Source organism: Micromonospora sp. DT43, assembly GCF_049841645.1.
Classification (GTDB): domain Bacteria; phylum Actinomycetota; class Actinomycetes; order Mycobacteriales; family Micromonosporaceae; genus Micromonospora.
In genome coordinates, this window is the sequence record NZ_JBNCKR010000001.1 from 766,331 (window position 1) to 822,380 (window position 56,050).

Below are 56,050 nucleotides of genomic sequence, written 5' to 3' on the forward strand. Positions count from 1 at the left end.
CCGGCGGCCTCCCCGCCGGGGCGGCGCGCCCCCGCGCCCCCCCCGGGCCCACCCCCCCCCCCCCGGCGGGGGCCCGGCCGGGCCGCAGCCCCCAACCGCAACCAAAGAGGCGACATGACCCCGCGCACAGTCCTCACCATCGCCGGCTCCGACTCCGGCGGCGGCGCTGGCATCCAGGCCGACCTGAAGGTCTTCGCGGCGCTCGGGGCGTACGGCACCAGCGTCCTCACGGCGGTCACCGCCCAGAACACCCGGGGCGTCGACGCCGTCCTGCCGCTGCCGCCGCGCACGGTCACCGAGCAGTTGGACAGCGTCCTCGCCGACTTCACTGTGGGCGCCGTCAAGACGGGAATGCTCGGCACGCCCGCCGTCGCCGACGCGGTGGCCCAGGCCGCCCGGGACGGCCGGCTGCCCCAACTCGTCGTCGATCCGGTACTTGTCGCCACGAGCGGCCACCGGCTCGGCGTGGTGGGCGCGGTGGAGCGGCTGCTTCCGTACGCCCGGGTGGCGACGCCGAACTGCGCGGAGGCCGCGGCCATCACCGGACGCGGAGTGGACGACGTGGCCGGGATGGTCGTCGCCGCGGAGGCCCTCGCCGCCGGCGGCCCGGAGCACGTGGTGGTCACCGGCGGTGACCTCGGTGGGGACGAAGCGGTCGACGTGCTGCACGGGGGCGGCGTCACGACCCTGCTGCGCGGGCCACGGGTGGACACCCGGCACACCCACGGCACCGGGTGCTCGTTCTCGGCGGCGATCGCCGTGCGGCTCGCGCTGGGTGATCCGGTGCCGGCGGCGGTCGCGGCCGCCAAGGAGTACGTGCTCGGCGCGCTGTCCGGCGCGCGGGGTTGGGAGCTGGGCGCGGGGCGCGGGCCGCTGGATCACTTCGGCTGGTCCGCCTGATCACCAGGGAGGTTGTCATGCAGGCACGAGGCAAGGTGTACGTCGAGGGGTCACGGCCGGATGTGCGGGTGCCGTTCGCCGAGGTGGCGCTGACCGGCGACCATCCGCCGGTGCGGCTCTACGACACGTCCGGCCCGGGATCGGATCCCTCGGTGGGGTTACCCGCGCTTCGCGGTCCGTGGATCGCCGAACGGGGTGACGTGGCGCCGGTGCGGGGCGCGGGTACGCCGCTCGCCGGTGTGGACGGACGTCGTCCGACGCAGCTCGCGTACGCGCGGGCCGGCGTGGTGACGCCGGAGATGGAGTTCGTGGCGATCCGGGAGAACGTCGACCCGGAACTGGTCCGGGCCGAGATCGCCGCCGGTCGGGCGGTGCTGCCGCTCAACGTCAACCACCCGGAGTGCGAGCCGGCGATCATCGGCAAGGCGTTCCTGGTCAAGGTGAACGCCAACATCGGCACGTCGGCGGTCAGCTCGTCGGTCGCCGAGGAGGTGGAGAAGCTCACCTGGGCCACCCGCTGGGGCGCGGACACCGTGATGGACCTGTCCACCGGCAAGCGGATCCACGAGACCCGCGAGGCGATCGTGCGGAACTCGCCGGTCCCGATCGGGACGGTGCCCATCTACCAGGCCCTGGAGAAGGTCGGCGGCGACCCGGTGAAGCTGAGCTGGGAGGTCTTCCGGGAGACCGTGATCGAGCAGGCCGAGCAGGGCGTCGACTACATGACTGTGCACGCAGGGGTGCTGCTGCCGTACGTGCCGCTGGCCGTGGACCGGGTCACCGGCATCGTCTCCCGGGGTGGCTCGATCATGGCGGCGTGGTGCCTGGCGCACCACGAGGAGAACTTCCTCTACACCAACTTCGCCGAGCTGTGTGCGCTGCTCGCGCGCTACGACGTGACGTTCTCGCTCGGCGACGGGCTGCGCCCCGGCTCGATCGCCGACGCCAACGACGAGGCGCAGTTCGCCGAGCTGCGCACCCTCGGCGAGCTGACCACTGTCGCCTGGGAGCACGACGTGCAGGTGATGATCGAGGGCCCCGGCCACGTGCCCATGCACAAGATCAAGGAGAACGTGGACCTCCAGCAGGAGTGGTGCCACGAGGCGCCGTTCTACACGCTCGGTCCGCTGACCACCGACATCGCGCCCGCGTACGACCACATCACCTCGGCGATCGGCGCCGCGATGATCGGCATGTTCGGCACCGCGATGCTCTGCTACGTCACCCCGAAGGAGCACCTCGGCCTGCCGGACCGCGACGACGTGAAGGCGGGCGTGATCGCGTACAAGATCGCGGCGCACGCGGCGGACCTGGCCAAGGGCCACCCCGGCGCGCAGGAGTGGGACGACGCGCTGTCGAAGGCGCGGTTCGAGTTCCGCTGGGAGGACCAGTTCAACCTCTCGCTGGACCCGGAGACCGCGCGCTCGTACCACGACGCGACGCTGCCCGCCGAGCCGGCGAAGACGGCGCACTTCTGCTCGATGTGCGGCCCGAAGTTCTGCTCCATGAAGATCACCCAAGAGCTCAAGGAGTACGCGGCCCGCGGCATGAAGGACAAGTCGGAGGAGTTCGTCTCCGGCGGCGGGAAGGTCTATCTGCCGCTCGCCTGACCTGGTGCAGCGTGATCGACTCGGGTTCACGGAAGTCGGGGTGTCCGGGAGCGGTGGACAGCCCGGATTCCAGGAACCCGAGTCGATCAGGCCGGTCGGGTGATCAGTCGCGGTGGTGACGGCCTGTGGAGCGCAGCGAGCGACGGCCGTTCTCCTGCTCCGGCTCGTTGTCCGCGATCGGCTTGCCGAGCCCGGCGACCCAGTCGACGAACTCCTCGTCCTGCGTGGGCAGCGGCTCCGCCTCATCCGCTGCGGGCCGCTTCTCCTCGTCTGCCCGAGCCCGGTTACGCCGGAACAGGCCACCGAGCCGTCCCCGCCGGGAGGACTGCTCCGCGTCGTCCGTGGACGCCGGCGCGGCCCGCCCAGCGGCACTGTCCGGCCCGTCACTGTCGGCGGCGTCGGACGCGCCCCTGTCGGCGGTGCCGGGTGCGCCCCTGTCGGTGGTGTCGGATGCGCCCCTGTCGGTGGTGCCGGACGCGCCCCTGTCGGTGGTGCCGGACGCACCCCTGTCGGCGGTGCCGGATGCGCCGCCCTGCTCAGGTATGCCCGGACCAGCCGACGCCGGCAGGACAGATCCCACCACGGCGGACGCGCCGGTAGCCTCGCCGACCCGACCGCCCCGGTCGACGCCCCGATCCGTCGTGCCGCTGCCCTGGTCGGTCGTGCCGTTGTCTCGGTCGGTCGTGCTTGAGGCGCGGTCTCTCGACCGGCCCCGGCCGAGCTTGGCGCCGGTCGGGCTGCTCTGATCCGGCATGCTGCCAACCTGGTCGGTCGGCCCGCCCCGGTCCGCGCCGCTGACGGTCGGACCTGTCGGCCCGCTCTGGTCCGTCGTGCTGGTGCTCTGGTCTGGCGTGCTGGTGGTCCGATCCGGTGCGGCACGCCGACTGGTGTTGAAGGCGTCCCAGGTGCTGGCGCGGCTCAGGTCCGGCAGCGGCGCCCGGTGCCGGAAGCGGGGCGTCCAGTCCGACTCCTCCGCGACGACGGGAGCATCCGAAGCGGACGGTTCGGGTTCGGTAGTTCCCGTCGCCGGTGCGGTGGTCCACGTCGAGGTGACCGGCCAGGCCGGTGCCGCTGGAGTCCACCTGTCGGTCGCCGGGCCGTCGGCAGTCGCCTCGCGGAACAGCTCGCCCCCGGTTGCGGCCGGCTCGGCGCGGCCCGTCCCGGACGCGTCGAGGGGTGCGGGATCAGCAGCCGGGACGGTGGTGCCCTCCGGCTCTGCCTCCGGCTCGCTGCTGGCGGCCTCGCCGCGCGGGCTCGTCTCGCCGCTGCCGATGGCCTGCTCCTGCGGATCTTTCCCGCTGGTCTGCTTCTGGCCGGGCTCGGTGCCCTGGCCGGGCAGTGAAGCGCCCTGGTCGACGGGTCCTGCGAAGTCAGCGCCGGTGACGTCGGTGGCCGTGCCGGACCCGGCCGGCCGCCTGGTGCGCCCACCTGTCGATGCGGAGGCTGCTGCTGTGGGGTCGGCGGTCGGTCCGGCTGTTGGCGCACCGTCAGCGGTGGCCCCAGCCGGAGCGTGGGCACCGCCGTCGGCGAGGTTCGGTTCCGAGCCGACGGGAGTGGGAAGGCCCGCGCCGATCGCGGTCGCGTGCGGTCCCGGCGTATTCGGCTCGACCGGCGTGGACTTCGATTTGCGCGTACGGCGTGGCTTGGGTGCTGGTGCGTCGACCGTGCCGTCACCCGCGCCGCTCGTGCTCGACGTGGCCGCGCCGCTCGTGCTCGGTGTGCCTGCGCTGCCCGCGCTTGGCGCGCTCGACGTGCCCACGCTCGGCGTACCTGCGTTGCTCGCGCTCGGCGTGCCCGCCCCGAACGCGGCGGACGTGCCCTTGCTGCTCGCGACGGACGTGCCTGCGCTGCTCGCGCTCGGCGTGCCCGCGCTGCTCGCGCTCGACGTGTCCGGGACCGTCTCGGGGGTGACCTGGGCCGCCGGGTCGCTTGTCGTCGTGTCGTCGCTGCCCGGCTCGTCGCCACCGGCCGTGGTCGTCGTCGTGCTGCCGGTCGGGTCGTCGGCCTCCGCGACGGGTGTCGGGTCGGCGGCGCCGATGGTGTCCCCGTCCCGGCTCGACGGGGCCGACTGTCGCCCGGCGGTGAACTCGCCGGTCGGATCGGTCAGCCAGGAGGCGGGGGCCGGCGGGTTGGCCGCGCGGTCGTGCTGGCCGCTCGGGAGGAGCGCGTCCTGGGTCGGAGCGACAGTCGTCAGCAAGTCCGGAGTGGTGTCGGTGCGCTGGCGGCGGCCGGCCGGACGGGAAGCCTCGCGCGGGCGCGTCGCGTCGGCGGGGACCGGGCCGTGCTGGCCGCTCGCCGTGGTCGCCGGCCAGTCCCAGTGGGCGGGGACGGTGCGTACGGTGGCGGTGTCGTCGGCGGCGCGCAGGCCCGGACCGGTCTTCGCCAGTTGCCCGGCGGTGAGGGTCGCGTCGGTGGTGGACTCGGTGTCGCGGTGGTCGTCGCCCGTCGACGGTGCCGGTTCGGCACCCGGCAGCGGCGGACCGGCCGGCAGCGGGCGCAGGATGTCGCTCGGCTCGATCGCCTGGGAATCGGCGCCGCGCGCGCCGACGGGCCAGCGCAGCAGGGCGGCGGCAGCGGCGCCGAGGGCGCCGGCGAGGACTGCGATCAGCGCGCCGTAGTAGGGGGTGGTCTGGTAGCGGTCCACCGCGTCGCCGGGGCCGGCGGTCAGGTAGGCGAATGCCAGCAGCACCGGACCGGCCACCCCGGTCGCCCCGCTGACCAGCGGGACCTGGCCGCGCCAGCGGGCCAGCCCGGCGGTAGCCGCGCCCGCGAGCAGCGCCACCATGGGCAGCAGGAGCAGCGCCAGGCGCTGGGCGGCGGCGTCGTCCAGCCAGTTCGGTTCGAGTACGCCGAGTCGGACGGTGGGCAGCGGGCCGGCGGTGCCGAGCGACGGCAGGACGGAGATCAACGCCAGCAGCCAGACCGCCCCGGCCACGGCGGCCATGTTCCAGCCCAGTTCCGGTCGGAACAGCACGGCGATGGCCGCGCCCGCTCCGATGACCGCCCCGAGGATGGCGCAGATGCCGACCGCCCAGACCGGGTCCACCGAGATCAACTCGGCGGCGCGGGCGGGCTGCATGCAGAGTGGGGCCACGGCGGTGGCGCCGAGCGCTGCCGCGCCGCCGATGGCGAGTTGCCGGCCGGTGCTGGCCGGCGGGGTGTCCCGGCGGGCCAGGCGCCCGGTCAGGACGGCGCCGGCGACGGCGGCGTTCGCGGCGAACCAGCCCACCCAGACGAGCTGGGCCGGCCACTGGTTGACTGTCGTGCCGGTGAAGGCGCCGGTGAGTCGGACGATGCCGAAGCCGTACGCGACGCCGAGCTGGCCGGCTCCGGCCAGCACGCTCACCCCGAGCGCCGTGAGCAGTAGTCTGCCCCAGGTCCGAAAGGCCATGTCCGGCACGTTACGCACCTGGTACACCCGATCGCCACCGGCGCGCCGCGCGGCGCGGCGGCCGGCCCCCGGCGCGTCTACTTGAGTTCGACCAGCCGGGCCAGGTATGTCGTGTCCCCGACATTGGTGAGCATGTGTACGGCACCGGGATCCCGGTAGACGACTCCACCTGTTGGCTCGTCGGCGTCGATCCGGGTGCCGTCGATGGTCTGTACGACGTTCTTCGCGCCCTGGATCGCCACCACCAGGTAAGGGTGGTCGTGCCGGTGCAGGGGCTGCCGCTCGCCCGGTTCGAGCCGGATGTGCCAGACCCGGACCCGGTCGTTCTCGTACACGATCTCCTGGCCCACCGGCCCGAGCTCGGTGCCGTCGATCACGTCGGTCATCGTCCAGCCTCCAGTTGGGGGAGCACCTCTGCGGCGATCAGTTCGAGGTGGTCGAGGTCGTCGAGGTCGGTCATGCGCAGGTGCACCCGGGTGGCGCCGATCTCGGCGAACTCGCCGATCCGCTGCACGAGCTGCGCGGGCGAACCGACCACCGGGTCCTCCGGTGGCAGAGCGCTCTTCTCGTGCAGGGGCGCGGCCCGGAGCTGCGCCTCGGCGTCGGTACGGCCGATGGCCACCACGATCCCGGCGGAGAGGACAAGCGGCGCCCGCCCGGCCTCCGTCCGACCCACGCGGTCGCACGCCTCCCGCACCCGGTCGTACGCCGCGGCGGTCTCGGCCACGGACTTGAACGGCATGTTGAACTCGTCGGCGTAGCGCGCGGCCAGTTCGGGGGTCCGCTTGGGACCGCGCCCGCCCACGATGATCGGCGGTCCGGGCACCTGCGCCGGCTTGGGTAGCGCGGGCGCGTCCACCAGTCGGTAGTGGTCACCGGTGAAGCTGTACGTCTCGCCCACCGGGGTGGCCCACAGCCCGGTGATCACCTCAAGCTGCTCGGCCAGTCGGTCGAAGCGCTCGCCGACGGCCGGGAACGGGATGCCGTACGAGGTGTGCTCACGCTCGTACCAGCCGGCGCCGATGCCGAGGTCGACCCGGCCGCCGCTCATCTGGTCGACCTGCGCGACAAGCACGGCGAGCGGGCCGGGCAGTCGGAAGGTCGCCGACGTGACCAGGGTGCCGAGCCGGATCCGTTGGGTCTCGCGGGCCAGCGCGGCGAGCGTCAGCCAGGCGTCCGTGGGCCCGGGAAGGCCCGGGTCGGCGCCCATCGACTGGTAGTGGTCGGCGCGGAGGAAGCCCTCGTAGCCGCCGGCCTCGACCAGCCGGGCGAACCGGAGCTGGGTGTCGTAGTCGGCACCCCGGTGCGGCTCGGTGAAGACCGACACCCGCATGGTCATCGTCCCTCCATGCCGGCCGCGGCCGGCTGGTCGCGTTCCATCAACAGCTCGTGCAGGTCGGCGCTGACCCGGGCGACGTCGGCGAGGTGCGCGTTGCGGCCCAGGGTGCGGGGTCGGGGGATGGCCACCTCGACCACCTTGCGGATCCGCCCGGGGCGGGGGCTCAGCACGACCACCCGGTCGGCGAGCAGCACCGCCTCGTCGATCGAGTGGGTGACGAAGACGATCGTCGGCTTGTTCTCCATGTGCACGCGCTGCAGTTCGCCGGAGAGTTCCTCGCGGGTGAGCGCGTCGAGCGCGGAGAACGGCTCGTCCATCAGCATCACCCGGGGTTCGCCGATGAGCGACCGGCACAGCGACACCCGCTGCTGCATGCCACCGGAGAGTTCGTGCGGCAGCCGCTTCTCGAACCCGGCCAGCCCGGCCACGTCGAGCAGTTGCCGGGCTCGCTCGCGGTGCTTGGCGCGGCTCCAGCCGAAGATCTCCACCGGCAGCAGCACGTTGTCGAGCACGCTGCGCCACGGCAGCAGCGCAGGCTTCTGGAACAGCATGGCGATGTCGCGGCGGGGCCGGGTGATCGGCGTACCGGCCACGGTGATCTCGCCCGAGGTCAGCGGGAGCAGCCCGGCGATCAACCGGAGCAGGGTCGACTTGCCGCAACCGGAGCGCCCGAGCACGGCGACGAACTCGCCCTCGGCGACGTCGAGGTCGATGCCGCGAAGGGCCTCGACCTGGCCGGATCGGCCCTCGAAGGTACGCGACACCCCGGACAGTCGGATCATCTGCGGCGTACCTCCGCTGAGTGGACGGTCAGGAATCCGACAAAGGCTAGCTGCACCGTTGACAACTCGCACCGTCCGGGGTGGTCGTCAGGTTGTTTCCGTTCCGCAACCCGATACGCCTGGCGTCGCAACTGTGGGTTTCTCGTACGCTGTGCCCGCGAAGAGTCCCCTCACGATGGCGGTGCCCGGCTTCAACCCCTCCCGCCGGTCCCGTCGCGACAACCCCCTCCGGTGGCCTGCGGCCCCGGTCGGAAAGGACATGGTGCTACTGATGAGAAGGCTGACCCGTACGGTCGCTACGGCCGCGCTGGCCACTGCCCTCGCCCTCGTCTCCGCCTGCAGCAGCGGGTCGGACTCGGCCGACGATGCCAAGGGCGGCGACGGCAAGAAGATGGAGAAGGTGACCTACCTCACCTCCTTCGGTAACTTCGGCCGTGACTCCTACGCCTGGGTGGCGAAGGACAAGGGCTTCTTCAAGGAGGCCGGCTTCGACGTCGACATCAAGGCCGGTCAGGGCACCGGTGGTGTGATCCAGACCGTCGTCGGTGGGCAGGCGGACTTCGGCCCGATCGACCTCACCGGTGGTCTGCTCCAGCTCGGCAACGGCCAGGCCAAGGACTTCACGGCCGTGGCCGCGATCCAGCAGCGCACGATGGCCGGCATCGCCACGGTCGAGGGCAAGAACATCAACTCGCCCAAGGACCTGGAGGGCAAGAAGCTCGCCGACACCCCCGGCTCCGTGGTCCGCAACCTGTTCCCGACGTACGCCCGGCTCGCCGGCGTGGACGCCAGCAAGGTGACCTGGGTCAACGGTGAGGCGCAGGCGCTGATCGGCACCCTGGCCAGCGGGTCGGTGGACGGCATCGGCCAGTTCGTCGTCGGCCAGCCGACCATCGAGGCGGTGGCCAAGAAGAAGGCCGTCATGCTGCCGTACAGCAACGTGATGCAGGACCTCTACGGCAACGTGCTGATCACCTCCTCGAAGACCGCCAAGGAGAAGCCCGAGATGGTGAAGCGGTTCACCGCTGCGCTGCTCAAGGGCCTGGAGTACAGCCTGGCTAACTCCAAGGAGGCCGGCGAGATCCTGAAGAAGAACGTCGACGCCGCCAACCCGGTGGCCGCCGCCGCCGAGCTGGACCTGATGGCCGCGTACGTGCGTTCCGGCAACTCCGGCACCGCCATCGGCACGCTTGACAGCGGCCGGGTCGCGAAGAGCATCGCGATCCTGCAGGGCGCGGGCGCGCTCAAGCAGAACATCACCCCCGAGCAGATCATCGACTTCAGCCTCGCGCCGAAGGCCTGATCGTCCGGTCGTCACCAGGGGGTACGTCCCGCCGGATCCGGTGGGACGTACCCCCGTCGCTCGTCGGCCCCCGCGGCCGGCGAATCACGAGGAGGACAAGATGACCGACGTCCGCTCAGCCGAGCCGGCGGTGACGGCGCCCCCACCCCCGGGCGCCGGCCGGGAGGCGCGTCGGGCGGGTCGGGGCGCCGGCCTGCGCGCGGGGGCCGGGGCAGCGCTGCTGCCCGCGGCCGGCCTCGTGGTGGCCCTGGCCGCCTGGTGGCTGATCGCCCGGCTGGAGCTGGTCCACCCGGCCGCCCTGCCGCCGCCGGGTGACGTGCTCACCGCGTTCGTCGACAAGCCCGCCCAGATGCTGGAGCACACCTGGGCCACCCTGCTGGAGATCCTGGTCGGCTTCGTCCTGTCAGTCGCCGCCGGCGTCGTGATCGGACTGTCTCTGGCGAGCTCCCACACGGTCGAGCGGATGTTCACCCCGCTGCTGGTCGCGGTGAACGCCGTGCCGAAGATCACCCTGGGCCCGCTGCTGGTGGTGGCGCTGGGCTGGGGTCAGAAGCCGATCCTGACGATGGTGTTCCTGCTCTGCTTCTTCCCCATCGTGCTGTCCACCGCGACCGGGTTGACCACCACGCCGGCCGACCTGGCCGAGCTGGTCCGATCGTGGAACGCCTCCCGTTGGCAGGCGTTCCGCAAGGTGCGCTTCCCGGCGGCGTTGCCGCAGATCTTCGTCGGCCTCAAGGTGGCCATGCCGCTGGCGGCCATCGGCGCGGTGATCGGTGAGTTCCAGGCCGGGGAGAGCGGCCTGGGTTACGTGATCACCCAGTACGCGGGCGTCGGCGACACCGCCACGGCCTGGGCGGCGATCATGCTGGTGGCGCTTGTGAGCATCCTGCTCTACTCCGCGCTCGTGCTCGTCGAGCGGATCGCCCTGCCCTGGGTGCGCGAAACCACAAGCAGCCGCTGACCCCGTCCGGCAGAGCAAAGCGAACAAAGGCAACGCAGAAGGGCCGGCCCCCACGAAGGAGGCCGGCCCTTCCAGTGACGGTGACACGGAAGGGCTGTGGCCTACCGTGCCCGGCGGAGGGATCAAGCCTGACCGCCCGGAGCCGGGCACGGTAGGCCACAGCCCCAACCTGAAGCTCGACGAAAGCCGGCTACCCCGCCAACCGCCAACGACCGTTGCGGGCGACGAGCGTGGTGAGCGCCTGTGGCATGAGGCCGGAGTGGTTGTCGGGCGTCATGCGGATCGGGCCGGAGAGGCCGTCGATCTGGGACGTCTCCAGCACGTCGCGGATGCCGTCCCGGTCGACCTTCCCGGCCGGCCCGCCGGCGCGCAGTTCGGCGTCGGCGATGAGCTGGATGGCGTCGGCGGCGAAGGACGAGGATCCGTTGTAGCCGCCGAAGCGCGCGGTGTAGTCCTGGAACCACTGCCGCCGGGCCGCCTTCGCCGGCGTGGTGGCGATCACGTCATCGATCACCATGGTCTGGGTGAAGACCATCGTGGCCTTTTCGGTGGCCCGGGCGGCGGCGCCGAGGAAGAGGTCACCGGCCGCTCCCGCGTCGAAGAAGAGCGATCCCCGGAACGCGGCCTGCTGGGCGCTTGTAGCGGCCAGCGCGGCCTGCTCCGGCGGGGTCCAGACGACAAGCGCGTCGAGCTTGAGCTTGGTGAGCTTGCCGACCTGTTGGGCGACCTCGGTGTCGGTGGTCTTCACCGACTCCTCTCCGGCGACCTTGATGTTGGCCTTGGTCAGCTCGCGGCGCAACGCGAGCACACCCTCGCGGCCGTAGTCGTCGTTGCTGGCGAGCAGGCCCACCTTGCGGACGCTCTTACGACGCAGTTCGGTGGTGAGCGCGGCGGCGCTGTCCGCCGCGTTCGGGCCCAGCTTGAACACGTAGCGCCGATCGGCGACCGGGCTCGCGATCGCGCCGGAAGCCGCGAGCGCAATGGTCGGAATCCGCTTGTCGTTGATGACACCGACGGCGCCGACCGCGCATTCGTTACAGCCGCCCATGACGATGGCGCTTACTTGGGAATCGCTGCTGAAGTCGGCGATGTTGCGCAGCGACTCGGCGGCGTCGGAACGGTTGTCCTTGACCCTCAGATCGATCTTCCGGCCGTTCAGTGCTCCGGAGGCGTTCAACTGATCGACCTTGAGTTTCAGGGCCCGCTGGTATGTCTGACCGACCTGGGCCGCGGCCCCGGAGAGTTCGAGATCGGCGGCGATCACGATCGGACTCGTGTCCTGCTCCGCTCCGCCGAACTGGCAGCCGGTGAGCGTGGTGGCCACTACGGCCGATGCGAGCGCCGCGATGGTCGCGGAGCGGATGGGGCTCAACTCAGTCCTCCAGGTGCGGGCGCGGGCGCTGCCCGGTCACCGCCGCTAATCCGTCCTCAGTGGAGGGCGGGATCTCGTCTGCCGTACGGTGTGTGCGCGAAGCCTGCAAAACCTTGCCAATGGCCGGCGCTGTGGTCAAGCGCGGACCCCGGTTGCATTTTCGGGACGGCCATCCCACATGCTGGGGTAACGCAATGTTTGCAAAACCTCACTTTGCACACACGCGTGACCACTCTGGAGTTACATGCCCTGTTCAGGGGCTTGCGGAAATGAAGGTATCAGTTGACCGGATCACGGGCTCCGCGCCGTCCGACCGTTTCCTACCTCACTGCGGCTTCCCAAACTCGATCTTCTCTGATGAAATCGCGGCCGTGCCGCGCGTGGTCCCCTCCGCTAACGGCACGGTTCGGCGGGCCAGGCGGGGAAGAAACGACGGAGGCGATGTCGTGAGCACCGGACCGACGACCCTGCCCGCGCTCGGCGAGAACGCTCGGCCCGCGCGCCGGCACCTGCCGAGACTGCGGGACGCCCGGATCCGGTCCAAGCTGGCGCTGATTCTGGTCGTTCCGGTGGCCGCGGTGATCGCGCTGGCCACCGTCCGACTCATCTCGGTGGGCGAGGGCGCCTACGACGCCACCCGGGCCCGGTCGCTCACCGAGCTGTCCATCGACGTCAGCGCGCTGACCCAGGATCTCCAGGCCGAGCGGATGGCCGCGGCGGCCTACCTGGCCGCTCCCCAGAAGCCCGCCGACGCGTACAACCTGCGGGTGCGCCAGACGCAGCAGCGCGTGGACGAGTACCGCGCCGAGCGGGGCCGGATCGGCGAGGCCCCGGCGGCCCTGCGGGACCGGCTGGAAGCGATCGACGACCACCTGGCCACGCTTGATGGCACCCGCCAGGAGGTGCTGGGCCGCCGGCAGATGGCGGTCGCCGAGTCGGTGCTGCGCTACGGCGTCATCCTCACCGACCTGGTCTCCTACGGCGACGGGCTGGCCCAGTTGCCCGGTGACGAGAGCCTGTCGGACAGCCGTCGCGCGGTCGCCGCGTTCGCCCGCGCCAAGGCGTCCGTCGCCGAGGAGGAGGCGGTCGCCTTCACGGCGCTGAGCGCCGGCCAGCTCGACCCGGAGCAGTTCTCCTCCTTCGTGGCCACGCTTACCAGTCAGCAGGAGGCACTGGTCGCCTTCTCGCTCGCCGCCGACCCCGTGCAGCGGGCCCTCGTCGACAGCACCGTCTCCGGTGACGCTGTCGGCCTCTCCGACCGGGTCGCCACCGACATCACCCGCTCCGTCGGGCAGCGCCCGCTGGTCACCGCGCAGGACGCCACCGCCGCCATCGGCGCGGTGAACGACCTGATGCGCTGGGCCGAGATCCAACTTCAGGACCGGCTGCTCGAACAGGCCGACCAGGCGCGCTCGGACGTCATCAGGCAGGCAGTGGTCGAGTCGATCCTGGTGCTGCTCACCCTGATCATCGCCGTGTCGCTGGCCGTGGTGCTGGCCCGATCGCTGAACCACTCGCTGCGCCGGCTGCGCGAGGGCGCGCTCTCGGTGGCCAACCATGACCTGCCCGACGCCGTGCAGCGACTGCAGAACATGGGCAGCGTGGGTGACGGTGGCGTGGACGAGATCGTCCGTCAGGTCCGGGACCCGATCCAACTGAACAGCCGTGACGAGGTCGGACAGGTGGCGTTGGCCTTCAACGTCGTCCACCGGGAGGCGGTGCGCGTCGCCGCCGAGCAGGCCGCACTGCGCACGAGCGTCTCGGCGATGTTCCTCAACCTGGCCCGCCGCAGTCAGACCCTGGTCGACCGGATGATCGGCGAGCTGGACGCGATCGAGCGCGGCGAGGAGGACCCGAAGCGGTTGGCCCAGCTCTTCGAGCTGGACCACCTGGCCACCCGAATGCGCCGCAACGACGAGAACCTGCTGGTCCTGGCCGGCGCAGACTCCGGTGCACCGCGTCGCGACGACGCGTTGGTCGTGGACGTGCTGCGTGCCGCGCAGTCCGAGGTGGAGCTCTACAACCGGATCGAGTTCGGCACCGTCGACACCGACATCTCGGTGGCCGCGCACGCTGTCAACGACGTGGTACGTCTCGTCGCCGAGCTGCTGGACAACGCCACCCGGTTCTCGCCGCCGAACACGACTGTGGTCGCCGACGGTCGCCGCATCCGCGACTACGTCCTGATCCAGATCGAGGACCGCGGGCTCGGCCTCACCGACGAGCAGCTCGACTCGCTCAACCGCCGGCTCGCCGCCCCGCCGAGCGTGGACGTCGCCGCTTTCCGACTGATGGGTCTGGCCGTGGTGAGCCGGCTCGCCTCCCGCTACGGCATCCGGGTGGAGTTGCGCCGCAACGTGGAGGGCGGCACCGTCGCCCAGGTGACGCTGCCCGCGGCCACCGTGATCCTGCCCAGCAACCGCGGCCGCGAGCAGGTGCTCACCCGTCCGCGCCAGCCGATGGCTGTCGAGCAGACGCCGCTCACCCCGATCGGCCACGCCGAGTCGTACGCGGGCGCCACCACCGCGGCGGCGACGCTGCCCGACCAGTGGCGGACCAACGCCCCGGCGCCCGCGCAGTGGCAGTCTCCGGTCGACGCGCGGGACACCGCCCCGGCCGTGCAGGCCGGCGGCTACACGGGGGCTCGCCCGTCGGCGCCGCCCGCCGCCGCGCCGGCCACTCCGGTCCCGCCCGCCCGTCCGGCGTACAGCAACGGCGCGGGCACCTCGGTGGGCAGCCCGACCGTGGCGTACCCGACGATCGACGCGCTGCCCCGGCGCGGCTCGACGGCCGACACCACCGACGGTCGGAGCGCGCCGGTGCTGCCCGTCGGGCCGGTCGCCGGCCCCGGCGCGGTCGCCCCGCCGGCCCCGTCCGTGACGCCGGCCCCGCCGGTGCAGCCCGCCGCGCCCGTGCGGCCCGCTCCGCCGGCCACGCCACCGACGCCCGCCGCGCCGGTCAGCACCCGGCCGGAGTTCCCCGCCGAGGCGCCGATCTTCCGGGAGATGGAAGCGGTCTGGTTCCGATCGCACGGCGACGACGCCACCGCGATCTTCACCCGGCCGCAGTTCGACACACCGCCCGCGCCCGCCGATGCCGGCCCGCGCGCGGCCAACGGCGGTCAATCGGCCACCGCGTCCGCGCCGGCGACCGCGCCGGCCCGACCGCCACTGCCCACCCGTACCCCGGGCAGTTCCGAGGGCACCGGAGCACAGAGCGTGGGAAGCATGGACGGATTCGGCGGTGCGAACACCGGCGGTCGTGGCGCGTCGACGCCGAAGGCCCCGCCGTCGTACACCCCGCCGCCGGCCGCCCGGCCGGCGCCGGTCGCGGCCCCCGCCCCCGCCCCCGCTGCCACCCCGACCACGCCCCCGCGGGCCACGGACCCGGACGCCTGGCGGACGGCGGCCGACGAAGGCTGGTCGCTGGCCAGCCGGGCCGCGGAGCCGGCCGCCGCCGGCACCACCCGCTCCGGTCTGCCCAAGCGGGTGCCGCAGGCGCAGCTCGTGCCGGGTGGCATCGAACCGAAGGGTGGCCGGGACCGCAGCCGGCGCACCCCCGATGAAGTACGCGGCCTGTTGTCGGCCTACCACCGCGGCGTGCAGCGCGGCCGGACGGCCGGGACGGACCAGAACAGCACCTCGACCAAGGAGAGCCGATGAACAGGCCAGCTGCCATGCAGGACATGGGTTGGCTGCTCACCAACTTCGCCGACAGCGTGGCGGGTATCGCCCACGTGGTGGCGGTGTCCGCCGACGGGCTGCTGCTCGCGTCCTCCCGGGACCTGCCGGGGGACCGGGCGGACCAGCTCGCCGCGATCACCTCCGGCGTGGTGAGCCTGACCGAGGGCGCGGCCCGGATGTTCAGCGCGGGCGGGGTGTTGCAGACCGTCATCGAGATGGACAGCGGTTACCTCTTCCTCATGTCGATCAGCGACGGCTCGTCGATGGCCGTGCTGGCCGCGCGGAGCTGCGACGTGGGCCAGGTGGGCTACGAGATGGCACTCCTGGTGGAGCGGGTCGGTGCCGCGCTGGTGCCGCTGCCGAGGGACGCGGTGCGCTCGTAGCGCCGGAATCCGACGCGCGGACCGCGCGCCGGAACAGGGATGGGAGACGGTGTGGGCCGGCTCCGCTGGGGACGAGGAGGTGATCGGGGATGGACCAACGACGCGCTGACCCGCGCGGGGCTCTGGTGCGCCCGTACGCGGTCACCCGCGGTCGTACCGAACCCCGGCAGGACATCGCCCTCGAGGCGGTCCTCACAGCCTCACCCACCCAGGTTGCCGAGTCCCGTTTCGCGGGGCACGACAAGCACCGCATCGCCACGGTCTGCGAGGGCCGTGCACAGTCGCTGGCGGAGATCGCCGCGTACACCCGGATGCCGCTTGGCGTCGCCCGGGTGCTGGTCGCCGACATGGTGGCCGAGAGCCTGCTGACGTTACACACTGCTGCTCCCGCCGAGGGGTTCGAGGAGCGGATGGAACTGCTTGGAAGGGTGCTAAGTGGACTTCGCAGGCTATGACCCCGCTGGGGGGCGGCCGAGCCGGGGAATCGTCTCCGCGAAGATCGTCGTCGCGGGCGGCTTCGGCGTCGGTAAGACGACCCTCGTCGGCTCGATCTCCGAGATCACGCCGCTGACGACCGAGGCGGTGATGACCGCCGCGGGTGTCGGCATCGACGATCCGTCCAAGGTGCCGGGCAAGGAGACCACCACGGTCGCCATGGACTTCGGCCGGATCACCATGGCCCAGGACCTGATCCTGTACCTGTTCGGTACACCGGGTCAGACCCGCTTCTGGTTCATGTGGGACGAGATCATCCGAGGTGCGGTGGGTGCGGCCGTCCTGGTGGACACCCGCCGGATCACCGACGCGTTCGCCCCGCTGGACTACTTCGAGAACCGCAACCTACCGTACGTGGTGGCGCTGAACCGGTTCGACGGCGCTCCCCAGTACGAGCTGGACGAGGTCCGTGAGGCGCTTGCCATCTCGCCGCAGGTGCCGCTGGTGATGACCGACGCCCGGCACCGGGACTCGGTGAAGCAGGTGCTGGTGACTGTGGTCGAGCACGCCATGCTCCGGCTGCAGGCCGAGCACGGCAGGGGCTTCCCCACGCCGGTCGGCTGAACCGCCGTGTCGCGGTCGGCACACCGCTGCCGGCCGCGACGCGTTCAGGGCGTGTGTCGAAGCCAGTGGCTGGCCTGCGACACGCGCCCTAGTCGACCCGGAGCCGGTAGCCGCGCTTGACCACGGTCTGCACCACGCGCGGCGCGCGCAGGCCGGCCCGCAGGCGCGCCACCGCCATCTCCACAGCGTGCTCGTCGGCGCCCCGGGGGAGGGTCCGCAGCAGCGCCGTGCGCGACAGCACCCGCCCGGGGGCCTGGGCCAGCGCCCGCAGCACCGCCATCGGGGCGGGAGCGAGCGGGCGTAGCTCGCCGTCGATCACCGCCGCGTGCCCGCGCAGGGTGAGCAGGTGCCCGGCGGCCTTGAACGTCACGGTCCGGCGGGGCAGCTCGTCGACGATGGTCCGCACCAACGCGCCCAGCCGGGCCCGGCCGGGCGCGCTCACCGGTACCCCGTGGCGCAGCAACGGCTCGGCGGTCACCGCGCCCACGCAGCTCGCCAGCACGTCGGTGCGCAGCGCGGACACCACCGCGTCGGTACGGTCCCCGGCGGCCCGCAGCAGCGCCTCGGCGGCCGGTGCCGAGGTGAACGTCACCGCGTCCACCAGGCGGCCGGCGATCAGGTCGATCAGCCGGTGCAGCGGCGCCGGGTCCGTCGGCGGTGCCCAGCGGTAGACCGGCACCTCGATCACCGTGGCACCGGCAGCCTCCAGCGCGAGCGTGCACTCGGGCTGCCGCTCACCGTGCAGCTGCATGGCGATCACCTGCCCGGCCACCCCACGCCGGCGCAGGTGATCGACCACCTCGTCGCAGCTCTCCGACGCCGGTGACCACTGGTCGTGCAGGCCGGCCGCACGGATCGCGCCACGGGCCTTGGGGCCCCGGGCGACGACGTACGAGCTGGCGAGCACCGAACGCAGCGGCTCGGCCAGCCCCCAGCCCTCGGCCGCCTCCAGCCACCCGCGCATCCCGATGCCGGTGTTGGCCATCAGGATGTCGGGTGGCTGGTCGAGGCAGGCGCGGGTCGCCTCGCGCAGTTCCGTGTCGTCGGACAGCGGCACGATCCGCAGCGCCGGGGCGAGCACCACGCGGGCGCCCCGGCGTTCGAGCAGCGCGGCCAACTCGTCGCGCCGCCGGTCGGCGGTCACCCCGATGGTGAAGCCGGCCAGTTCTTCCCGCATCAGCCCTCCCGTCGCAACCGCACTTCGACGATCCCGTCGTGGCAGCGCGTGTCGTGCCGGGCCACTGTCACCCCGGGCAGGTCGAGGCAGTCGCCGGTGCGTAGGTCGTACACCTGCTTGTGCAGCGGTGAGGCGACAGTCGGCACGCCGCCGCGGCTGCCCACGATGCCCCGCGACAGCACGTACGCCCCGGAGACGGGGTCGCGGTTGTCGATCGCGAACAGCCCGTCCACGGTGTGGAAGAGGGCTACCTGCACGCCGTCGACAAGGGCGGCGACACCCCGGTTCGGCTCCAGTCGGTCGAGGGTGCAGACAGCGGTCCAGTCGAGCGTGGTCGTGTGGCTCATCGCCGTACCTCCGGAAGGCCGAGTGTGACGGGCTGCCGGCGGGCGTCGGCCGGCTCGGACGGGGTGGTCGCCAGGGCGCGTGCCGGCACCGGCTGACCGCGTTCCACGGCGAAGGTGATCGACGGGTCGGGCACGTCGGGGGCGTTGACGAAGGAGGTGTAGCGGCGCAGCCGCTCCGGGTCGTCAAGCACGTCACGCCACTCGTCGGAGTACGACGTCACGTGTCGGGCCATCGCCGCGTCCAGGTCGGCGCAGAGCCCCAGCGAGTCGTCGACGATCACCGCGCGCAGGTGGTCCAGGCCGCCCTCCATGGCCTCGATCCACCCGGCCGTGCGTTGCAGCCGGTCAGCGGTGCGAATGTAGTAGATCAGGAACCTGTCGATGAGCGTGACAAGCTCCTCGGTGGACAGGTCGGTGGCGAACAGGTCGGCGTGGCGGGGCCGGAAGCCGCCGTTACCGCCGACGTACAGGTTCCAGCCGGTCTCGGTGGCGATGATGCCGAAGTCCTTGCTGCGGGCCTCGGCGCACTCCCGGGCGCAACCGGAGACCGCCGACTTGAGCTTGTGCGGCGCACGCAGCCCGCGATAGCGCAGCTCCAGCGCCACGGCCAGCCCCACCGAATCCTGCACCCCGTACCGGCACCAGGTCTCGCCGACGCAGGACTTCACCGTGCGCAGCGCCTTGCCGTACGCGTGGCCGGACTCGAAACCGGCGTCCACCAGACGCTGCCAGATCTGCGGTAGCTGCTCCACCCGGGCACCGAACAGGTCGATCCGCTGCCCGCCGGTGATCTTCGTGTAGAGCTGGAAGTCCCGGGCGACCTCGCCGATGACGATCAGCTTCTCCGGCGTGATCTCGCCGCCGGGGATCCGGGGCACCACCGAGTAGCTGCCGTCGCGTTGCAGGTTGGCCAGGAAGTGGTCGTTGGTGTCCTGCAACGACGCCTGCTCGCCGTCGAGCACGTGCCCGCTGCCCAGCGAGGCGAGGATCGACGCCACCACAGGCTTGCAGATGTCGCAGCCGCGCCCCCGGCCGTGCTCGGCGATGAGCTGGGAGAAGGTGCGGATGCCCCGGACGCGGACGATCTCGAACAGTTCCCGCCGGCTCACGTCGAAGTGCTCGCACAGCGCGGTGGACTGCGCCACGCCGGCCGCGTCGAGGAGCTGCTTCAGCATCGGCACGCAGGAGCCGCAGCTCGTGCCGGCACGGGTGCACGCCTTCAACGCCGGCACGTCGGCGCAGCCGCCCGCGATGGCGTCGTCCACGTCGCCGCGGGTGACCGCGTTGCACGAGCAGACCTGTGCGGCGGCGGGCAGCGCTCCGGCGTCCGCGCCGCCGCCCTCGGGGGCGAGCAGCGCCAGCGGGGCGGCCGGCAGCGGGCCGCCCACACTTGCCCGCAACGTCGGGTACGCGCTGGCGTCGCCCACCAGCACCCCGCCCAGCAGGGTGTGCGCGTCGTCGGAGAGCACCAGTTTCGCGTAGACCCGGGTGGCCGGGTCGGTGAACGTGACGTCCAGGCAGCCCTCGGTGGTGCCGTGCGCGTCGCCGAACGACGCCACGTCCACCCCGAGCAGCTTCAGCTTCGTGGCGGTGTCCGCGCCCGGGAAGGTCGCCGCGCCGCCGACCAGCCGGTCGGCCACCACCTCGGCGGTCGCGTACCCGGGGGCGACCAGGCCGTGGCAGGTGCCGTCGACAGCCGCGCACTCGCCGACGGCCCAGACGTGTTCGTCGGCGGTGCGGCAGGTCTCGTCGACGAGCACCCCGCCGCGCGGACCCAGCGGCAGGCCTGCGGCCCGCGCCAGCTCGTCGCGGGGCCGGATGCCGGCGGCCACCACGACCAGCTCGGCGTCGACCACGCGGCCGTCGGACAGCTCCAGGGCGTCGACCGCGCCGTCGGCCCCGGCGCGGATCGCGGTGGTGGCCACCCCGAGGTGGGTACGCACACCCAGCTCCTCGACGTAGCGGCGCAGCATCGCGCCGCCGGCCTGGTCCACCTGCACCGGCATGAGCCGGGGCGCGAACTCGACCACGTCGGTGCTCAGGCCGAGCAGGCGCAGTGCGTTCGCCGCCTCCAGCCCGAGCAACCCGCCGCCGATCACCGCGCCGACCCGCCGACCCTGCGCGTACGTCCGGATCGCCGCCAGGTCGTCGAGCGTGCGGTAGACGAAGACTCCGGGCAGTTCGGCGCCGGGCACCGGCGGCACGAACGGGTACGACCCGGTGGCCAGCACCAGCGCGTCGTACGCGTACTCGCCCACTGCGGTGGTCACCACCCGCCGGGCCCGGTCGATGGCGGTGGCCGGCTCACCGAGGCGCAAACGCACACCGTCGTGCGGGGTGTGCACGTTGAGCTCGTCCTCGCTCACCCCGTCGAAGTACGCCGAGAGCCGCACCCGGTCGTACGCCGGACGCCCCTCCTCGGCCAGAACTGTCACCCGCCAGCGGCCCTGCGGGTCGCGGGCGCGAAGTGCGTCGACGAAGCGTTGCCCCACCATGCCGTTGCCGATGACGACCAGGTCCTGAACGCTCATCGCGTCACCTCCACAGATTCCGCTTCGGAGAGCCAGTCGACGATGCCGCCGACCGCATCCCGGCATCCGCCGCACCCGGTGCCGGCCCGGGTCCCCGCCACCACGGCGTCGACAGTCCGCGCGCCGGAGCGCCAGCAGCGCACCAACGCTCCCTTGGTCACGGTGTTGCACTGGCAGACGACTGCCGCGTCCGGCATCAGCGCCGGTGACGCGCTCGGTGCCGCACCAGCCCCGCCGAGGGCCCGGCCCAGCAGCAGGGCCCGCCGGTCGGCCGGCACCGGGTGACCCCTGTCGAAGAGCTGGATCACCGTGCCGACCGCCGGGTTGTCGCCGAGCAGGATCGCGCCGATCAGACGCTCGTCGCGGATCCGCAGGCGGGCGTACGTGCCCCGGGCCGGGTCGGTGAACGTCAGCTCCTCGCCCGGCCCGCCGCCCGCTGCTTCGCCCATCGCCGCCAGGTCGATCCCGGCCGCCTTGAGCCGGGTCACCACCGGCCGGGGCCGGTAGCGGGCCAGCGGGTCGGTGCCGGTGAGCACATCGGCGAGCACCCGGGCCTGGGCCCAGGCGGGGGCGACCAGTCCGGTGAGCGCGCCGTCGTGCTCGGCGCAGTCGCCGATCGCCGAGATGCTCCGATCGCTGGTACGGAGCCGGTCGTCCACCACCACACCGCGTCGCACGGTCAAACCGGCGGCCTGCGCGAGGGCGGTGTCGGGGCGTACCCCGCAGGAGAGCACCAGCAGGTCGGCGTGCAGCGACCGGCCGTCGGCCAGGTCGAGGCGGACGCCGCTGTCGTCGGCGACGACTCCGGTCGCCGGCACCGCGAGCTGGATGGTGACGCCGAGCCCGGTGAGCGTGCCGGCGAGCACCGCGCTGGCCGCCGGATCGAGCTGCCGCTCCATCAGGTGCCCGGTGTGGTGCACCACCGTGGTGGCGAGCCCTCGGGTCGCCAGGCCCCGGGCGGCCTCCAGGCCGAGCAGCCCGCCGCCGAGCACGAGGGCGCTGCGCGCGCCGTCCGCGACGGCGAGGATCCGGCGGCAGTCGTCAAGGGTCCGGAAGGGGACGACCCGCCGTGGCAGGTCTGCCGGGTCGAGGCCGGGCAGCGGCGGCACGACCGCCCGCGCGCCGGTGGCCAGCACCAGGTGGTCGTAGGAGATCCGTTCGCCGTCACCGGTGCGGACCTCGCGGGCGGACCGGTCCACCGCGGTGACAGGCACGCCGGGGCGCATGTCGATGCCGTGCCCGGCGGCCTCGGTCAGCTCCACGTCCGGTTCGGCGATCCGACCGGCAAGCAGCGTGGAGAGCATGATCCGGTTGTACGCGCGGTGCGGCTCCGCCCCGAGCACTGTGACCTTCCGGTCGCCCTCGCGGGCGTGCAGCTCGGCCGCGAGCCGGGCACCTGCCATCCCGTTGCCGACGATCACCACCCGGGCGGTCATGCCTTCTCCACCCGGACCGCGCAGATCTTGAACTCGGGCATCCCGGAGATCGGGTCCACCGCGTCGTTTGTCACCGAGTTGGCCCGGCCGGCGCCGGGCCAGTGGAACGGCGCGAAGACCGTGTCCGGTCGGATCCCCGCGCTGAGCCGGGCCGGCGCGCGCAGCTCACCCCTGCGGGACGTGACCCGCACCGGGTCGCCGTCGTCGATGCCCAGTCGGGCCGCCAGGTCGGGGTGCAGCTCGACGAACGCTTCGGGCGCGGCGCGGCGCAGCGCGGGCACCCGTCGGGTCTGCGTGCCCGACTGGTACTGGGTGAGCACCCGCCCGGTGGTGAAGTGCAGGGGATACGTGGCGCAGACCTCCTCGGCCGCGGGCCGGTGGTCCACGGGGTGGAACCGGGCCCGGCCGTCCGGGGTGCCGAACCGGTCGGCGAAGAGCCGTGGCGTGTCCGGCCCGTCGGCGCTCGGGCAGGGCCAGAAAACGCCGTCGGCGTCGTCGATGCGGGCCCAGTCGATGCCTGCGTAGTCGGCGACCCCACCGGCGGAGGCGCGGCGCAGCTCGGCGAACACGGTGGCCGGATCGACCGGGAACCGCCCCGTCGCGATCTCGGCTGCCGTGGTGGCGGCGGCTGGTCCGGTACCCGCCGGCGCGGTGTCGGTTGCTTCGGCGGCGGCCAGTCGCGCCGCCAGGTCGGCGAGGATGGCCAGGTCGGTCCGGACGTCCGGCGGTGGTGGGCGCAGCGCCCGTCGACGCAGCACGCGGCCCTCCAGGTTGGTCATCGTGCCGTCCTCCTCGGCCCACTGCGCGGTGGGCAGCACCACGTCGGCAAGCGCCGCCGTCTCGGACAGCAGCAGGTCGGCGACGACCAGCAGGTCCAGGTCGCGCAGCCGGCCCTCGATCCGCGCCGCCCGGGGAGCGGAGACGACCGGGTTCGAGCCGAACACCAGCAACGCCCGGGGACCGTCCGCGGTGCCGAGCGAGTCGAGTAGTTGGTAGGCAGGCACGCCGGGGCCGGGCAGGTCGTCGGCCGGCACGCCCCACACACCGGCGACGTGCTCCCGGGCCGCCGGGTCGTCGATCTTGCGGTAGCCGGGGAGTTGGTCGGCCTTCTGCCCGTGCTCCCGCCCGCCCTGACCGTTGCCCTGGCCGGTGAGGCAGCCGTACCCCGAGCCCTCGCGGCCGGGCAGGCCGAGAGCGAGAGCGAGATTGACGTACGCGGTGACGGTGTCGACGCCCTTGGCGTGCTGCTCGGCGCCGCGCGCGGTCAGGATGATCACCCTGCCGCCGGTGCCTAGCGCTCGGGCGGTCGCCTCCAGATCGGCCACCGGCACGCCGGAGAGCTGTTCGGCGCGGGCCGGCCACCAGGCGGCGACGCTGCGCCGGACCGCGTCGAAGCCGGTGGTCCGCTCGGCCACGTACGCCTGGTCGACCCAGCCCTCGGTGAGCGCGATGTGCAGCAGCGCGTTGGCCACCGCGAGATCGGTGCCGGGCAGCGGTTGCAGGTGCAGGTCCGCCTGGCGGGCGGTGGCGGTGACGCGGGGGTCGACGACGATGAGCTGGCCGCCGCCCCGGCGCTGCTCGGTGAGCCACCGCACCAGCGGCGGCATGGTCTCCGCCGGGTTGGCGCCGACCAGCAGCAGGGTGTCGGCCCGGCCGAGGTCGGCCAGCGGGAACGGCAGTCCCCGGTCGACGCCGAAGGCGCGCATCCCGGCGGCCGCCGCCGAGGACATGCAGAACCGTCCGTTGTAGTCGATGTTGCGGGTACGCAGCGCCACCCGGGCGAACTTCCCCAGGGCGTACGCCTTCTCGTTTGTCAGCCCGCCGCCGCCGAAGACGGCGACCGCGTCCCGACCGGAGCTGTGCTGGATGGCGCGCAGACCGGTGACGATCCGGTCCAGCGCGGCGTCCCAGGTCGCCGGGCGCAGCTCGCCGGTGACCGGGTCGCGCAGCAGCGGGGTGGTCAGCCGGTCCGGGTGGTCGAGCAGCTCGGCGGACGTCCAGCCCTTCTGGCAGAGCCCGCCCCGGTTGGTGGGGAACTGGCGGGGGAGCACGCTCACCCCGGTGTCGTCCTCGCGCAGCGTCATCCCGCACTGAAGGGCGCAGTACGGGCAGTGCGTCGCCACCTCCCGGGGGGTTCGCCCCGGTCGAGTTGCCGGCCGTGCACCGTCTGTCATGTCGGGAAAGCGTGCCGCCGGGCGGTTTCCGGTCCGGGTCTCTTCTGTTTCGGTCCTGTCAAGTGGGGCTCACACCGCACAGGGGCAACGCGAAGAACGGCTGGTCGCCAACCGTCGTCCCAGCCGGCCGCTCCACCGGGCCGGTTCCGTGGCGATCTTGGACAGTTTCCTTCTCGGGTAACGGAAACTGTCCAGGATCTGGGCAGGTAGAGGGCGACTCCGACGCGTGTTGCTTATAATGTGGGAAATTTGTCTCAAAGTTTGGGAGCGCCTGATGAGCGTTTCGGACGTCTTCGACGCGGTGGCCGGCACGTACGACGAGTCCCGCCGACGACTGATTCCCTGCTTCGACGCCTTCTACGGCGCGGCCGTCGAGGTGGCGGCGCCGCCACTGCGCGCCGCGCTGGCCGCCGGTCGTACGCCTGAGGTGTTGGACCTGGGCGCGGGCACGGGGCTGCTCTCGCTGCTGCTGTCCGCCGCCGTGCCCGGGGTCCGGCTGACCCTGGTGGACGGTGCGCCGGCCATGCTCGCCCGCGCCACCGAGCAGTTGCGCGACCGGGGCGTGCCGCACCGGACCGTCCGGGCCGACCTGGCCGACGAGCTGCCGGCCGGCCGGTACGACGCGGTGGTAAGCGCGCTGGCGATCCACCACCTGGACGACGACGGCAAGCGGGCGCTCTACCGGCGGGCCGGGGCCGTGCTGGCGCCGGGTGGCGTGTTCGTCAACGCCGAACAGGTGGCCGGCCCGACGCCGGCCCTGGACCGGCGCTACGACGAGGTGTGGACGGCGCGGATCACCGAGCTGGGCGCGTCCACCGACGAGATCGCGGCTTCCCGGGAGCGGATGCGGCACGACCGGCCGGCGACCGTCGCCGACCAGTGTCGGTGGCTCGCCGAGGCCGGCCTGGTCGACGTCGACTGCTACTTCAAGGAGTGGCGCTTCGCCGTGTTCGGCGGCCGGGCCCGGTGACGGTATGTGCGTTTCGACCTCCGGAGGCGAGCCGGTAGGCGCGTGGATGACTGACGGTCATACCGATGGGTAGTCTCAGCGGCATGACTGCCAAGGTGACGCTGTCGTTCACGGACGAGACCATCGAGGAGGCCCGACGCTTCGCCAAGCGCGAAGGGCTGTCCCTCTCGGCGTGGATGGACCAGGCCGCCCGGGAGAAGGCGCTGCGCGAGGTCTTCACCGCGCACGCCGCCGCCGTGGGCCGCGCCGGCCTCGACCTGGAGTCCGCCGCCCTCGCCGACGCCCGCGAGGTGGGCATGGTCAACGATCTCTTCTCCGGCGGACGGCCGCGTGCTGCGTAGGGGTGAGGTCTGGCGCATCGAGGGTGCCCGGGAACGCCTCGGGCTCGTGATCAGCTCGGACGTCTACAACTCCACCGACGTGCCCATCGTGATCGTGGTCGAGGTGGTCGAGGAATCGCTGCTGCGCGACTCGCCCCTCGCCGTGTCGATGGGCCGGTACGTGGTGATGCCCGACCGGATCTCCGCGCCGATGAAGAAGTGGTTCACCGAGTGCGTGGACGTCGCCGACACCGAGACCATGCTCCGGATCGGCCGCGCCCTGCGCATCCTCCAGCAGCTCTGATTCCCCGGACCTCACCATCGCCGCCGGCCCGTGGTGCGGTAGCCGTTTCCGGGCCGACCCGTGACGGGCACTGCCAGGTAACCCCGCCTTCCTAGCGTTCCTCCTCGTCGCATCGACGAGGAGGAGCCGCCGTGAGCACGCTCACCAGCACCGCAGTCACCACCGAGCCACCCGCCGTCGCCGGGCGTCGACGCCCGCTCGACGACTGGCGGCCCGAGGACCCCGACTTCTGGCGTACGACGGGCGCGCCCATCGCCCGCCGCAACCTCTGGGTGTCGATCTTCGCCGAGCACGTCGGCTTCTCCGTGTGGAGCCTCTGGTCGGTGACAGTGCTCTTCCTCGGCCCCGCGTACGGCATCGATCCGGCCGGGAAGTTCCTGCTCACCGCCGTGCCGGCCGCGCTGGGGGCGGTGCTGCGGTTGCCGTACACCCTGGCGGTGGCCCGCTTCGGCGGGCGACGCTGGACGACCATCAGCGCACTGCTGCTGCTGGTCCCGACGGTGCCGATGACGATCCTGCTGGAACCCGGTGTGTCCTACTCCACACTGATGGTGCTGGCCTGCCTCACCGGCGTCGGCGGCGGCAACTTCGCCTCCTCGATGGCGAACATCAACCTGTTCTACCCGTCCCGGCTCAAGGGGCGGGCCCTCGGGCTCAACGCCGGTGGCGGCAACCTCGGCGTACCCGCGGTGCAGCTGGTCGGGCTGGCGGTGCTCGCCACCGCCGGCGCCGCGTACCCCCGGTTGGTGCCCGCGGTGTACCTGCCGCTGATCGTGCTGGCCGCGCTGGCGGCGACCCGATGGCTGGACACCGTGCCCGGCGCGCGCAACGAGCCCGGGGCGCTGCGCGAGGCCGCCCGGGACCCGCACACCTGGATCATGTCGCTGCTCTACATCGGTACCTTCGGCTCGTTCATCGGGTTCGGTTTCGCGTTCGGCCAGGTGCTCCAGCTCCAGTTCGCCGAGCGGTTCCCCACACCCGTCGACGCCGCCTGGCTGACCTTCCTCGGGCCGCTTGTGGGCTCGCTGATCCGGCCGCTGGGTGGCCACCTCGCCGACCGGCTCGGCGGGGCCCGGGTGACCTTTTGGAACTTCGTGGCGATGGCCATCGGCGCCGGCACGGTGCTGTACGCGGCCCGCGAGCGCTCGTTCGGGCTCTATTTGGCCGGGTTCCTCGCCCTGTTCGTCTTCTCCGGCGTCGGCAACGGCTCCACGTACAAGATGATCCCGGCGATCTTCCGGGCGCGGGCGGCGGACGCCGTGGCCGCCGGCACCCGCGACCCGGAGGCCGCCGCGCGGTGGGCGCGGAGGATGACCGGCGCGTTGATCGGCATCGCCGGCGCGATCGGCGCCTCCGGCGGGGTGCTCGTCAACATCGCCTTCCGCCAGTCGTTCCTCGGCTCCGGCAACGCCGATGCCGCCTACCTGGCGTTCATCGGCTGGTACGCGCTGTGCTTCGCGGTGACCTGGGTCGTCTACCGGCGTCCGGGGTCGCACCGGCTCGCCGGGGTATGATCCGGGTCACGGCCGGCGCCTCGCCGGGGTATGATCCGGGTCACGGCCGGCGCGTCGCCGCGCGGCATCCCACCCCCGTTTTGACCTGCCGATGGGGCGCCGGGTATCGTTGCCTGCTGTTGTACGACATCCAGAGGCGTGCCCTATCAGGTACGCTTGGTCGTTCGTGCGCGCTGGTCCGGCCTGCTAGATCTGGTCACCTCGGCGCGCGACCCCAGACCGACGACGAGACAAGGTAGACCTGTGCGTACGTACAGCCCGAAGCCGGGTGAGATCGAGCGTCAGTGGCACGTCATCGACGCCTCTGATGTCGTGCTGGGCCGCCTGGCCACCCACGCCGCCACGTTGCTGCGTGGTAAGCACAAGCCGACTTTCGCGCCGCACGTCGACACGGGCGACTTCGTCGTCATCGTGAACGCGGGCAAGGTTGCGCTGACCGGCAACAAGCGCCAGACCAAGGTCGCTTACCGCCACTCCGGTTACCCGGGTGGTCTGAAGCAGGTCGGCTACGACGAGCTGCTGACCAAGCGCCCCGAGCGGGCCATCGAGCTGGCTGTGAAGGGGATGCTCCCGCACAACAAGCTCGGCCGTCAGCTGATCAAGAAGCTGAAGGTCTACGCCGGCGCCGAGCACCCGCACCTCGCGCAGCAGCCGGTGCCGTTCGAGATCAAGCAGATCGCGCAGTGAGCGCGGGCGAAGGAAGCAGCATGACCGACATCATCGAGACCGAGGTCGCCCCGGAAGCCCCCGAGGCCACCGAGGCGCCGGCGCCCGTCGCCCGCGCGCCTCGTGGTGACCGGCCGATCCAGACCGTGGGCCGCCGCAAGGAGGCCATCGTCCGGGTCCGCATCGTCCCGGGCACCGGCAAGATCACCTGCAACGGCCAGGACCTCGAGGCGTACTTCCCGAGCAAGGTGCACCAGCAGCTCATCAAGGACCCGCTGGTCACCGCCGAGAAGCTCGAGCAGTTCGACGTCATCGCCAACCTGCGTGGCGGCGGCACCACCGGTCAGGCCGGTGCGCTCCGTCTCGGCATCGCCCGCGCGCTGATCATCAACGAGCCGGACGACCGCCCGGCCCTCAAGAAGGCCGGTTTCCTCACCCGGGACGCCCGGGTCAAGGAGAGCAAGAAGTACGGCCTCAAGAAGGCCCGTAAGGCTCCCCAGTACTCGAAGCGCTGATCTTTCCCAGCGCGTTGTACTTCTGACGGACGGCCGGTCCGCCTCCCCTCGACAGGGGAGGTGGGCCGGTCGTTTCGCTTTCTCCTTCTCGGTAGTGCTCATCGGAGGTTGGCGGGTATGGGTCGGTTGTTCGGCACGGATGGCGTACGCGGGCGGGCGAACGCGGATCTCACGCCCGAGTTGGCGCTCGCACTCGCCGTGGCCGCCGCGCACACGCTCGCCGAGACGGACCGCAGCCACCCGCCGCTCGCCGTGGTCGGCCGGGACACCCGGGCCAGCGGCGAGATGCTGGAAGCTGCCGTGGTCGCCGGGCTGACCAGCGCCGGCGCCAACGTGGTACGCGTCGGCGTGCTGCCCACCCCCGCCGTGGCGTTCCTCACCGCCGAGGCCAAGGCCGACCTCGGCGTGGTGCTCTCCGCGTCGCACAACCCCATGCCGGACAACGGCATCAAGCTCTTCGCCGCCGGCGGGCACAAGCTGCCCGACGAGATCGAGATGCGGATCGAGGCGGCCGTCGAGACGAACGCCACCACCGCCTGGGACCGCCCGATCGGTGCCGGCGTCGGCCGCGTGCACGACCTGCTCGACGGTGCCGACCACTACGTCCAGCACCTGGTCAGCACCCTGCCGCACCGGCTTGAGGGCCTCAAGGTCGTGGTCGACTGCGCCAACGGCGCCGCCTCCGAGGTTGCCCCCGTCGCCTACCGGGAGGCCGGCGCGGAGGTCGTCGCGATCCACGCGGAGCCGAACGGCCTGAACATCAACGACGAGTGCGGCTCCAACCACATCGAGGCGCTGCGCGAGGCCGTGGTCGAGCACGGCGCCCACCTGGGCATCGCCCACGACGGCGACGCCGACCGGATTGTGGCGGTCAGCGCCGACGGCGACGAGGTCGACGGCGACCAGGTGATGGCGATCCTCGCGCTGGCCATGCGGGAGGCCGGCACGCTCACCCAGGACACCCTGGTGGCCACCGTGATGAGCAACCTCGGCCTGCGGCTGGCGATGTCCGCGCAGGGCATCCGGCTGATCGAGACCAAGGTCGGCGACCGGTACGTGCTGGAGGAGTTGCGCGCCTCCGGGCTGGCGCTCGGCGGCGAGCAGAGCGGCCACATCGTCATGCCCGCCCACGCCACCACCGGCGACGGCGTCCTGACCGGCCTGCACCTGATGGCCCGGATGGCCGCCACCGGCAAGTCCCTCGCCGAGCTGGCGTCCGTGGTCACCAAGCTGCCGCAGGTGCTGATCAACGTGCCGGTCGGCGACCGTACCGTCGGTGCCGCCGCGCCGGCCGTCCGCGCCGAGGTCGAGCGGGCCGAGGCGGAGCTGGGCGAGACCGGGCGGGTGCTGCTGCGCCCGTCGGGCACCGAACCGCTCGTCCGGGTGATGGTCGAGGCGGCCACCGAGGCGACGGCCCGCGAGGTCGCCGAGCGGATCGCCGCCCTCGTGCGCACCGCCAGCCCCGCCACGTCGTAGCAAAGCCGGCCGGGGCCTCCACCAGGCGCGTCAGCGGGTCAGGGCGCGCAACCGGGTGACAGCCTCGGTCAGCACCTCCGGGCGCTTGCAGAACGCGAACCGGACCAGTCGCCGGCCGGCCTCGGCGTCGTCGTAGAAGACCTGGGTCGGCACGGCCACCACGCCGCAGCGCTCCGGCAGGGAACGGCAGAACTCCACCCCGTCGGAGCCGCCGAGGGCGGTGATGTCGGCGGTGACGAAGTACGTCCCCTCCGAGTCGAGCACCTCGAACCCGGCGTCGGTGAGACCGTCGACGAGCTGGTCACGCCGCTGCTGGAGACTGTCCCGGAAGCCTGTGTAGTAGTCGTCGGGCAGAGCCAGCGCCACGGCGACCGCAGGTTGCAGCGGCGCGGCGTTGACATAGGTGAGGAACTGCTTCACCCGCAGCACCGCCGACACCAGCGCTGCCGGGCCGCTCACCCAGCCGATCTTCCACCCGGTGCAGGAGAACGTCTTGCCGGCCGACGAGATGCGCAGCGTCCGCTCCCGCATACCGGGCAGTGTGGCCAGCGGCACGTGTGGGCTGGACGCGTCAGTGAACACCAGGTGCTCGTAGACCTCGTCGGTGACCGCGTACGCGCCGTACTCCTGGCACAGTTCGGCGACCAGCGCCAGTTCGGCCGGCGTGAACACCTTGCCGGTCGGATTGTGCGGCGAGTTGAGCAGCACCAGCCGGGTACGCGGCCCGAACGCCGCCCGCAGCGCCGCCGGGTCGAAGGCGTACCGGCCGTCCGCGCCGGGACGCAACGTCACCGGCCGCCGGACCGCGCCGGCCAGGGCGATCGAGGCGGCGTACGAGTCGTAGTACGGCTCGAAGCAGACCACCTCGTCGCCCGGCTCGCAGAGCGCGAGGACGCTTGCCGCCACCGCCTCGGTCGCGCCCGCCGTGATCACGATCTCGCTGTCCGGGTCGTACGCCAGGTCGTGGAACCGCCGCTGGTGGGCCGCGACTGCCCCGCGGAGGGCGGGTATCCCCGGGCCGGGCGGGTACTGGTTCTGCCCGCCGCGCAGCGCCTCGGCGGCGGCGGCAAGCATCTCCGGTGGGCCGTCCGTGTCCGGAAAGCCCTGGCCGAGGTTGACTGCCCCGGTCCGTACGGCGAGGGCGGACATCTCGGCGAAGATCGTCGTGCCGAACGGCCGCATCCGGGCCACCAGCGGGTCGACATCGGTGCTCGTCGTCACAGACGCCAGCCTACGTGCCGGCCGGGTCCACTTCGCTCCGGCGGTTCAGCCGTAGCAGCTGGCCCGCCAAGCCGCGCCGCCGACCCGCTCCGCCGCTGGCGTGCCACCATCGACAGTGACCGAGCAGGCGAGCGACTCCCCCGTGCCGGTGGTTCTGCTGACCTGCACCATCACCTGGTCCCGCCGGTCAGTGCGAATGTTCGTGTGCCACGGCAGCTGCACCCCGCTCAGCCAGATGCTCTCGCCGTTGGCGTCGCGGTAGACGATGTCGGCCCGCCCCTGCCCGGTCACCTCGTAGGCCACCTGCAACTGACCGGGGCCGGTGGACGGCGTCGTCCCGGGCTGAGCTGAGGCCGTCGGAGCCGCGCGGCCGGCCTGCCGGGCATCGGCGTTGACCGACTCGGCCGGGGAGTGGTCGTCGGGCTGGAGCAGCGCGTACCCGCCGAGACCGCCGAGCAGGAGCGCCGCCGCGAGGACCGCGCTGGTCAGTACCCGTCGGCGAGGGCGTGCGTCGTCGGGCCGAGGCTCGACGCCGGTGGGCGGAACCGGAGCGGCATCGTGCCGCGCCGACGGATCGGACGATGACGGATCGGAGGGTGGTGTTCCCTCGGGCATGACTGCTCCAGTCGGATCAGCGGACAACCGAACAAGCGGTTCGCCTGGGCTTCGCAGGGCGCGGCAGAGCCTACCGAAGGAAGGTGACGCAACTTCCGTCACTTTCGCCTCGGCAGACAGCCTGTTGAGCGAGCGGCTGGACGCGGGTGGGCCCGAGGGTCAGTGGGTGCCCGTCCCGCTGCTTGCGGCCTCGCCGTACGGGTAGAAGGGGTGCATTGGCCCGAGTCGTGGCACCTCAGGCCGGGCTTCCGCTCCGGTCGTCGCCGCAATCTCGGCGCTTCGCTCAAACTAGATGTTCGTTTAGCCGACTTTCGAGCAACCATGTTGAGCGAAACTGGGTTAGGCTGCGGGCCATGTGTGGAATCGTGGGATACGCGGGCGCGCGCCCCGCACTGGGCATCGTGCTCGACGGGCTGCGGCGACTGGAATACCGGGGTTACGACTCGGCGGGCGTCGCGATCGTCTGCGACGACCAGTTGCTGATCGAGAAGAAGGCCGGCAAGCTCGCCAACCTGGAGAAGGTGCTCTCCGAGCGCGCGGCCGACGACCCGGCCTCCTGCGCGGCCAGCCCGATCGGCATCGGTGACGGCACCACAGGCATCGGGCACACCCGGTGGGCCACCCACGGCGGGCCGACCGACCGCAACGCCCACCCGCACCTGGCCCCCGACGGCCGCGTCGCGGTGATCCACAACGGCATCATCGAGAACTTCGCCAAGCTCCGCGCCGAGCTGGAGGCCGACGGCGTCCAGTTCACCAGCGACACCGACACCGAATGCGCCGCGCACCTGCTCTCCGCCGCGCTTGCCGACCTGCGCGCCGCCGGCCAGCCGGACGGTCCACAACTGCTCGCCGCCGGCATGCGCGTCGTGTGCCAGCGGTTGGAGGGCGCGTTCACCCTGCTCGCGGTCGACGCCTCGGTGCCCGGCGCGGTCGTCGGCGCCCGGCGCAACTCGCCGCTTGTCGTCGGCCGGGGCGAGGGGGAGAACTACCTGGCCAGCGACGTGGCCGCGTTCATCGAGCACACCCGGGAAGCCGTGGAGCTGGGTCAGGACCAGATCGTCCTGATCACCGGCGAGAGCATCGAGATCACCGACTTCGACGGCCAGCCCGCCGCCGGCAAGGACTTCCACGTCGACTGGGACTCGTCGGCCGCGGAGAAGGGCGGCTACGACTGGTTCATGCTCAAGGAGATCGACGAGCAGCCGCAGGCCATCGCCGACACGCTGCTCGGTCGGCTCACCGAGACCGGTGAGATCGCCCTCGACGAGGTTCGCCTCAGCGACCAGGATCTGCGCGACGTCGACAAGATCTTCATCGTGGCCTGCGGCACCTCGTACCACGCCGGGATGGTGGCGAAGTACGCCATCGAGCACTGGACCCGCATCCCCTGCGAGGTGGAGCTGGCCAGCGAGTTCCGCTACCGCGACCCGGTGCTCGACCGCTCCACGCTGATCGTGGTCATCTCGCAGTCCGGCGAGACGATGGACACCCTGATGGCGCTGCGCCACGCCAAGGAGCAGAAGGCCCGGGTGCTCGCGATCTGCAACACCAACGGCTCGACGATCCCCCGCGAGTCCGACGCCGTGCTCTACACCCACGGTGGGCCGGAGATCGCCGTCGCCTCCACCAAGGCGTTCCTCACCCAGATCGTCGCCTGCTACCTGATCGGCCTGCACCTGGCTCAGGTCCGCGGAATCAAGTTCGCCGACGAGGTGGGCGCCGTCGTGGCCCAGCTCCAGGAGATGCCGGGCAAGCTGCGCGAACTGCTGGACCGGATCGAGCCCGTCCGCGAGTTGGCCCGCGACCTGAAGGCCGAGCCCACAGTGCTGTTCATCGGCCGGCACGTGGGCTACCCGGTGGCCCTGGAGGGCGCGCTGAAGCTCAAGGAGCTGGCGTACATGCACGCCGAGGGTTTCGCCGCCGGTGAGCTGAAGCACGGCCCGATCGGGCTGCTCGACAAGGGCACTCCGGTGATCTGCGTGGTGCCCTCGCCGGTGGGCCGGGGCATGCTGCACGACAAGGTCGTCTCCAACATCCAGGAGGTGCGGGCGCGCGGCGCGCGGACCATCGTGATCGCGGAGGAGGGCGACGAGGCGGTCGTCCGGTACGCCGACCACCTGATCTACGTGCCGCGTACGCCGACGCTGTTGGCCCCGCTGGTCACCACGGTGCCACTGCAGGTGCTCGCCGCCGAGATCGCCGCCGCCCGGGGGCACGACGTGGACCAGCCCCGCAACCTGGCCAAGTCGGTCACCGTCGAGTAGTCGCCACTGACGTCCGGGGCCCCGGGCACCGCACCCGCGGTGCCCGGGGCCCTGCCGTGCGAGCGACGCCGGTCCGGCGCGCCAAGCGTCAGCGGCCCGTGGTCAGCGGCCCGTGGTCAGCGCCTGCCCTCAGCGGCCCAGCACCACGCGGGCCATCCCGTCCAACGCCGGGTTGCCCGGCTCCCAGTAGCCGCTGTGCCCGCCGCGACCGCTGGGGAACACCCGGCCGCCGAACCCGGAGTCGGCCGGATCGTGACCGAACCACAGCTCGTGACCGGTCCGCTCCGGCCAGCCCAGCACGGCGGCGAGCGGAGCGGCGCCCAACAGGGCCCGGCGGCCCAGCTCGTCCACCGGCCGGGCCAGGCGGATCACGTCGTCCGGAGCCCTGCCGGCCCACACCTCTCCGGCCGGTACGCCGAGCTCGCCGGCGTGCGCCGCGCCGACCCCCGGGGAGCCGACGAACATCAGCGCGTCGGCTGCCAGCCCGTGATCCCGGGCGGCGACACCCACCACAAGCGACCCGTAGCTGTGCCCGAGCACGGTCTGCCGCGCCGGCAGCCCCTCGTGGGTGGCGCGCAGACCCTCCTGGAAGCGGTGCAGCGCCGGGCCGGCGTCCCGGGCCTGGGCGGCCGACGCCGCCTCGTCCAGGAAGTCCGGTGCGTCGTAGTCCAGCCACAGCACCGCCGCACTGCGCTCACCAGGCGCGAGCGTGGCGCAGCGATCCAGCACCCGGGCCGCCCGGCCCAGCTCACCCGGGGCGTCGTCCAGGCCAGCGGTCATTCCCGGCACGTACGTCAGCACCCGGTCGGCGTGGTCCGGATCGCCGAGCGCCACCACCACCCGACCCTCACCGGCCGGGTCCAGCCCCAGCAGGTACGCCCGCGGTTCCCCGGCCGTCAGGCGATCGCTGAGCGCGTCCAGGCCCGCCAGCCGCGCCGCCACCGCCCGCAGCCGCAACGACGCGAGCGGCCCCGGCGGCACCCGGGTCAGTAACCGCCGACGCTCGGCCAGCAACTCCGCACGCCGTGCGCCGACCCGCAGGCGGTTGGCCTGGTCGCGGGCGGCCACCGGCACCCCGTCCAGGCCACCGACGAGGGCCGGCTCGTGCCCGACCAGCCACCGTCGCTGCGCCGGGGTCAACCCGGACCACCAGGCGCGCACCAGCGCCGGCGCCGCACCGGCGGGCGGTCGGCCGGGCGGCGGTGGGGACGCCCACCCGGTCCCGGCGGCCCGGGCCAGCTCGTCCAGCCGGTCGGCGGCCAACCGGTCCGCCGCGCCGGCCAACTCCAGCGCGCCCCGCAGCGCCGCCGCCACCCCGGCCCGTTCGGTCGGTCGAAGGCGAGTCGGATCGACGTGCACAGCACCGGACCGGTCCACCACCAGCCCGGCCGCGTCGGCCCGAGCGACCGCCTCGGCGAGCCGTGCCTTCGCCACCACGAGGTGCCCGGCCAGCTCGGACAGCACCTGATCGGCCTCGATCAGCGCGGGCGCCACCGAGGTCACCTCGCCCCGCAGGCCGGTCAGCCGAGCGTCCACCGCGACGGCAGCCGCGCCGGACCAGTCGCCCCGCAACCGACCGGCGGAACCGGCCAACTCGCCGGCGTGCCCCTCGACCGGCCCGGTCAACCCTGCCCAGGCCGCCCCGGCCGCCCGCCAGCCGCCCGGATCGGCGGCCCAGAGCTGCCGGTAGCCGACACCGCTCACCGCGGTAGGGCGGTGAACCGGCCGGCAGCCCGGTCGTCCACCGTCTCGTACGCCTCGGCCGCAGCCCGGACCCCACCGGCGGTCGCCGCCACGGCCGCCCCCAGCCGGCAGAACCAGCCGTGTGCCGCCGACTCCAGCCCCGCCAGCGACGTGGCGGCCCGCCAACCGGGCGCCGGCACCAGCAGCCCGGAAACCCGGGACAGGCCCCACGCCAACCGGTACGCCTCGTCGTCGAGCGCACCGGCGACCACGCGCAGCTCCTGCGGCCGGACGGTGAACGGCTCCTCGGTCATGACCCACCCCCGTGCACGATCGACATCCACACGCTGACGCTAGGCAGGTCAGGGTCGTGCCGGAGTGCCCTGTGGACAGCCGGCTGCGGCCGTACCCCGGTGTGTCCACAGGCGTTGCCCACGGCGGGCCCGACGGCTAATCTCCCGCCTCCACCGCCGGTAGGGTGGTCTGGTGATCGTCGCTGTCGGCATCGACGTCGTCCTGGTCGACCGGTTCGCCCGGTCCCTGGCGCGGACGCCGCTGCTCGCCGATCGGCTCTTCACCGCGGCCGAGCGGGCCACCCGCTCCGGCACATCACGCTCACCGGAGTCGCTCGCCGCCCGGTTCGCCGCGAAGGAGGCCGTCGCCAAGGCGCTCGGCGCCCCGGCCGGGCTGAGCTGGCACGACTGCGAGATCGTGCCCGACTCGGATGGCCGACCCTGGCTGACCGTCTCGGGCACCGTCGCCGCGGCGGCCGTAGCGCGTGGGATCAACCACTGGCATCTCTCGCTGTCACACGACGGCGGAATCGCGTCGGCGCTGGTGGTCGCGGAACGGTGATGTCGGCCGGGTGGGCGTGGTGGCCACCCGCGAGCGGAATGGGGCACTGTGACATGAGAGCGGTGTGGCGGGCGGCCGACGTACGGGCGGCTGAGGCCGGGCTGATGGGCACGCTGCCGGAGGGCACGCTGATGCAGCGGGCTGCCGCCGGGCTGGCCCGCCGGGCCGCCCTGCTGCTCGACGAGCGGGGCGGGGTCTACGGCGGCCGGGTGCTGCTGCTCGTCGGCTCCGGCGACAACGGCGGTGACGCCCTCTACGCCGGGGAACGCCTGGCCCGCCGGGGCGTCGAGGTGTCCGCCCTGCTGCTCACCCCGGGGCGGGCGCACGCCGCGGGGCTGGCCGCGCTGCGCGCCGCCGGCGGCCGACTCGTCGACCGCCCGGCCGGCCCCGTCGACCTGGTCCTCGACGGCATCGTCGGTATCGGTGGCGCGGGCGGGCTGCGGGCGAGCGCGGACGAGGTGGTCCAGCGCCTCGACGATCTGCGCGGGCGCGACGGTGGTCGGGCGACCGTGCTGGCCGTGGACGTCCCGAGCGGAGTGGCGGTGGACACCGGACATGTGCCGCTGTCCACGTCCGGCCGGCCCACAGCGGTCCGCGCCGACGTGACGGTGGCCTTCGGCGCGTTGAAGCCCGCCCTCGTGGTGGGGCCGGCCGCCGCGCTGGCCGGCGAGGTGGAGCTTGTCGACATCGGGCTGCGGCCCTGGCTGCGGGGCACTCCGGCGCTGCGGGTCACCGAGTGGTCAGACCTCGAGCAGTGGTGGCCGGAGCTGGGCGCGGCGTCGGAGAAGTACACCCGGGGCGTGGTCGGGGTGGCGACCGGCTCGGAGACGTACCCGGGCGCGGCGGTGCTCTCCGTCGGCGGGGCGCTCGCCGGGCCGACGGGTCTGGTCCGCTACGCAGGTGGCGCGCGGGTCGAGGTGCTGCACCAGCACCCCTCGGTGATCGCCACCGGGCGGGTCGGCGACGCCGGCCGGGTGCAGGCCTGGGTGTGCGGCTCGGGGCTGGGCACCGGCGACGACGCGGCGGCCGAACTGCGGGCCGTCCTGGCCGCCCCGGTGCCTGTGGTGCTCGACGCGGACGCGCTGACCCTGCTGGTGGACGGCTCGCTCGCCGACCGGCTGCGCGGCCGGGACGCGCCGATCGTGGTCACCCCGCACGATCGGGAGTTCACCCGGCTGTGCGGGGAGGAGCCCGGCGCCGACCGGGTCGGGGCCGCGCTGCGGCTCGCCGCCTGGATGAACGCGGTGGTGCTGCTCAAGGGGGACCGCACGGTGATCGGCACGCCGGACGGCCGGGCGTACGTCAACCCGACCGGCACCCCGGCGTTGGCCACCGGCGGCACCGGCGACGTGCTGGCCGGGCTGCTCGGCTCGCTCCTGGCGGCCGGGGTGCCGGCGGACCGGGCGGCGGCCTCGGCCGCGTACCTGCACGGGCTCGCCGGTCGGGAGGCGGCCCGCAGCGGCCCGGTGACCGCGCCCGACGTGGTGACCGCGCTGCGTCCGGTCATCGCCCGGCTGGGCTGATCGTCCCGTACCGACCCGATCGGACTGCCGGGCCGTGCGTCGCCGCCCACGGTGATCAGGGTGGAAAGTAGGCTGGGCGCATGTGGCAGGCCGAGGTACGCGTCGATCTTGACGCGATCCGCGAGAACGTGAGCCGGCTCCGCTCCGGCACCAGCGCCGAGCTGATGGCGGTGGTGAAGGCCGACGGGTACGGCCATGGCATGCTCCCGGCCGCCCGCGCGGCACTGGACGCGGGGGCCGACTGGCTCGGCGTCTGCACTCTCGACGAGGCGCTCACGCTGCGCCGGGCCGGGATCACCGCGCCCGTGCTGGCATGGCTGCTCGCGCCGGGGCTGCCGCTGCACGAAGGGGTGAGCGCGGGGGTGGACCTCGCCGCCGCGAGCCTTGCGCAACTGGACGAGATGGTCGAGGCCAGCCGGCGCGCCGAGCGCCCCGCCCGGCTGCACCTGAAGATCGACACCGGGCTGTCCCGGGGAGGCGCCACAGTCACCGACTGGCCGGCGCTGCTCGACGCCGCCGCGAAGGCGCAGGCCGACGGCCTGGTCGAGGTGGTCGGTGTGTGGAGCCACTTCGTGTACGCGGACATGCCCGGCCACCCGACCACCGACCGGCAGCTCGCCGTCTTCCACGAGGGCCTGGCCATGGTCGAGCGGGCCGGGCTGCGCCCCCGCTGGCGGCACCTGGCCAACTCGGCAGCCACCCTGACCCGCCCGGACACCCACTTCGACCTCGTCCGACCCGGGCTGGCCATCTACGGTCTGTCCCCGGTGGCCGGCGAGACGTACGGGCTGCGGCCGGCGATGACGGCGCGCGCCCGGGTGATGCTCACCAAGCGGGTGCCCGCCGGCACCGGCGTCTCGTACGGGCACACCTACACGACCGAGACCGACGCGAACCTCGCCGTGGTGCCCCTCGGATACGCCGACGGTGTGCCCCGACACGCGTCCAACAGCGGGCCGGTGCAGCTCGCCGGCGCGCGGAGGACGATCTCCGGGCGCGTCTGCATGGACCAGTTCGTGATCGACTGTGGCGACGACCCGGTGGCCGACGGCGACGTGGCGACCCTGTTCGGCAGCGGCGCCGACGGCGAGCCGACGGCCGACGACTGGGCCGAGGCGGTCGGCACGATCAACTACGAGATCGTCACCCGATTCGGCAGCACGCGGGTGCCGCGGGTCTACGACGGCGAGCGCTCGCCATGACGTACCGCATCCCGCGTCCGCGGACCGCGGCCGGCCGGGTCGCCGGCCTGGTCGGCGCCGCGGTCGGGGTGGCGGCGGCCGGCCTCGCCGCAGGCGTCGCGACCGAACGCACCCTGGTCCGCCGGCTCAAGGCCGACCCGGCCGACCGCTACGCGCACGAGAGGTTCGGCGAGCAACGGTACGACGAGGCGTTCCGGCTGGAACTGCCGGACGGCACGGACATCCACGTCGAGGTGGTCGAGCCGACCCGCCCGGTGCCGGGGCACCCGACTGTGGTGCTGGTGCACGGCTTCTGCCTGGACATGGGCACTTTCCACTTCCAGCGCCGGATGCTCGCCGCGCGCGGTGACTACCGTGTCGTCGCGTACGACCAGCCGGGTCACGGTCGGTCCGGCCGGTTGGAGACCGGGGAGTACGACCTGTCGGTGCTGGGCCGGACGCTGCGCGAGGTCATCGACCGGACCGCCCCGGAGGGGCCGCTGGTGCTTGTCGGCCACTCGATGGGCGGCATGACCATCATGGCGTTCGCCGAGCTTTTTCCGGAGCTGTTCGGTGACCGGGTGGTGGGCACCGTGCTGATGGCCACGTCGGGCGGGTTGATCGCGGAGACCAAGCTGGTCGCGCCGGCGCTGCTCGGCCGGGTCGGCGGGCCGGTGCTCTACATGGTCAGCAACGCCACCCGGTACGGCGGTCCGGTGATCGACAAGGCCCGCAAGTCCACGTCGAACGTGGCCTGGCTGCTCACCCGCAAGTACGGCTTCGGCACTCGCAAGCCCAGCCCGGCGCTGGTGTCGTACGTGGAGACGATGAACTCGCGGACCTCCGCCGACACGGTTACCCGCTATCTGCGGACCCTGGCCACACACTCGCGCTTCCCGGCGTTGGCCGCGTTGGCGAACGCGCCGGTGCTTGTGGTCGTCGGCGACAAGGACATGATCACTCCGGTGACACACTCCGAGGAGATCGTCCGGCGGTTGCCGCACGCGGAGTTCATCAAGATCAAAGACAGCGGCCACGTGGTGATGCTGGAGCACGCAGACGAGGTCAACGCCGCGCTGGCGCGGTTCCTCGAGTCACTGGAGAGCATGGAGGACCGGTGAGTTTCGTCGTCAAACTGCCGACCGTCGAGGACACCCGGGAGTTCGGCCGCCGGCTGGCCGGGCTGCTGCGGGCCGGTGACCTGGTGCTGTTGACCGGCCCGCTGGGGGCCGGCAAGACCGCGCTCACCCAGGGCGTCGGCGCGGGGCTCCACGTTCTCGGGGACGTCACCTCGCCGACGTTCGTGATCGCCCGCGTGCACCGGCCGGATCCGGCCCGAGGCGGTCGGGTGGCCCTGGTACACGCCGACGCGTACCGGCTGGGCGCCGCCAGCGACCCGCGTGCCGAGATCGACGACCTCGACCTGGACGCCTCGGTGGACGAGTCGGTGACCGTGGTGGAGTGGGGCGAGGGCCTGGTGGAGCAGTTGGTCGACGCGCACCTGCGCGTCCGCATGGACCGCCGCGACGACGACACCCGGATCGTCGAGCTGGACCCGGTCGGCGGCGACTGGGCCCGCCGGCTCGCCGAACTGGGTTAGGGGCCTGTGTCGGCGCGGCGCTGTCGGACCCGGTGCCTAGAGTGCGGGGGACAGACCCGCGCTGGAAGAGGTTCCTGATGTCCGACGACGCCCCCGCCCTGGATCTGCTGGCCCTGCTGCCGGAGCAGTGGCGTGCCGTGCTCACCCCGCACCTCGATCCGGCCCGCACCGCCGCGCTGGCCGAGTTCGTCGCCCGGGAGTATGCGACGCAGACCGTCTTCCCGCCGCTGGAGGATCTCTTCTCGGCGTACCGGCTCTGTTCGCCGCAGAGCACTCGGGTGCTGATCCTCGGGCAGGACCCCTATCACCGTGCCGGGCAGGCCCACGGGTTGAGCTTCAGCGTCCGCGAGGGGGTGTCGGTGCCGCCGTCGCTGCGCAACGTCTTCAAGGAGTTGGGCGAGGACGTGGGCGTGGCCAAGCCTCGTAGCGGCAACCTCGACGGCTGGGCCGCGCAGGGCGTGTTGCTGCTCAACGCGGTGCTGACGGTGCGCCAGGCCACGCCGGGTTCGCACGCCAACTCGGGCTGGGAGGAGTTCACCGACGCCACGATCCGGGCGCTGAACGCCGCACCGGAGCGGGTGGTCTTCCTGCTCTGGGGTGGCTACGCGCGCAAGAAGGCGGCCCTGGTCACCAACCCGCAGCATCTGGTGCTGGAGGCCGGCCACCCCAGCCCGATGAACCCGCGCGGCTTCCTCGGCAGCCGCCCGTTCAGCGCGGCCAACAAGGCGCTCGCCGACGCCGGGCGGCCCACCATCGACTGGGAGCGCACCGCAGGCTGACCCCTGCGGCGCGGGTCAGCCCTCGGCGGCGAGTTGCCGGGCGCGGTAGCGGCGCAGCAGGTCGGCGGCCCGCGGCTCGGTCAGCTCCAACTCGACAAGCGGCACCACCCGGTAGTCGCGCCCACCGTGGCGTACCTCGATCGTCTCGGGCAGCTCGTCGCACATCGTTGCCCTGATCTCGCCCCACTTGGTCGACCAACGGTGCTCGCCCGGCTCCTCCGGCTCCAACCACACTCCACCGAACTCACCCCACCGGGCGTTCCACCGCTGGCCGTAGTTCGCCTGCAGCCAGCCGGTGAAGCGCTTCGAGTCCTGCCAACGAAGGGCGAGCTCCAGCGCGTCGACAGGCACCGGCGCGCCCTGCAACAGTGCGGCCGTGCTGCCGGTTATCACCTGCGGGAAGTCAGTGAGTCGGTCCAGCGTCCGATCCAGGCCCAGCTCGTCGATGCGCTCGGTGATCGGTCGGGCGGCCAGTTCGTCGATGCGGGCGTCGAGGTGCGCGTCCAGCGGCTCGACCTCGACCACCATCTGCACGTCCATCGCGGCGAACAACGCCTCGAGGACCGCGATGCTGGGTGCGCGGCTGCCACTCTCGATCCGTGCGACCGCGGCCTGACTGATCCCCGCAGACTCGGCGAGTTCGCACTGGGTCAGCTCGCGCAGGTGCCGTTGCTGCCGAACGGCATTGCCGAGCAGAGTGCCAAGACGTGTGGACGGCATCCCGACATGGTGGACCACGCCGGTCCGACGCAGATACCGCTGAGCCGGATTCACGACTGCGTGGCCTTGGCCCGAGGTTCCGGTGAGCCAGCGACCCGGCGCCGTCCGGTGGGCCATTCGCTGGTGAGCGGTATACCTGTGAGTCATAAATATGACTCACAGGTATACGGCTCATCACAGCAAGTGCCTCCCGGCAGAGCGGTGGCGTTCCGCAAAGGTCGAGAGGGCCCGGGCATCTGGGCGGGCAGGTGGCGGCCGGGCGGCCACGCGGGCGGGCAGGGGCGGGGCGTGGCCGGGAGGCGATAGCGGGGCCGCTAGGCTGGCTAACCGTGCTCGTACTCGTGGTGGACAGCTCGACCCCCGCGGTGACCGCAGCGTTGGTGGAGATCTCGGCGGACGGCGTGACGTCCCGGGCGCACCGGTGCACGGTCGACGCCCGCGCGCACGGTGAACTGCTCGCGCCCCAGGTCGACGCAGTCCTCGCCGATGCCGGGGCGCGTCCGCGTGACCTGGGCGCCATCGTCGCCGGACTCGGCCCCGGGCCGTTCACCGGGCTGCGGGTCGGCCTGGTCACCGCCGCCACGATGGGGCAGGTTCTCGGCGTGCCGACGTACGGCGTGTGTTCCCTGGATGGGATGGGCTACCCGGCGGCGGCCGGCGAGCCGGTGTTGGCTGCCAGCGACGCCCGCCGCAAGGAGCTGTACTGGGCTGTCTACGACGGCGCCGGTCAGCGGATCGTCGGACCCGAGGTGTCCACGCCTGCGGTGGCCGCCGCGCGCGCCCGGGAACTGGGGGCGACGGTCGCGGTCGGCGACGGGGCACACCGGTACGCCGAAGCTCTGGACCTGCCGGTCCGGGTCGAGCCGCGCTACCCGGAGGCCACCGTGCTGGCGCAGCTCGCCGCCGAGCGGATCCGGGCCGGCGCGCCCGGCGAGCGACTCACCCCGCTCTACCTGCGCCGTCCGGACGCCGTGGCGGCGACCGCCCGCAAACCGGTTCTCCCGTGAGTGCGGCGGTGCGGCTGGAGCCGTTCCGCTGGTGGCACATCGACGAGGTGCTGCCGATCGAGGCGGATCTGTTCGGCGCCGAGCAGTGGTCACCCGCGATGTTCTGGAACGAACTGGCCAACGGCCACCACTACCGGGTCGCGACCGACGCCGACGGCACCGTGCTCGGCTACGCCGGGCTGGCCGGAGCCCCGCCCGACGAGGTGTGGGTGCAGAACATCGCCGTCCGCCGGGACACCCAGCGGCGGGGCGTCGGCCGCGTCCTGCTGGAGGAGCTGCTCGCCGAGGCGGCCCGCCGTGACGCCCGCAGCACCCTGCTGGAGGTCGCCGTGGACAACGTCGCCGCCCAGCGGCTCTACGCGATGTACGGATTCGAGCCGATCGGGGTGCGTCGCGGCTACTACCAACCGAGCAACACCGACGCGCTGGTGATGCAGCGCGACGCCGAGCCGACCGGGGACGGACCACACGACCATGGCTGACGAACCGCTGATCCTGGGCATCGAGACCTCGTGCGACGAGACAGGCGTCGGCATCGTACGCGGACACACCCTGCTTGCCGACGCGCTCGCGTCAAGCGTCGAGGAGCACGCCCGCTTCGGGGGCGTGGTGCCCGAGGTGGCCAGTCGGGCCCACCTGGAAGCCATCGTGCCGACGATGCAGCGGGCGCTTACCGAGGCCGGTGTCACCCTCGCCGACATCGACGCCATCGCGGTCACCTCCGGGCCCGGGCTGGCCGGCGCGCTGCTGGTAGGCGTCGCCGCCGCCAAGGGGTACGCGCTCGCCGCCGAGAAGCCTGTGTACGGCGTCAACCACCTCGCCGCGCACGTCGCGGTGGACACCCTGGAGCACGGCCCGCTTCCGGAACCCGCCATCGCGCTGCTGGTCTCCGGCGGGCACTCGTCGCTGCTGCTCGTCGACGACCTGGCCCGGGGCGTCACGCCGCTCGGCGCCACCATCGACGACGCGGCCGGTGAGGCGTTCGACAAGGTCGCCCGCCTGCTCGGGTTGCCGTTCCCGGGCGGCCCGCCCATCGACCGGGAGGCCCGCGCCGGTGACGCCGCGTCGATCGCCTTCCCGCGCGGCCTGACCGCCGCCAAGGATCTCGCCGCCCACCGGTACGACTTCTCGTTCTCCGGGCTGAAGACGGCTGTGGCCCGCTGGGTCGAGGCGCGTCAGCGCGCCGGCGAGCCGGTGCCCGTGGCCGACGTGGCCGCGTCCTTCCAGGAGGCGGTCTGTGACGTCCTGACCAACAAGGCGCTCGCCGCCTGCCGGGCGCAGGGGATCGAGACGCTTGTGATCGGCGGTGGCGTGGCCGCGAACTCCCGGCTGCGGGCACTTGCCGAACAGCGGGCCGAGAAGTACGGCATCCGGGTCCGGGTGCCCCGACCGAAGCTGTGCACCGACAACGGGGCGATGGTGGCCGCGCTCGGGTCGCACCTGGTCGCCGCCGGGGTCGCGCCGAGTCGGCTGGACCTGCCGGCGGACTCGGCGTTGCCGCTGACAACGGTAAGCGTGTGACGGGGGCACCGGAGATGATCGTGCGGATGTGGGAGGCGCGCGCCGAGGCGTACGGCGTCGCCGACCTGATCACCTGGGTGTGCGACACGGCCCTGCCCGAGTTGGAGCACGACCCTCTGCACGTCTCCAGTGAGGTCTTCTCCTCCACCGACCACCGGGTCGTGGTCATCTCCAAGTGGCGCAGCAGCCCACGTCCGCTGCCCGACCCACCCGCCCTGCTGGTGGCCCGCGCCCCGCACTCCTGGGACTTCACCCAGGTCGACCGCTGACGGGGGCCACCAACTCAGGTGGTCAGCTGCGGCGCAGCATCCGATAGGTGGCGATGCCGCCGGTGCCGAGCGCGGCGAGGAAGACCAGCCAGACGACTGTGCTGCTGACCCCTACCTGGGGGCCTGTGTTCGCCGAGGCGGCGGCCAGCAGCCCGTCCTGACCGGGTGCGGGCAGCGCGGCCGGCGGCAGCTCCGGCCAGCGGACCAGGCCGGTGCTCTCCAGCATCTGCATGTGGTGCTGCACGAAGGCGTTCGCCTCCTCGCAGAGTTTGCGGACGGTGGCGTCGCGGGTGCTGGCCCGCACCGCGCCGATCACCGGGAAGATCTTGCCGTGGGCCACCCGGAGTCGGGTGACGAAGATCTGGTCGAACCGGGCGCCGGAGGCCTTCTGCATCTCCGACAGCCAGCCCTTCTGCTCGGCTGTCGGCTCGCTGGGGATGGCCGCGCCCAACTTGTTTGCCGCGTCCACGGTGAGCTGGTCGAGCCGCTGGTGCTCGCCGGCGATGCCCGCACCGATCTCCCGGACCTTCGCCGACTGCCCCTTCTCGGCGGCCATCTGCCCGGCCGGCATCTCCCACAGGCCGGCCAATCGCACGCCGTTGAGCAGTGTCATGTCGGCGGCGTTGAGCTGCTGTCCGCCAGCGGGGGCGGCGATGGCCACTCCGGGCAGGACACCGACCCCCGCGACGATCGCGATGAGCAGCATCGCCGCGCGGTGGGTCCGGTTGCCCAACTGGCGACGGGCGGATCTGAGCGGTGCCATGTCTGTGGTGCCTCCTCGGTCCGGACCGAAACGCGTCTGGACCGGGCAGCCGCACCCTGCCGGCCGCCCGTCCGCCCACTGGTACGGACTGATCGCCCGATCAGTTCATCCACGGGTGGCGGGGAAATGGGCGCTGTGCGGAGCGGAGGCGGATCAGCGGGTGATGGCGAGGAAACCGCCGAGCAGCAGCAGGGTGAGCGCGGCGACGGCGAAGAGCACCAACAGCTCCCGACGGCCGTGCCCGGTCGGGTCACCACCGCCGGCCGAGGCGGCGACGGGATCGGGCAGCGCCGGCAGGTCCCGGGTCAGCGTGGCCAGGTCACCGAGAGTGCGGGCGGCCCAGACCGCACCGGCCCGCTCGGAGAACTCGTCAAGCGTGAGCCGGCCCGCGGTGGTGTGCCGGTGCAGCTCGGCGACCACCCGGTGGCGGTCGTCATCGGACGCGCGCAGCTCGACATCCACGCCGGACAGGGTACGCGGATCAGCCCACGTCGAGGGGGTCGGCGAGGAGCCGTTCGAAGGCCAGTTCGGCGGCGCCGATCAGGGGCGCGTCCTCGCCCAGTTTCGGGGTGCGCAACCGCACGTGTTCCAGGCAGGCGCCGAGGGCGTTGGAGTTGAGCCGGCTGCGGATCTGGGCCGCCGCGGCGAGGTAGAGGTCCCGCATCGTGCCGCCGAAGATGACCATCTCGGGATTGAAGACGTTCACCAGGTTGGCCACCCCGAAGCCCAGCCAGTCACCGGCCTGGCGTACCGCCGTCTGGGCGCGGGCGTCCCCCCGGTCGGCGGCGTCGAAGACGGCCAGCAGCGCGTCGCGGCCCCGGGCGTCGGATCGTCCGGCCGCGCGGAGCAGGCCGTGCTCGCCGATCTCCGTCTCCCAGCAACCGCGGGCGCCGCACTCGCAGGGCATGCCGTCGCGCACCACCTTCATGTGGCCGACCTCGCCGCCGTACCCGCCGTGTCCGGTGAGTCGGCGCCCGCCGGCGATGATGCCGGCCCCGACGCCGACGTCGCCGTACAGGTAGATGACGTTGTCGCAGCCGGCCGCGACGCCGCGGGCGTGCTCGGCGAACGCCGCCACGTCGGCCACGTTGCCGACGGTGACCGGCACGTCGAGGCCCAGTTCGGCGCCGAGCGCGGCGCCGATCGGCTCGTCCACCCAACCGGTGGTGGGGCCGAGCCGAACCAGGCCGTCTTCACGACGGACCATCCCGCAGACCGCGACGCCGGTGCCGACGCAGATCGCGTCGGCGGGCACCGCCTGCTGCATCTCCTTGACCGCGCCGGCGAGCATCGGGGCGGCCTCGGCGGCCAGCAGCCCGCGCGGTCGGTCCAGCTCCCGGCGGTCCAGCACCGCGCCGCCCAGGCCGACCCGGGCGGCGCGCAGCCGGTCCACCTCGACGGAGTACGCGTACGCGTACACCCGGGTCGATTCGGGCCGGACGACGAGTGACGGCCGTCCGGCCCGGCCGGTCTCCTTCGGTGTTCCCTCGCTTACCAGTCCGACGCCGGCCAGGTCGGCGGTGAGCGCGCCGATGGTGCTCCGGTTCAACCCCAGGGTGGTGGTGAGTTCGGCGCGGGTGGTCGCGCCGTGGACGTGCACGTGCCGCAGCAGGGCCCCGAGGTTCTGCCGTCGGACCTCCTCCTGGCTGGGTGCCGGGCGCATGCTCGTGCTACCTCCCGCGCGGTCAGCGGGTGCCGGTGGCTGCCGCGCGGCGGCGGGAGAGGGCGTCGACGCTGGCGGCGAGCAGCAGCACGAATCCGGTGACCACGTACTTGACTCCCGCGCTGTACCCCATCAGGCCCATCCCGTTTTCGATGACCGCGACCACCGCGCCTCCCAGCACGGCGTCGAGGACGCGACCCTTGCCGCCGAAGAGGCTGGTGCCGCCGATCACCGCTGCCCCGACCGCGTAGAGCAGTACGTTACTGCCCCCCGTGTTGGGGTCGACCGAGTTGGCCCGGCTGGCGGCCACGATGCCACCGATGGCGGCCATGGACGAGCAGATCACGAAGACGGAGATGCGGATCCGGTCGACTCCGATGCCGGCCCGGCGGGCCGCTTCCCGGTTGCCGCCCACGGCGTAGATGTGCCGGCCGTAGCTGGTGCGCTGGAGCACGAAGGTCCAGATGACCAGCAGCAGCGCGATGATCGGCACCACGATCGGCACACCCTTGAGCGAGACGATGAGGACGTTGCGGCTGCGCTCCAGGTTGAGCACGTACACAGCGGTGCCGAGGATGACGGCGAGCCCGGCGATCCGCAGCGCCACCACCGCGATCGGGTCGGTGATCAGTCCACGTGCCGCCCGGTTGCGGTGGCGTAGCAGTTGCACCGCCGCGTAGCCCACGACGGCGACGGCGGTCAGCGCCCAGCCCAGCGCGGGGGCGAGGTTGCGGTTGGCGATGGCGACCAGCACCTCGTCGCGGACGGAGATGTTGGTGCCCTCCTGCACGAGCAGCAACACGACGCCCTGGAAGGCGAGGAAGCCGGCGAGAGTGACCACGAAGGACGGAATGCCGATCTTCGCGACAAGCATCCCGAGCGTGGTGCCGATGATGACACCGGTGGCGACCGCGGCGAGGACGGCGACCCACCAGGGGTAGCCGAGCACTGTGACCACGTTGGCCAGTACCGCCGCGCAGACGCCGCTGGCGAAGCCGGCGGAGAGGTCGATCTCGCCGAGCAGCAGCACGAAGACCAGGCCCATCGCGATGAGCGTGACCGCCGCGCCCTGGGTGAAGAGGTTCGCGAAGTTGCCTGCCGACAGGAACGACGACGGCCGCATGATCGCGAAGACGGTGCAGAGCACGATCAGGCCGAGCACGGCCGGTAGCGCGCCGACGTCGCCACCGCGTACCCGGCTCACGTAGTTGCGGACGTGGCTCCCGACGGTCGGCGGCGGTGTGACGGCCGCGGGGCCTTCCTTCCGCACGGCGGTGGTGGTCATCGGACGCCTCCTGAGATCGAGTCGGCCGGCTGCGGGCCGTCGCCGTTGCTGCCCGGGTCGGTGGCGAGACCGAGCCCGCCCGAGCGCCCGGCGGTGATCAGCTCAACCACCTGGGCGTGGGTGATGTCGGTGGTCTTCACCTGGGCGACCATCTGGCCGAGGTACAGCGCGGCGATCCGGTCGGAGACGGCGAAGACGTCGTTCATGTTGTGCGAGATGAGCACCACTGCCAGGCCGTTGTCGGCGAGGCGGCGGACGAGTTCGAGGACCTGGGCGGTCTGTGCCACGCCCAGGGCGGCGGTCGGCTCGTCCAGGATGACGAGCTTGCTGTTCCACAGCACCGCCTTGGCGATGGCCACGGTCTGGCGCTGACCGCCGGAGAGGCTGGAGACGTGCTGGCGAAGCGAGGTGACGGTGCGGATGGAGAGCCCGGCCAGGGTTTCGGCGGCGAGCTGTTCCATTGTCGGCTCGTCCAGGACGATGCCGCTGTGCTTCTCCCGGCCGAGGAACATGTTCTGCACGATGTCCAGGTTGTCGCAGAGCGCGAGGTCCTGGTAGACGACCTCGATGCCGAGCGTGGCGGCGTCGCGGGGACTGCCGATGTGCACCTGTTCGCCGTTGAACAGGACCTCACCGGCGTCGGTGGGGTAGATGCCGCTGATGCACTTCACCAGGGTCGATTTGCCGGCGCCGTTGTCGCCGACAAGTGCGGTCACTTCGCCCGGGTGGACGCTCAGGGCGACGTCGCGGAGCACCTGGACGGGACCGAAGCTCTTGTCGATCCCGCGGAGTTCCAGCAGGGGAGTCGCGGACACGGGGTCTCCTTCTTAAGGGAGGGTCGGGGCCCGTCCGGCGGGCGCCGCCCGGCACGGGAGGGTGCTCCCGTGCCGGGCGGCGATTGTCGTCCCGGCGGGTACTGCGGCGTCGGTCAGCTGATGCCGGCGCCGGCGCAGAACTTGGCGTACGCCGCGGTGCAGACCTGCTCCTTGGTCGCGTAACCGTCGGCGATGACGTCCTTGACGTTGTCCTTGTAGATGGCCTTGGGGGTGAGCAGCACCGAGGGGACGTCCCGGCCACCCTCCGGGTCCTTCACCGTCTGGCCGGTGTCCTTCTTCTCGCCCTTGGCCAGTGTGATGGCCAGGTCGGACGCGGCCTTGGCCTCTTCCCGGACGGCCTTGTAGACGGTCATGCACTGGTCACCGGCGAGGATGTTCTGCAGGCCCTCCACGCTGGCGTCCTGGCCGGTCACCGGCACCTTGCCGTTGATCTTGTTCTTCTTCAGGATCGAGATGGCGGCGTTGCCGAGCGTGTCGTTGGCGGCCAGCACGCCGTCGATCTTGCCCTTGGTCGCGGTGAGCTGCTGCTCGAAGATGGTCGCGGCGGTGGGGCCGTCCCAGCCCGGCACGGCGTCGTCCGGGCCCTTGGTGTACTCCTTGGAGTCGAACTTCGGCTTGAGCACCGAGTCGTAGCCGGCCTTGAACAGGGTGGCGTTGTTGTCGGTGGGGGAGCCGTTCAGGTACGCCACGACGGGGTTCTTGGCGCCCTTGTCGGTCAGGCACTTCGCCAGACCCTCGCCCTGGAGCTTCCCGACGGTCTCGTTGTCGAAGCTGACGTAGTACTGGGCGGAGCCGCCGAGGGTGAGCCGGTCGTAGTCGATGGTGGCGACGCCCTGCGACTTGGCCTTGTCGAGCACGGCCTTGCCGGTGCCGGAGTCCAGGTTGACGATCATGAGGGCGGTGACGCCGCTGGTGATCATCTGCTCGGCGATGGTCTGGAAGGTGGCCTTGTCGTTCTGGGCGTTCTGGATGTCGTACTGGACGCCGGCGGCCTTGAACGCCTCCTCCAGGAAGCGACGGTCCGCCGTCTCCCAGCGGGGGGAGGACTTGCTGTCCGGAAGGATCACGCCGATCTTGGGAGTCTTCTTGGAGTCGGCCGAGCCGGTGCCGGAGTCGTCGCTGCAGGCGGTCAAGCCGCCGGTCGCGAGCAGGCCCACGGCGGCGATGGTGAGGATCCCCTTACGCATGTGCAGGGTCCTTTCGGAGGTGGGGGAGGTGTTGTTTTGTTGTGTCCGGCAACGTATTTCGCGTCACACTGGTCCCACAAGACCGCGCAGGTGCCAAGTTTGTTGGAAGCGATAACAATTCAGCAACGCGACTGTTACTCCCCGGGTATCCCACGGGCGAGTCGCCGTAATGAAGGCGTCAGCGAGCCTGCAACGACGCCGTACGGGCGTCGGTGAGCGCCATCAGATCCGCCGCCGCCAGCTCCAGTTGCAGGCCGCGCCGACCGGCGGAGACATAGATCGTCGGAAGGTCCAGTGCGGACTCGTCCAGAACAGTGGGCAGTCGCTTGCGCTGCCCGAGCGGGCTGATCCCGCCGCGCACGTAGCCGGTGGCCCGCTCGGCTACCGCCCGGTCGGCCATCGCCGCCCGCTTGCCGCCGACAGCCGCCGCGAGCGCCTTGAGGTCCAGCTCGCCGGTGACCGGGACGACCGCCACGGTCAGCGCGCCGTCGACCTCGGTCACCAGTGACTTGAAGACCCTCTCGGGTGCCACGCCGAGCGCCTCGGCGACAAGCGCCCCGTAGTTCGGCGCGTCCGGGGAGACCCGGTACGGATGGGTGCGATGCGCGATCCCACGCTTGATCAACAGTGCCGTTGCCGGAGTGCCAGGTCCCGCCACAGCGACGACGTTAGTCGACCGGTCGGCCGACAAGCACTGTCGGTGCCCCGGCGATCCGGGTGAGCACCAGGCTCGCCGCCTGGTCGCCGGCCAGCCGCAGATCCCGCCGCAACTGCTCCGGTGTGAGCGCGGAACCCCGCTTGAGGATCTCCACCCGGCCCACCCGCCGGTCCCGCAGCAACGCCCGGAGGCGCTTGAGCGAGAACGGCAACACGTCGGTGATCTCCAGGCAGCGCGCGTACGGGGTGCCTGTCGGTCGGTCGGCGTAGAGGTAGGCGATGCTCGGATCGCCGAGGGTGGCGTCCAGTTCGGTGGCCAGTTCGGCGACGAGATGTGCGCGGACCACCGCCGGGTCCGGGTCGTACAGGTAGCGGCGCGGCGGCCCGACCGACGCCTCGGCGGCGCCCGAGCCGGTGAGCTGGAAACGGCGCGTGTCGGCGCCCACCCGCCGGTAGAGGGTGGCGCGGCGGGGCACCTCGGCCAGGTCGCCGCACCAGAGCGCGGCCTCGACCAGGTCGCCGTCCACACCTACCCACTCGGCCTCCGCGCCGGCCGGGATGAGCGCGTGGTCCAGGCCCGGCGCGACCTTCACCACCGTGTGCGGCACCCGTTCGGCCAGCCCGGTCACGAAGTCCCACGGCGGCGAGTAGGCACGCGGGTCGAAGATCCGCCGACCGGTGCCGCTCGCACGGCGGGCCGGGTCGCAGAAGACCCCGTCGACCCGGGAGACGTCGAACGCGGTGGCATCGCCGCACTCGACGGTGAACAGCTCGGCCAGCCCTGCGGCGGCGGCGTTGGCGGCGGCCATCGCGGCGGTCACCGGATCGGCCTCCACCCCGTACACCCGGATGCCGGCGCGGGCGGCGGCGAGCGCGTCGGCGCCGAGGCCGCAGCCGAGGTCGGCAAGCGTGCGGACGCCGGCCGCGCGCAGGCGCTCCGCGCGGCGTTCGGCGACGACCCGGCGGGTGGCCTGCTCCAGCCCGGCGCGGGTGAGGAACATCCCGGCGGCGGCCGGGCCGAACTTGCCTACCGCCCGGTGGCGCAGCTCGGCCTGGGTGAGCGCCGCCGCGGCCAGCGTGGGCGGCACCCCGGCCGCGCGTAACGCCGACGCCGCCGCCAGTGGATCACCGCCGGCCAGCGCGGCCGCCGCCGAGAGCGCGTCCGACCCCTCGGGGGTACGTAGCGCCGCCAGCTGATCGAGGTCCACCCGACCATTGTCCCGGCCGACGCGGAAATACCGGGTGGCGGGGCGCGACGCGCTGGCACTCTCCTTGACGGAGTGCTAGCCACGGAATAACCTGCGATTAGCACTCTCACCCTGAGGGTGCCAGCTTCCGGGTCTCGCGACCCGGGTGCGCACGCCAGGCGGACCGGCACCCGCGACGACGGCTCCGCCCGGTGGCATGAGGCAGATTGACGCTGGTCAGCCCCGCTGACCGGCAACGAAACCAGTACCCCAGGAGGGTATGCCCGTGACTACCGCGACCAAGGTTGCGATCAAGCCGCTCGAGGACCGCATCGTGGTCCAGGCGAACGAGGCTGAGACCACCACGGCGTCGGGCATCGTGATCCCCGACACCGCCAAGGAGAAGCCGCAGGAGGGCACCGTCCTCGCTGTGGGCCCGGGGCGCGTCGACGACAACGGCAACCGGGTTCCGGTTGACGTGCAGGTCGGCGACACCGTCCTCTACTCGAAGTACGGCGGCACCGAGGTCAAGTACGCCGGCGAGGAGTACCTGGTGCTCTCCGCCCGCGACGTCCTCGCGGTCATCGAGAAGTAAGCAACCGATCAGTGTCGCTGCCCCGGTCCGGCTCGCCGGGCCGGGGCAGCGGCGCTTCGAAGGGACATTCATGGCGAAGATCCTGAGCTTCTCGGACGACGCCCGGCACCTGCTTGAGCACGGTGTCAACGCCCTCGCAGACGCGGTCAAGGTCACCCTCGGCCCGCGCGGGCGCAACGTCGTCCTGGACAAGAAATTCGGTGCGCCGACGATCACCAACGATGGTGTGACCATCGCCAAGGAGATCGAGCTCACCAACCCCTACGAGAACCTCGGCGCGCAGCTGGTCAAGGAGGTGGCGACCAAGACCAACGACGTCGCCGGCGACGGGACCACCACCGCGACCGTGCTGGCGCAGGCTATGGTCCGTGAGGGCCTGCGCAACGTGACCGCCGGGACCAACCCGGCCGGCCTCAAGCGGGGCATCGACGCGGCGGCTGCCAAGGTCTCCGAGGCGCTGCTCGAGCGGGCCGTCGAGGTCGCGGACAAGAAGTCGATCGCGAACGTGGCGACGATCTCCGCGCAGGACGCCACCATCGGCGAGCTGATCGCCGAGGCGATGGAGCGGGTCGGCCGCGACGGTGTCATCACCGTCGAGGAGGGCTCGATGCTCACCACCGAGCTGGACGTGACCGAGGGTCTCCAGTTCGACAAGGGCTTCATCTCGCCGAACTTCGTCACCGACCTGGAGGGTCAGGAGTCCGTCCTGGAGGACGCGTACATCCTGGTCACCACCCAGAAGATCTCGGCGATCGAGGAGCTGCTGCCGCTGCTGGAGAAGGTCCTGCAGAACAGCAAGCCCCTGCTGATCATCGCCGAGGACGTGGACGGTCAGGCGCTCTCCACCCTGGTGGTCAACTCGCTGCGCAAGACCCTCAAGGTCTGCGCGGTCAAGGCCCCGGGCTTCGGCGACCGGCGCAAGGCCATGCTCCAGGACATCGCGATCTCCACCGGCGCCGAGCTGGTCGCCCCGGAGCTGGGCTACAAGCTCGACCAGGTCGGCCTGGAGGTGCTGGGCACCGCCCGGCGCGTCGTTGTCGACAAGGAGAACACCACGATCGTCGACGGCGGCGGCCAGAAGGCCGATGTCGACGACCGGGTCTCCCAGATCCGCAAGGAGATCGAGGCCTCCGACTCCGACTGGGACCGGGAGAAGCTGGCCGAGCGGCTGGCGAAGCTCTCCGGCGGCATCGCCGTGATCAAGGTGGGTGCGGCGACCGAGGTCGAGATGAAGGAGCGCAAGCACCGCATCGAGGACGCCATCGCGGCGACCAAGGCCGCGGTCGAGGAGGGCACCGTGCCCGGCGGCGGCGCCGCCCTGGTGCAGATCCTCCCCGTGCTCGACGACGACCTGGGCTTCACCGGTGAGGAGAAGGTCGGCGTCTCGATCGTGCGCAAGGCGCTCGTCGAGCCGCTGCGCTGGATCGCCCAGAACGCCGGCCACGACGGCTACGTCGTGACGCAGAAGGTCGCCGAGATGCAGTGGGGCCACGGCCTCGACGCTGCCACCGGCGAGTACGGCGACCTGGTCAAGGGCGGCATCATCGACCCGGTGAAGGTGACCCGAAACGCGGTAACCAACGCCGCCTCGATCGCCGGCCTGCTGCTCACCACGGAGAGCCTCGTGGTGGAGAAGCCGGAGCAGGCCGAGCCGGCCGCCGCCGGCGGCGGCCACGGTCACGGCCACCAGCACGGCCCGGGCTTCTGACCCGACAGCGACACCGTTCCGGGGCACGCCGTCGTACGACGGTGTGCCCCGGTTCGTCTCCGCGATCATTACCAAGCGCTGACATGGTTGGCGACCCGGCGAGACGATCGCGCACACTGGGCCGATGAGCACCACGTCGCGGCGGTACGCCGCGCTGGCCGGAGTCACCGCCGCCGCCGTCGCGATCGGAACCGCTGAGCCTGTCGCGGTGCTGACCGGCCCTCGGTCGGCGCCGCTGGTAGCGGTCGGCGGGGTGGTCGTCGACGCCGTCCCCGAGCCGCTCAAGCAGTTCGCCATCGACGTCTTCGGTACCGCCGACAAGATTGCCCTGCTGACCGGTACGGCAGTGCTGCTGGGCGGGTTCGCCGCGCTGCTCGGAGTGCTGGCGATCCGCCGGTTGGCCCTCGGCCTGGCCGGCATCGCGGCGCTCGGCGCCGTCGGTGTGGCCGCCGCGTTGACCCGCTCCGGCGCGGACGTCTTCGACGCGCTGCCGTCGCTTGTCGGCGGCGGGCTCGGCGCCCTGGTGCTCTGGTTGTTCATCGACGGCCCGTTCGAGCTGGACCCCCCGTGGCCCTGGACCCCACCCACCGCCGCGGACTCGGCAGGCTCCCCACCGGTGTCGCCTGCCGGGCCTGTTGACCGACCGGTGACGCCTGCCGGGCCGCCGGTGCCGGTGACTCCCGCCGCGCCTGTCGCGACTGTCGATCCGGAGTCG

Annotated in this window: 52 protein-coding genes (1 of these 52 only partly in view); 29 read left to right on the forward strand and 23 right to left on the reverse strand. The window is 72.4% G+C overall.

Going from position 1 to position 56,050, the window contains the following annotated elements; genetic code table 11:
- The first annotated feature begins 114 nt into the window (after window positions 1-114).
- Window positions 115-900 (forward strand): bifunctional hydroxymethylpyrimidine kinase/phosphomethylpyrimidine kinase, encoded by a 786-nt coding sequence (gene thiD / locus ACLQ26_RS03590; RefSeq protein WP_425743055.1) that lies wholly within the window; start codon window positions 115-117, stop codon window positions 898-900.
- 17 nt (window positions 901-917) lie between these two features.
- Window positions 918-2,510 carry a phosphomethylpyrimidine synthase ThiC gene (gene thiC / locus ACLQ26_RS03595; protein ID WP_425743056.1) on the forward strand — a complete coding sequence of 531 codons (1,593 nt, stop codon included), beginning with the start codon at window positions 918-920 and terminating at the stop codon, window positions 2,508-2,510.
- Between the two features lie 103 nt (window positions 2,511-2,613).
- On the opposite strand, the gene ACLQ26_RS03600 is transcribed toward thiC, so the two are convergent.
- From ACLQ26_RS03600 to ACLQ26_RS03615, 4 genes are all read right to left on the reverse strand, one after another.
- Window positions 2,614-5,901, reverse strand: a complete 3,288-nt coding sequence (locus ACLQ26_RS03600) for a hypothetical protein (protein WP_425743057.1) — start codon at window positions 5,899-5,901, stop codon at window positions 2,614-2,616.
- Window positions 5,902-5,978: 77 nt separating this feature from the next.
- Window positions 5,979-6,287 (reverse strand): cupin, encoded by a 309-nt coding sequence (locus ACLQ26_RS03605; protein ID WP_266246239.1) that lies wholly within the window; start codon window positions 6,285-6,287, stop codon window positions 5,979-5,981.
- On the reverse strand, window positions 6,284-7,234 hold the full coding sequence (locus ACLQ26_RS03610) for an LLM class F420-dependent oxidoreductase (protein ID WP_425743143.1): 951 nt from the start codon (window positions 7,232-7,234) through the stop codon (window positions 6,284-6,286). The genes ACLQ26_RS03605 and ACLQ26_RS03610 overlap by 4 nt, the downstream gene beginning before the upstream one ends.
- A gap of 2 nt (window positions 7,235-7,236) precedes the next feature.
- Window positions 7,237-8,022 carry an ABC transporter ATP-binding protein gene (locus ACLQ26_RS03615; RefSeq protein WP_425743058.1) on the reverse strand — a complete coding sequence of 262 codons (786 nt, stop codon included), beginning with the start codon at window positions 8,020-8,022 and terminating at the stop codon, window positions 7,237-7,239.
- 271 nt (window positions 8,023-8,293) lie between these two features.
- On the opposite strand from ACLQ26_RS03615, the gene ACLQ26_RS03620 reads away from it, so the two are divergent.
- Together ACLQ26_RS03620 and ACLQ26_RS03625 are read left to right on the forward strand one after the other, a co-directional pair.
- On the forward strand, window positions 8,294-9,325 hold the full coding sequence (locus tag ACLQ26_RS03620) for an ABC transporter substrate-binding protein (RefSeq protein ID WP_425743059.1): 1,032 nt from the start codon (window positions 8,294-8,296) through the stop codon (window positions 9,323-9,325).
- Window positions 9,326-9,425: 100 nt separating this feature from the next.
- The gene (locus ACLQ26_RS03625; RefSeq protein WP_425743060.1) at window positions 9,426-10,286 is read left to right on the forward strand and encodes an ABC transporter permease; all 861 of its coding nucleotides are present in this window, start codon (window positions 9,426-9,428) and stop codon (window positions 10,284-10,286) included.
- A gap of 190 nt (window positions 10,287-10,476) precedes the next feature.
- Here the strand turns inward: ACLQ26_RS03625 and ACLQ26_RS03630 are convergent, their stop codons facing one another.
- Window positions 10,477-11,658: an ABC transporter substrate-binding protein gene (locus ACLQ26_RS03630; protein WP_425743061.1), complete on the reverse strand. Its 1,182-nt coding sequence runs from the start codon at window positions 11,656-11,658 to the stop codon at window positions 10,477-10,479.
- Between the two features lie 446 nt (window positions 11,659-12,104).
- Between ACLQ26_RS03630 and ACLQ26_RS03635 the strand changes: the two genes are divergently transcribed.
- The 4 genes from ACLQ26_RS03635 to ACLQ26_RS03650 all read left to right on the forward strand — a co-directional run bounded on the left by ACLQ26_RS03635 (window position 12,105) and on the right by ACLQ26_RS03650 (window position 16,783).
- Window positions 12,105-15,320, forward strand: a complete 3,216-nt coding sequence (locus ACLQ26_RS03635; RefSeq protein WP_425743062.1) for a sensor histidine kinase — start codon at window positions 12,105-12,107, stop codon at window positions 15,318-15,320.
- Entirely contained in the window at window positions 15,317-15,724 is a 408-nt protein-coding gene (locus ACLQ26_RS03640; protein ID WP_007465177.1) for a roadblock/LC7 domain-containing protein, read from the forward strand. The genes ACLQ26_RS03635 and ACLQ26_RS03640 overlap by 4 nt, the downstream gene beginning before the upstream one ends.
- An 89-nt stretch (window positions 15,725-15,813) precedes the next feature.
- Window positions 15,814-16,179: a DUF742 domain-containing protein gene (locus tag ACLQ26_RS03645; protein ID WP_007465174.1), complete on the forward strand. Its 366-nt coding sequence runs from the start codon at window positions 15,814-15,816 to the stop codon at window positions 16,177-16,179.
- Window positions 16,160-16,783, forward strand: coding sequence for a GTP-binding protein (locus ACLQ26_RS03650; RefSeq protein ID WP_363680409.1), 624 nt, complete (start codon window positions 16,160-16,162; stop codon window positions 16,781-16,783). Before ACLQ26_RS03645 ends, ACLQ26_RS03650 begins: the two co-directional genes overlap by 20 nt.
- Before the next feature lie 88 nt (window positions 16,784-16,871).
- Here the strand turns inward: ACLQ26_RS03650 and ACLQ26_RS03655 are convergent, their stop codons facing one another.
- The 5 genes from ACLQ26_RS03655 to ACLQ26_RS03675 are packed head-to-tail and all read right to left on the reverse strand — an operon-like array spanning window position 16,872 to window position 24,448.
- On the reverse strand, window positions 16,872-17,960 hold the full coding sequence (locus tag ACLQ26_RS03655) for a uroporphyrinogen-III synthase (protein WP_358141777.1): 1,089 nt from the start codon (window positions 17,958-17,960) through the stop codon (window positions 16,872-16,874).
- On the reverse strand, window positions 17,960-18,307 hold the full coding sequence (nirD, locus tag ACLQ26_RS03660; RefSeq protein ID WP_363680407.1) for a nitrite reductase small subunit NirD: 348 nt from the start codon (window positions 18,305-18,307) through the stop codon (window positions 17,960-17,962). The genes ACLQ26_RS03655 and nirD overlap by 1 nt, the downstream gene beginning before the upstream one ends.
- Window positions 18,304-20,838 carry a nitrite reductase large subunit NirB gene (gene nirB, locus ACLQ26_RS03665; protein WP_425743063.1) on the reverse strand — a complete coding sequence of 845 codons (2,535 nt, stop codon included), beginning with the start codon at window positions 20,836-20,838 and terminating at the stop codon, window positions 18,304-18,306. Before nirB ends, nirD begins: the two co-directional genes overlap by 4 nt.
- Entirely contained in the window at window positions 20,835-22,274 is a 1,440-nt protein-coding gene (locus ACLQ26_RS03670; RefSeq protein ID WP_425743064.1) for an FAD-dependent oxidoreductase, read from the reverse strand. The genes nirB and ACLQ26_RS03670 overlap by 4 nt, the downstream gene beginning before the upstream one ends.
- Window positions 22,271-24,448, reverse strand: coding sequence for a molybdopterin oxidoreductase family protein (locus tag ACLQ26_RS03675; protein WP_425743065.1), 2,178 nt, complete (start codon window positions 24,446-24,448; stop codon window positions 22,271-22,273). Before ACLQ26_RS03675 ends, ACLQ26_RS03670 begins: the two co-directional genes overlap by 4 nt.
- Window positions 24,449-24,722: 274 nt before the next feature.
- On the opposite strand from ACLQ26_RS03675, the gene ACLQ26_RS03680 reads away from it, so the two are divergent.
- From ACLQ26_RS03680 to glmM, 7 genes are all read left to right on the forward strand, one after another.
- Window positions 24,723-25,418 carry a class I SAM-dependent methyltransferase gene (locus ACLQ26_RS03680; RefSeq protein WP_425743066.1) on the forward strand — a complete coding sequence of 232 codons (696 nt, stop codon included), beginning with the start codon at window positions 24,723-24,725 and terminating at the stop codon, window positions 25,416-25,418.
- An 83-nt stretch (window positions 25,419-25,501) separates the two neighbouring features.
- Window positions 25,502-25,759 (forward strand): DUF6364 family protein, encoded by a 258-nt coding sequence (locus ACLQ26_RS03685; protein ID WP_203149772.1) that lies wholly within the window; start codon window positions 25,502-25,504, stop codon window positions 25,757-25,759.
- Window positions 25,749-26,042: a type II toxin-antitoxin system PemK/MazF family toxin gene (locus ACLQ26_RS03690; RefSeq protein ID WP_425743067.1), complete on the forward strand. Its 294-nt coding sequence runs from the start codon at window positions 25,749-25,751 to the stop codon at window positions 26,040-26,042. The genes ACLQ26_RS03685 and ACLQ26_RS03690 overlap by 11 nt, the downstream gene beginning before the upstream one ends.
- 131 nt (window positions 26,043-26,173) lie before the next feature.
- Window positions 26,174-27,556, forward strand: coding sequence for a nitrate/nitrite transporter (locus ACLQ26_RS03695; protein WP_425743068.1), 1,383 nt, complete (start codon window positions 26,174-26,176; stop codon window positions 27,554-27,556).
- Between the two features lie 243 nt (window positions 27,557-27,799).
- Window positions 27,800-28,243: a 50S ribosomal protein L13 gene (gene rplM / locus ACLQ26_RS03700; RefSeq protein ID WP_007465158.1), complete on the forward strand. Its 444-nt coding sequence runs from the start codon at window positions 27,800-27,802 to the stop codon at window positions 28,241-28,243.
- 20 nt (window positions 28,244-28,263) lie between these two features.
- Window positions 28,264-28,737 (forward strand): 30S ribosomal protein S9, encoded by a 474-nt coding sequence (rpsI, locus tag ACLQ26_RS03705; protein ID WP_112626216.1) that lies wholly within the window; start codon window positions 28,264-28,266, stop codon window positions 28,735-28,737.
- Window positions 28,738-28,854: 117 nt separating this feature from the next.
- A complete protein-coding gene (gene glmM / locus ACLQ26_RS03710) occupies window positions 28,855-30,213 on the forward strand; it encodes a phosphoglucosamine mutase (RefSeq protein ID WP_425743069.1) in 1,359 nt (452 codons plus the stop codon).
- Window positions 30,214-30,243: 30 nt separating this feature from the next.
- On the opposite strand, the gene ACLQ26_RS03715 is transcribed toward glmM, so the two are convergent.
- Both ACLQ26_RS03715 and ACLQ26_RS03720 read right to left on the reverse strand, forming a co-directional pair.
- Window positions 30,244-31,434, reverse strand: coding sequence for a pyridoxal phosphate-dependent aminotransferase (locus ACLQ26_RS03715; RefSeq protein ID WP_425743070.1), 1,191 nt, complete (start codon window positions 31,432-31,434; stop codon window positions 30,244-30,246).
- Between the two features lie 45 nt (window positions 31,435-31,479).
- On the reverse strand, window positions 31,480-32,049 hold the full coding sequence (locus ACLQ26_RS03720; RefSeq protein ID WP_425743071.1) for an MmpS family transport accessory protein: 570 nt from the start codon (window positions 32,047-32,049) through the stop codon (window positions 31,480-31,482).
- A 353-nt stretch (window positions 32,050-32,402) separates the two neighbouring features.
- Between ACLQ26_RS03720 and glmS the strand changes: the two genes are divergently transcribed.
- Window positions 32,403-34,316 (forward strand): glutamine--fructose-6-phosphate transaminase (isomerizing), encoded by a 1,914-nt coding sequence (gene glmS / locus ACLQ26_RS03725; protein WP_425743072.1) that lies wholly within the window; start codon window positions 32,403-32,405, stop codon window positions 34,314-34,316.
- 129 nt (window positions 34,317-34,445) lie between these two features.
- Here the strand turns inward: glmS and ACLQ26_RS03730 are convergent, their stop codons facing one another.
- Complete coding sequence (locus ACLQ26_RS03730; protein ID WP_425743073.1) at window positions 34,446-36,020, reverse strand: alpha/beta hydrolase; 1,575 nt, start codon at window positions 36,018-36,020, stop codon at window positions 34,446-34,448.
- Window positions 36,017-36,313, reverse strand: a complete 297-nt coding sequence (locus ACLQ26_RS03735; RefSeq protein WP_425743074.1) for a hypothetical protein — start codon at window positions 36,311-36,313, stop codon at window positions 36,017-36,019. The genes ACLQ26_RS03730 and ACLQ26_RS03735 overlap by 4 nt, the downstream gene beginning before the upstream one ends.
- A 172-nt stretch (window positions 36,314-36,485) precedes the next feature.
- Between ACLQ26_RS03735 and ACLQ26_RS03740 the strand changes: the two genes are divergently transcribed.
- The 6 genes from ACLQ26_RS03740 to ung all read left to right on the forward strand — a co-directional run bounded on the left by ACLQ26_RS03740 (window position 36,486) and on the right by ung (window position 41,937).
- Window positions 36,486-36,854: a holo-ACP synthase gene (locus ACLQ26_RS03740; protein ID WP_425743075.1), complete on the forward strand. Its 369-nt coding sequence runs from the start codon at window positions 36,486-36,488 to the stop codon at window positions 36,852-36,854.
- Between the two features lie 53 nt (window positions 36,855-36,907).
- Window positions 36,908-38,377, forward strand: a complete 1,470-nt coding sequence (locus ACLQ26_RS03745; protein WP_425743076.1) for an NAD(P)H-hydrate dehydratase — start codon at window positions 36,908-36,910, stop codon at window positions 38,375-38,377.
- Between the two features lie 80 nt (window positions 38,378-38,457).
- A complete protein-coding gene (gene alr / locus ACLQ26_RS03750) occupies window positions 38,458-39,579 on the forward strand; it encodes an alanine racemase (RefSeq protein ID WP_425743077.1) in 1,122 nt (373 codons plus the stop codon).
- Complete coding sequence (locus ACLQ26_RS03755) at window positions 39,576-40,679, forward strand: alpha/beta fold hydrolase (RefSeq protein ID WP_425743078.1); 1,104 nt, start codon at window positions 39,576-39,578, stop codon at window positions 40,677-40,679. The genes alr and ACLQ26_RS03755 overlap by 4 nt, the downstream gene beginning before the upstream one ends.
- Window positions 40,676-41,158, forward strand: coding sequence for a tRNA (adenosine(37)-N6)-threonylcarbamoyltransferase complex ATPase subunit type 1 TsaE (gene tsaE / locus ACLQ26_RS03760; RefSeq protein ID WP_425743079.1), 483 nt, complete (start codon window positions 40,676-40,678; stop codon window positions 41,156-41,158). Before ACLQ26_RS03755 ends, tsaE begins: the two co-directional genes overlap by 4 nt.
- A 77-nt stretch (window positions 41,159-41,235) precedes the next feature.
- A complete protein-coding gene (gene ung, locus ACLQ26_RS03765) occupies window positions 41,236-41,937 on the forward strand; it encodes a uracil-DNA glycosylase (protein ID WP_425743080.1) in 702 nt (233 codons plus the stop codon).
- A gap of 15 nt (window positions 41,938-41,952) precedes the next feature.
- Here the strand turns inward: ung and ACLQ26_RS03770 are convergent, their stop codons facing one another.
- Window positions 41,953-42,657 carry a helix-turn-helix domain-containing protein gene (locus tag ACLQ26_RS03770; RefSeq protein ID WP_425743081.1) on the reverse strand — a complete coding sequence of 235 codons (705 nt, stop codon included), beginning with the start codon at window positions 42,655-42,657 and terminating at the stop codon, window positions 41,953-41,955.
- Between the two features lie 329 nt (window positions 42,658-42,986).
- Between ACLQ26_RS03770 and tsaB the strand changes: the two genes are divergently transcribed.
- Genes tsaB through ACLQ26_RS03790 form a run of 4 tightly spaced genes read left to right on the forward strand, consistent with a single transcriptional unit; the run spans window position 42,987 to window position 45,454 of the window.
- Entirely contained in the window at window positions 42,987-43,664 is a 678-nt protein-coding gene (gene tsaB, locus ACLQ26_RS03775; protein ID WP_425743082.1) for a tRNA (adenosine(37)-N6)-threonylcarbamoyltransferase complex dimerization subunit type 1 TsaB, read from the forward strand.
- 8 nt (window positions 43,665-43,672) lie between these two features.
- Window positions 43,673-44,146, forward strand: coding sequence for a ribosomal protein S18-alanine N-acetyltransferase (gene rimI / locus ACLQ26_RS03780; RefSeq protein ID WP_425743144.1), 474 nt, complete (start codon window positions 43,673-43,675; stop codon window positions 44,144-44,146).
- The gene (gene tsaD, locus ACLQ26_RS03785; protein WP_363680361.1) at window positions 44,139-45,185 is read left to right on the forward strand and encodes a tRNA (adenosine(37)-N6)-threonylcarbamoyltransferase complex transferase subunit TsaD; all 1,047 of its coding nucleotides are present in this window, start codon (window positions 44,139-44,141) and stop codon (window positions 45,183-45,185) included. The genes rimI and tsaD overlap by 8 nt, the downstream gene beginning before the upstream one ends.
- A gap of 14 nt (window positions 45,186-45,199) precedes the next feature.
- Complete coding sequence (locus ACLQ26_RS03790) at window positions 45,200-45,454, forward strand: hypothetical protein (RefSeq protein ID WP_039906914.1); 255 nt, start codon at window positions 45,200-45,202, stop codon at window positions 45,452-45,454.
- A 22-nt stretch (window positions 45,455-45,476) separates the two neighbouring features.
- On the opposite strand, the gene ACLQ26_RS03795 is transcribed toward ACLQ26_RS03790, so the two are convergent.
- From ACLQ26_RS03795 to ACLQ26_RS03830, 8 genes are all read right to left on the reverse strand, one after another.
- Complete coding sequence (locus ACLQ26_RS03795) at window positions 45,477-46,217, reverse strand: DUF4142 domain-containing protein (RefSeq protein WP_425743083.1); 741 nt, start codon at window positions 46,215-46,217, stop codon at window positions 45,477-45,479.
- A gap of 153 nt (window positions 46,218-46,370) precedes the next feature.
- Complete coding sequence (locus ACLQ26_RS03800; RefSeq protein ID WP_425743084.1) at window positions 46,371-46,679, reverse strand: DUF1707 SHOCT-like domain-containing protein; 309 nt, start codon at window positions 46,677-46,679, stop codon at window positions 46,371-46,373.
- A 19-nt stretch (window positions 46,680-46,698) separates the two neighbouring features.
- Window positions 46,699-47,880 carry an ROK family protein gene (locus tag ACLQ26_RS03805; RefSeq protein ID WP_425743085.1) on the reverse strand — a complete coding sequence of 394 codons (1,182 nt, stop codon included), beginning with the start codon at window positions 47,878-47,880 and terminating at the stop codon, window positions 46,699-46,701.
- A gap of 22 nt (window positions 47,881-47,902) precedes the next feature.
- Complete coding sequence (locus ACLQ26_RS03810; RefSeq protein ID WP_425743086.1) at window positions 47,903-49,165, reverse strand: sugar ABC transporter permease; 1,263 nt, start codon at window positions 49,163-49,165, stop codon at window positions 47,903-47,905.
- Entirely contained in the window at window positions 49,162-49,980 is an 819-nt protein-coding gene (locus ACLQ26_RS03815) for an ATP-binding cassette domain-containing protein (RefSeq protein WP_007465114.1), read from the reverse strand. Before ACLQ26_RS03815 ends, ACLQ26_RS03810 begins: the two co-directional genes overlap by 4 nt.
- A 113-nt stretch (window positions 49,981-50,093) precedes the next feature.
- Window positions 50,094-51,188 (reverse strand): sugar ABC transporter substrate-binding protein, encoded by a 1,095-nt coding sequence (locus ACLQ26_RS03820; RefSeq protein WP_425743087.1) that lies wholly within the window; start codon window positions 51,186-51,188, stop codon window positions 50,094-50,096.
- Window positions 51,189-51,366: 178 nt separating this feature from the next.
- Complete coding sequence (gene ybaK, locus ACLQ26_RS03825; RefSeq protein ID WP_425743088.1) at window positions 51,367-51,846, reverse strand: Cys-tRNA(Pro) deacylase; 480 nt, start codon at window positions 51,844-51,846, stop codon at window positions 51,367-51,369.
- A gap of 10 nt (window positions 51,847-51,856) precedes the next feature.
- Window positions 51,857-53,053 carry a THUMP-like domain-containing protein gene (locus tag ACLQ26_RS03830; protein ID WP_425743089.1) on the reverse strand — a complete coding sequence of 399 codons (1,197 nt, stop codon included), beginning with the start codon at window positions 53,051-53,053 and terminating at the stop codon, window positions 51,857-51,859.
- A 259-nt stretch (window positions 53,054-53,312) separates the two neighbouring features.
- Here ACLQ26_RS03830 and groES point away from each other — a divergent pair, with 259 nt between their 5' ends.
- From groES to ACLQ26_RS03845, 3 genes are all read left to right on the forward strand, one after another.
- Window positions 53,313-53,627, forward strand: a complete 315-nt coding sequence (gene groES / locus ACLQ26_RS03835; protein ID WP_030330046.1) for a co-chaperone GroES — start codon at window positions 53,313-53,315, stop codon at window positions 53,625-53,627.
- Window positions 53,628-53,697: 70 nt separating this feature from the next.
- The gene (gene groL / locus ACLQ26_RS03840; RefSeq protein ID WP_425743090.1) at window positions 53,698-55,335 is read left to right on the forward strand and encodes a chaperonin GroEL; all 1,638 of its coding nucleotides are present in this window, start codon (window positions 53,698-53,700) and stop codon (window positions 55,333-55,335) included.
- 124 nt (window positions 55,336-55,459) lie between these two features.
- On the forward strand, window positions 55,460-56,050 hold the 5' portion of the coding sequence (locus ACLQ26_RS03845; RefSeq protein ID WP_425743091.1) for a molybdopterin-dependent oxidoreductase. It continues 1,059 nt past the right edge of the window; the window shows 591 of its 1,650 coding nt (coding positions 1-591); it begins with the start codon at window positions 55,460-55,462; the stop codon falls past the right edge of the window.

Excerpts from the sequence above, each read along its gene's own strand:
- groES (WP_030330046.1), top strand. The coding sequence starts at position 53,313 with ATGCCCGTGACTACCGCGACCAAGGTTGCGATCAAGCCGCTCGAGGAC.
- ACLQ26_RS03615 (WP_425743058.1), bottom strand. The coding sequence starts at position 8,022 with ATGATCCGACTGTCCGGGGTGTCGCGTACCTTCGAGGGCCGATCCGGC.
- ung (WP_425743080.1), top strand. The coding sequence starts at position 41,236 with ATGTCCGACGACGCCCCCGCCCTGGATCTGCTGGCCCTGCTGCCGGAG.
- ACLQ26_RS03805 (WP_425743085.1), bottom strand. The coding sequence starts at position 47,880 with ATGCGCCCGGCACCCAGCCAGGAGGAGGTCCGACGGCAGAACCTCGGG.
- ACLQ26_RS03770 (WP_425743081.1), bottom strand. The coding sequence starts at position 42,657 with ATGCCGTCCACACGTCTTGGCACTCTGCTCGGCAATGCCGTTCGGCAG.
- glmS (WP_425743072.1), top strand. The coding sequence starts at position 32,403 with ATGTGTGGAATCGTGGGATACGCGGGCGCGCGCCCCGCACTGGGCATC.
- ACLQ26_RS03640 (WP_007465177.1), top strand. The coding sequence starts at position 15,317 with ATGAACAGGCCAGCTGCCATGCAGGACATGGGTTGGCTGCTCACCAAC.
- tsaD (WP_363680361.1), top strand. The coding sequence starts at position 44,139 with ATGGCTGACGAACCGCTGATCCTGGGCATCGAGACCTCGTGCGACGAG.
- glmM (WP_425743069.1), top strand. The coding sequence starts at position 28,855 with ATGGGTCGGTTGTTCGGCACGGATGGCGTACGCGGGCGGGCGAACGCG.
- nirD (WP_363680407.1), bottom strand. The coding sequence starts at position 18,307 with ATGAGCCACACGACCACGCTCGACTGGACCGCTGTCTGCACCCTCGAC.
- nirB (WP_425743063.1), bottom strand. The coding sequence starts at position 20,838 with ATGAGCGTTCAGGACCTGGTCGTCATCGGCAACGGCATGGTGGGGCAA.
- rpsI (WP_112626216.1), top strand. The coding sequence starts at position 28,264 with ATGACCGACATCATCGAGACCGAGGTCGCCCCGGAAGCCCCCGAGGCC.
- ACLQ26_RS03675 (WP_425743065.1), bottom strand. The coding sequence starts at position 24,448 with ATGACAGACGGTGCACGGCCGGCAACTCGACCGGGGCGAACCCCCCGG.
- ACLQ26_RS03810 (WP_425743086.1), bottom strand. The coding sequence starts at position 49,165 with ATGACCACCACCGCCGTGCGGAAGGAAGGCCCCGCGGCCGTCACACCG.
- ACLQ26_RS03790 (WP_039906914.1), top strand. The coding sequence starts at position 45,200 with ATGATCGTGCGGATGTGGGAGGCGCGCGCCGAGGCGTACGGCGTCGCC.
- ACLQ26_RS03625 (WP_425743060.1), top strand. The coding sequence starts at position 9,426 with ATGACCGACGTCCGCTCAGCCGAGCCGGCGGTGACGGCGCCCCCACCC.
- thiD (WP_425743055.1), top strand. The coding sequence starts at position 115 with ATGACCCCGCGCACAGTCCTCACCATCGCCGGCTCCGACTCCGGCGGC.
- ACLQ26_RS03735 (WP_425743074.1), bottom strand. The coding sequence starts at position 36,313 with ATGACCGAGGAGCCGTTCACCGTCCGGCCGCAGGAGCTGCGCGTGGTC.
- ACLQ26_RS03645 (WP_007465174.1), top strand. The coding sequence starts at position 15,814 with ATGGACCAACGACGCGCTGACCCGCGCGGGGCTCTGGTGCGCCCGTAC.
- ACLQ26_RS03820 (WP_425743087.1), bottom strand. The coding sequence starts at position 51,188 with ATGCGTAAGGGGATCCTCACCATCGCCGCCGTGGGCCTGCTCGCGACC.
- alr (WP_425743077.1), top strand. The coding sequence starts at position 38,458 with ATGTGGCAGGCCGAGGTACGCGTCGATCTTGACGCGATCCGCGAGAAC.
- groL (WP_425743090.1), top strand. The coding sequence starts at position 53,698 with ATGGCGAAGATCCTGAGCTTCTCGGACGACGCCCGGCACCTGCTTGAG.
- ACLQ26_RS03600 (WP_425743057.1), bottom strand. The coding sequence starts at position 5,901 with ATGGCCTTTCGGACCTGGGGCAGACTACTGCTCACGGCGCTCGGGGTG.
- ACLQ26_RS03745 (WP_425743076.1), top strand. The coding sequence starts at position 36,908 with ATGAGAGCGGTGTGGCGGGCGGCCGACGTACGGGCGGCTGAGGCCGGG.
- ACLQ26_RS03680 (WP_425743066.1), top strand. The coding sequence starts at position 24,723 with ATGAGCGTTTCGGACGTCTTCGACGCGGTGGCCGGCACGTACGACGAG.
- ACLQ26_RS03795 (WP_425743083.1), bottom strand. The coding sequence starts at position 46,217 with ATGGCACCGCTCAGATCCGCCCGTCGCCAGTTGGGCAACCGGACCCAC.
- ACLQ26_RS03610 (WP_425743143.1), bottom strand. The coding sequence starts at position 7,234 with ATGCGGGTGTCGGTCTTCACCGAGCCGCACCGGGGTGCCGACTACGAC.
- ACLQ26_RS03670 (WP_425743064.1), bottom strand. The coding sequence starts at position 22,274 with ATGACCGCCCGGGTGGTGATCGTCGGCAACGGGATGGCAGGTGCCCGG.
- ACLQ26_RS03655 (WP_358141777.1), bottom strand. The coding sequence starts at position 17,960 with ATGCGGGAAGAACTGGCCGGCTTCACCATCGGGGTGACCGCCGACCGG.
- thiC (WP_425743056.1), top strand. The coding sequence starts at position 918 with ATGCAGGCACGAGGCAAGGTGTACGTCGAGGGGTCACGGCCGGATGTG.
- ACLQ26_RS03685 (WP_203149772.1), top strand. The coding sequence starts at position 25,502 with ATGACTGCCAAGGTGACGCTGTCGTTCACGGACGAGACCATCGAGGAG.
- ACLQ26_RS03755 (WP_425743078.1), top strand. The coding sequence starts at position 39,576 with ATGACGTACCGCATCCCGCGTCCGCGGACCGCGGCCGGCCGGGTCGCC.
- ACLQ26_RS03720 (WP_425743071.1), bottom strand. The coding sequence starts at position 32,049 with ATGCCCGAGGGAACACCACCCTCCGATCCGTCATCGTCCGATCCGTCG.
- ACLQ26_RS03605 (WP_266246239.1), bottom strand. The coding sequence starts at position 6,287 with ATGACCGACGTGATCGACGGCACCGAGCTCGGGCCGGTGGGCCAGGAG.
- ACLQ26_RS03620 (WP_425743059.1), top strand. The coding sequence starts at position 8,294 with ATGAGAAGGCTGACCCGTACGGTCGCTACGGCCGCGCTGGCCACTGCC.